This window comes from Shimwellia pseudoproteus (genome assembly GCF_016415625.1).
GTDB classification, from domain to species: Bacteria; Pseudomonadota; Gammaproteobacteria; order Enterobacterales; family Enterobacteriaceae; genus Shimwellia; species Shimwellia pseudoproteus.
This window is the reverse complement of the sequence record NZ_WBXP01000006.1, coordinates 1-57,671: the sequence shown is the minus strand read 5'-3', so window position 1 is coordinate 57,671 and position 57,671 is coordinate 1. Positions and strand designations below refer to the sequence as shown.

The 57,671-nt window shown below is 54.6% G+C and carries 40 protein-coding genes, 6 pseudogenes and 1 riboswitch; of the genes and pseudogenes, 24 read left to right on the top strand and 22 right to left on the bottom strand.

Annotated elements, in window-relative coordinates; translation table 11 throughout:
• Nucleotides 1–308 precede the first annotated feature (308 nt).
• A pseudogene (locus F9C28_RS04415) lies at nt 309–440 on the top strand (SDR family oxidoreductase); the annotation flags it as partial.
• On the opposite strand, the gene endA reads toward F9C28_RS04415, so the two are convergent.
• The 4 genes from endA to metK form a co-directional block, all read right to left on the bottom strand.
• On the bottom strand, nt 437–1,183 hold the full coding sequence (gene endA / locus F9C28_RS04410) for a deoxyribonuclease I (RefSeq protein WP_199014027.1): 747 nt from the start codon (nt 1,181–1,183) through the stop codon (nt 437–439). The pseudogene F9C28_RS04415 and the gene endA overlap by 4 nt on opposite strands.
• A gap of 88 nt (nt 1,184–1,271) precedes the next feature.
• Nucleotides 1,272–1,781 carry a SprT family zinc-dependent metalloprotease gene (locus tag F9C28_RS04405; protein WP_199014026.1) on the bottom strand — a complete coding sequence of 170 codons (510 nt, stop codon included), beginning with the start codon at nt 1,779–1,781 and terminating at the stop codon, nt 1,272–1,274.
• 117 nt (nt 1,782–1,898) lie between these two features.
• Entirely contained in the window at nt 1,899–3,293 is a 1,395-nt protein-coding gene (locus tag F9C28_RS04400; protein ID WP_199014025.1) for a sugar porter family MFS transporter, read from the bottom strand.
• A 366-nt stretch (nt 3,294–3,659) separates the two neighbouring features.
• On the bottom strand, nt 3,660–4,814 hold the full coding sequence (gene metK, locus F9C28_RS04395; RefSeq protein WP_199014024.1) for a methionine adenosyltransferase: 1,155 nt from the start codon (nt 4,812–4,814) through the stop codon (nt 3,660–3,662).
• Between the two features lie 878 nt (nt 4,815–5,692).
• Between metK and speA the strand changes: the two genes are divergently transcribed.
• Together speA and speB are read left to right on the top strand one after the other, a co-directional pair.
• On the top strand, nt 5,693–7,669 hold the full coding sequence (gene speA / locus F9C28_RS04385; protein WP_199014022.1) for a biosynthetic arginine decarboxylase: 1,977 nt from the start codon (nt 5,693–5,695) through the stop codon (nt 7,667–7,669).
• A gap of 262 nt (nt 7,670–7,931) precedes the next feature.
• A complete protein-coding gene (speB, locus tag F9C28_RS04380; protein WP_199014021.1) occupies nt 7,932–8,849 on the top strand; it encodes an agmatinase in 918 nt (305 codons plus the stop codon).
• Nucleotides 8,850–8,852: 3 nt separating this feature from the next.
• On the opposite strand, the pseudogene F9C28_RS04375 reads toward speB, so the two are convergent.
• From F9C28_RS04375 to loiP, 3 genes and pseudogenes are all read right to left on the bottom strand, one after another.
• Nucleotides 8,853–10,071, bottom strand: a pseudogene (locus F9C28_RS04375) (MFS transporter).
• Between the two features lie 359 nt (nt 10,072–10,430).
• Nucleotides 10,431–11,705, bottom strand: coding sequence for an OprD family outer membrane porin (locus F9C28_RS04370; protein WP_199014020.1), 1,275 nt, complete (start codon nt 11,703–11,705; stop codon nt 10,431–10,433).
• Between the two features lie 516 nt (nt 11,706–12,221).
• A complete protein-coding gene (loiP, locus tag F9C28_RS04365; protein WP_199014019.1) occupies nt 12,222–12,980 on the bottom strand; it encodes a metalloprotease LoiP in 759 nt (252 codons plus the stop codon).
• A 343-nt stretch (nt 12,981–13,323) separates the two neighbouring features.
• On the opposite strand from loiP, the gene tkt reads away from it, so the two are divergent.
• The 7 genes and pseudogenes from tkt to F9C28_RS04330 form a co-directional block, all read left to right on the top strand.
• Nucleotides 13,324–15,315, top strand: a complete 1,992-nt coding sequence (gene tkt, locus F9C28_RS04360; protein WP_199014018.1) for a transketolase — start codon at nt 13,324–13,326, stop codon at nt 15,313–15,315.
• A 439-nt stretch (nt 15,316–15,754) separates the two neighbouring features.
• A complete protein-coding gene (gene epd, locus F9C28_RS04355; protein ID WP_199014017.1) occupies nt 15,755–16,774 on the top strand; it encodes an erythrose-4-phosphate dehydrogenase in 1,020 nt (339 codons plus the stop codon).
• Nucleotides 16,775–16,823: 49 nt separating this feature from the next.
• Complete coding sequence (gene pgk, locus F9C28_RS04350) at nt 16,824–17,987, top strand: phosphoglycerate kinase (RefSeq protein WP_199014016.1); 1,164 nt, start codon at nt 16,824–16,826, stop codon at nt 17,985–17,987.
• A gap of 106 nt (nt 17,988–18,093) precedes the next feature.
• A complete protein-coding gene (gene fbaA / locus F9C28_RS04345) occupies nt 18,094–19,173 on the top strand; it encodes a class II fructose-bisphosphate aldolase (RefSeq protein WP_199014015.1) in 1,080 nt (359 codons plus the stop codon).
• Between the two features lie 187 nt (nt 19,174–19,360).
• Nucleotides 19,361–20,224: a small-conductance mechanosensitive channel MscS gene (mscS, locus tag F9C28_RS04340; protein ID WP_199014014.1), complete on the top strand. Its 864-nt coding sequence runs from the start codon at nt 19,361–19,363 to the stop codon at nt 20,222–20,224.
• Nucleotides 20,225–20,389: 165 nt separating this feature from the next.
• Nucleotides 20,390–21,025, top strand: a complete 636-nt coding sequence (gene argO / locus F9C28_RS04335) for an arginine exporter ArgO (RefSeq protein ID WP_199014013.1) — start codon at nt 20,390–20,392, stop codon at nt 21,023–21,025.
• Nucleotides 21,026–21,205: 180 nt separating this feature from the next.
• Nucleotides 21,206–21,976, top strand: a pseudogene (locus F9C28_RS04330) (oxidative stress defense protein); the annotation flags it as partial.
• On the opposite strand, the pseudogene F9C28_RS04325 reads toward F9C28_RS04330, so the two are convergent.
• A pseudogene (locus F9C28_RS04325) lies at nt 21,933–22,817 on the bottom strand (LysR family transcriptional regulator ArgP); the annotation flags it as partial. The pseudogenes F9C28_RS04330 and F9C28_RS04325 sit on opposite strands and share 44 nt — an antisense overlap.
• 237 nt (nt 22,818–23,054) lie before the next feature.
• Between F9C28_RS04325 and rpiA the strand changes: the two are divergent.
• From rpiA to F9C28_RS04310, 3 genes are all read left to right on the top strand, one after another.
• Nucleotides 23,055–23,717 carry a ribose-5-phosphate isomerase RpiA gene (gene rpiA / locus F9C28_RS04320; protein WP_199014012.1) on the top strand — a complete coding sequence of 221 codons (663 nt, stop codon included), beginning with the start codon at nt 23,055–23,057 and terminating at the stop codon, nt 23,715–23,717.
• 288 nt (nt 23,718–24,005) lie between these two features.
• Nucleotides 24,006–25,244 (top strand): phosphoglycerate dehydrogenase, encoded by a 1,239-nt coding sequence (gene serA / locus F9C28_RS04315; RefSeq protein ID WP_199014011.1) that lies wholly within the window; start codon nt 24,006–24,008, stop codon nt 25,242–25,244.
• Nucleotides 25,245–25,443: 199 nt separating this feature from the next.
• Entirely contained in the window at nt 25,444–27,798 is a 2,355-nt protein-coding gene (locus tag F9C28_RS04310) for a YgiQ family radical SAM protein (protein ID WP_408641441.1), read from the top strand.
• A 54-nt stretch (nt 27,799–27,852) separates the two neighbouring features.
• On the opposite strand, the gene dkgA is transcribed toward F9C28_RS04310, so the two are convergent.
• Both dkgA and yqhD read right to left on the bottom strand, forming a co-directional pair.
• Nucleotides 27,853–28,680: a 2,5-didehydrogluconate reductase DkgA gene (gene dkgA / locus F9C28_RS04305; protein WP_199014010.1), complete on the bottom strand. Its 828-nt coding sequence runs from the start codon at nt 28,678–28,680 to the stop codon at nt 27,853–27,855.
• 123 nt (nt 28,681–28,803) lie between these two features.
• Nucleotides 28,804–29,967: an alcohol dehydrogenase gene (gene yqhD, locus F9C28_RS04300; protein ID WP_199014009.1), complete on the bottom strand. Its 1,164-nt coding sequence runs from the start codon at nt 29,965–29,967 to the stop codon at nt 28,804–28,806.
• A gap of 173 nt (nt 29,968–30,140) precedes the next feature.
• On the opposite strand from yqhD, the pseudogene F9C28_RS04295 reads away from it, so the two are divergent.
• Nucleotides 30,141–31,064, top strand: a pseudogene (locus tag F9C28_RS04295) (AraC family transcriptional regulator).
• An 85-nt stretch (nt 31,065–31,149) separates the two neighbouring features.
• Here F9C28_RS04295 and F9C28_RS04290 read toward each other — a convergent pair.
• Together F9C28_RS04290 and metC are read right to left on the bottom strand one after the other, a co-directional pair.
• Entirely contained in the window at nt 31,150–31,806 is a 657-nt protein-coding gene (locus tag F9C28_RS04290; protein WP_199014008.1) for a DedA family protein, read from the bottom strand.
• 146 nt (nt 31,807–31,952) lie between these two features.
• Nucleotides 31,953–33,167, bottom strand: coding sequence for a cystathionine beta-lyase (metC, locus tag F9C28_RS04285; RefSeq protein ID WP_199014007.1), 1,215 nt, complete (start codon nt 33,165–33,167; stop codon nt 31,953–31,955).
• 257 nt (nt 33,168–33,424) lie between these two features.
• On the opposite strand from metC, the gene exbB reads away from it, so the two are divergent.
• Complete coding sequence (gene exbB / locus F9C28_RS04280; RefSeq protein ID WP_199014006.1) at nt 33,425–34,162, top strand: tol-pal system-associated acyl-CoA thioesterase; 738 nt, start codon at nt 33,425–33,427, stop codon at nt 34,160–34,162.
• Between the two features lie 6 nt (nt 34,163–34,168).
• Nucleotides 34,169–34,603 (top strand): TonB system transport protein ExbD, encoded by a 435-nt coding sequence (gene exbD / locus F9C28_RS04275; protein WP_199014005.1) that lies wholly within the window; start codon nt 34,169–34,171, stop codon nt 34,601–34,603.
• A gap of 69 nt (nt 34,604–34,672) precedes the next feature.
• Here exbD and mgrA read toward each other — a convergent pair whose 3' ends face one another.
• On the bottom strand, nt 34,673–35,713 hold the full coding sequence (mgrA, locus tag F9C28_RS04270) for an L-glyceraldehyde 3-phosphate reductase (RefSeq protein WP_199014004.1): 1,041 nt from the start codon (nt 35,711–35,713) through the stop codon (nt 34,673–34,675).
• Between the two features lie 657 nt (nt 35,714–36,370).
• Here mgrA and mqo point away from each other — a divergent pair.
• Nucleotides 36,371–37,962: pseudogene (mqo, locus tag F9C28_RS04265) on the top strand (malate dehydrogenase (quinone)).
• Nucleotides 37,963–38,014: 52 nt separating this feature from the next.
• Here mqo and F9C28_RS04260 read toward each other — a convergent pair.
• Nucleotides 38,015–38,263, bottom strand: a complete 249-nt coding sequence (locus F9C28_RS04260; RefSeq protein ID WP_199014003.1) for a hypothetical protein — start codon at nt 38,261–38,263, stop codon at nt 38,015–38,017.
• A gap of 178 nt (nt 38,264–38,441) precedes the next feature.
• Nucleotides 38,442–39,299: a glutathione-dependent disulfide-bond oxidoreductase gene (gene yghU / locus F9C28_RS04255; protein WP_199014002.1), complete on the bottom strand. Its 858-nt coding sequence runs from the start codon at nt 39,297–39,299 to the stop codon at nt 38,442–38,444.
• 124 nt (nt 39,300–39,423) lie between these two features.
• Here yghU and F9C28_RS04250 point away from each other — a divergent pair, with 124 nt between their 5' ends.
• Nucleotides 39,424–41,112: a LytS/YhcK type 5TM receptor domain-containing protein gene (locus F9C28_RS04250; RefSeq protein WP_199014081.1), complete on the top strand. Its 1,689-nt coding sequence runs from the start codon at nt 39,424–39,426 to the stop codon at nt 41,110–41,112.
• A complete protein-coding gene (gene btsR, locus F9C28_RS04245; protein WP_199014001.1) occupies nt 41,106–41,825 on the top strand; it encodes a two-component system response regulator BtsR in 720 nt (239 codons plus the stop codon). The genes F9C28_RS04250 and btsR overlap by 7 nt, the downstream gene beginning before the upstream one ends.
• Before the next feature lie 3 nt (nt 41,826–41,828).
• Here btsR and yjiA read toward each other — a convergent pair whose 3' ends face one another.
• From yjiA to F9C28_RS04215, 6 genes are all read right to left on the bottom strand, one after another.
• Nucleotides 41,829–42,791 (bottom strand): GTPase, encoded by a 963-nt coding sequence (gene yjiA / locus F9C28_RS04240; protein ID WP_199014000.1) that lies wholly within the window; start codon nt 42,789–42,791, stop codon nt 41,829–41,831.
• Between the two features lie 227 nt (nt 42,792–43,018).
• Nucleotides 43,019–45,169, bottom strand: coding sequence for a carbon starvation CstA family protein (locus tag F9C28_RS04235; RefSeq protein ID WP_199013999.1), 2,151 nt, complete (start codon nt 45,167–45,169; stop codon nt 43,019–43,021).
• 257 nt (nt 45,170–45,426) lie between these two features.
• The gene (locus F9C28_RS04230; protein ID WP_199013998.1) at nt 45,427–46,713 is read right to left on the bottom strand and encodes an HD domain-containing phosphohydrolase; all 1,287 of its coding nucleotides are present in this window, start codon (nt 46,711–46,713) and stop codon (nt 45,427–45,429) included.
• 304 nt (nt 46,714–47,017) lie between these two features.
• Nucleotides 47,018–48,619 carry a bifunctional aspartate transaminase/aspartate 4-decarboxylase gene (locus F9C28_RS04225; RefSeq protein WP_199013997.1) on the bottom strand — a complete coding sequence of 534 codons (1,602 nt, stop codon included), beginning with the start codon at nt 48,617–48,619 and terminating at the stop codon, nt 47,018–47,020.
• 77 nt (nt 48,620–48,696) lie between these two features.
• A complete protein-coding gene (aspT, locus tag F9C28_RS04220) occupies nt 48,697–50,388 on the bottom strand; it encodes an aspartate-alanine antiporter (RefSeq protein WP_199013996.1) in 1,692 nt (563 codons plus the stop codon).
• A gap of 183 nt (nt 50,389–50,571) precedes the next feature.
• Nucleotides 50,572–51,975, bottom strand: coding sequence for a glutamate decarboxylase (locus F9C28_RS04215; RefSeq protein ID WP_199014080.1), 1,404 nt, complete (start codon nt 51,973–51,975; stop codon nt 50,572–50,574).
• Between the two features lie 749 nt (nt 51,976–52,724).
• On the opposite strand from F9C28_RS04215, the gene F9C28_RS04210 reads away from it, so the two are divergent.
• Nucleotides 52,725–53,171 carry a hypothetical protein gene (locus F9C28_RS04210; RefSeq protein WP_199013995.1) on the top strand — a complete coding sequence of 149 codons (447 nt, stop codon included), beginning with the start codon at nt 52,725–52,727 and terminating at the stop codon, nt 53,169–53,171.
• A gap of 299 nt (nt 53,172–53,470) precedes the next feature.
• Here the strand turns inward: F9C28_RS04210 and F9C28_RS20065 are convergent, their stop codons facing one another.
• The gene (locus F9C28_RS20065; protein WP_233148907.1) at nt 53,471–53,644 is read right to left on the bottom strand and encodes a YnfU family zinc-binding protein; all 174 of its coding nucleotides are present in this window, start codon (nt 53,642–53,644) and stop codon (nt 53,471–53,473) included.
• Nucleotides 53,645–53,942: 298 nt separating this feature from the next.
• Between F9C28_RS20065 and tpx the strand changes: the two genes are divergently transcribed.
• The 4 genes from tpx to F9C28_RS04190 all read left to right on the top strand — a co-directional run bounded on the left by tpx (nt 53,943) and on the right by F9C28_RS04190 (nt 57,583).
• Entirely contained in the window at nt 53,943–54,449 is a 507-nt protein-coding gene (gene tpx / locus F9C28_RS04205) for a thiol peroxidase (RefSeq protein ID WP_199013994.1), read from the top strand.
• Between the two features lie 95 nt (nt 54,450–54,544).
• Nucleotides 54,545–54,606, top strand: a riboswitch (Fluoride riboswitch).
• Between the two features lie 137 nt (nt 54,607–54,743).
• Nucleotides 54,744–55,964 carry a cation:proton antiporter gene (locus F9C28_RS04200; protein WP_199013993.1) on the top strand — a complete coding sequence of 407 codons (1,221 nt, stop codon included), beginning with the start codon at nt 54,744–54,746 and terminating at the stop codon, nt 55,962–55,964.
• A 2-nt stretch (nt 55,965–55,966) separates the two neighbouring features.
• Complete coding sequence (locus F9C28_RS04195) at nt 55,967–56,386, top strand: universal stress protein (protein ID WP_199013992.1); 420 nt, start codon at nt 55,967–55,969, stop codon at nt 56,384–56,386.
• Between the two features lie 240 nt (nt 56,387–56,626).
• Nucleotides 56,627–57,583 carry a hypothetical protein gene (locus tag F9C28_RS04190; protein WP_199013991.1) on the top strand — a complete coding sequence of 319 codons (957 nt, stop codon included), beginning with the start codon at nt 56,627–56,629 and terminating at the stop codon, nt 57,581–57,583.
• Nucleotides 57,584–57,671: the final 88 nt, after the last annotated feature.

The window sequence follows — 57,671 nt, the reverse complement described above, 5'->3', positions numbered from 1 at the left end:
CAGCCTGTTAAACATGTGCGCTAGTGTAGGTTAGCTCTTTTGCCAGTGGCAAGCCCACAGCATCAGGTGTTAATGACGCGCTGTGGATTTCACGGCGGGGATACAGATGTGGCGGGGCTTTCTGCCTGTACATCCTCTGCCAGCCAGTCGTGGAGGATTTTTACTTCCGGGCGCAGGGGGGCATTCTGGCGGGTGACGAGGTAATAAGACCAGGTCAGCGGCCAGTGATGTTGTGGATGTCATAACAGCAATTGCCCGGTTGCGTCAGGCTGTTGACCAGGGCATGGCATACAATGGCAACACCGCGCCCGCCTGGCCGGGTTGGTACCCCGGAGGATGTGGCGGAATCAGTGGCATTCCTGCTGTCTGATAAAGCCAGTTGGGTTAGCGGGGCGGTCTGGGACGTTGACGGCGGTGTAATGGCGGGCCGTAACGCTTAATACCGGTAGCGGGCGGTGAGGATCCCGGTGGCGGGCGCGCTGCGGCACGCCTGCTGCACGTAGGGATTATGGTTGCCCTGCACCCGGGCAATGCGGTTGTCGCGCTCGCACTCCCAGGGGGTAACCGGGTACTGATGGTCCCAGGCGGTAAATAACTGGGTCTGCTGGCGGGACAGGTTAATCTGGTACTGGTCACGCATATAGAAATAGGTCCGGGCGATGGCCCCTCTGGCCCGGGCCGGTGGCTCGGCAAGCCGGGCTTTAAAATCGACTTTCATTGCGCACTGGCCGTACTGGCGTTCGCCGCCGTTCCACTGGCTGTACATAAAGTTGCCCCGGTCGCCGTTAACCTCGCCCACAGCGGGTTGCAGGTTGTGCAGATCGCTTTCTATTTTGCGGTATTGCGGGTCCCGGGAGCAGTTTTTACGCCCGCCCTGTTGCCAGCACTGGCGCTGGTGGCCAAACTGCCAGGCCGGGACCACGTGCTCCCATTCCACCCGGCTGGCGCGGTTTTTGTTTTTGCGCACCTGATAACCGCAAGAGCCCAGATCTATAATGCCCTTTTTCCCCTGCCAGGTCATTTTACAGCCGCAGTAAAAATCCCCCGGCGCCCCGTCATTGATTTTGACCCCGGCGGCTTTTGCCTGGGAAAAGGAGTGGATACCGGCACCAAGCGCGTTGCTGAGCGTGGCGGCAGACGCGGCGATGATCAGTCCGGCTGCCAGCAGAATATTGCGAGCCATCTTCCAGTTCCCTGTGATAAGTGAACCGGCAAACTACCGGAGACTCCCGGCGGATGCAATGGCTTATGGCACAAAATAGTGTTCAGGTTCAGTCGGTTGGGTTATCCGGTAACAGGATGTCCCCACAGTGGACGCAGCGATATTGGCTTTCGCCTCGCAGCACCCGGTTATGGCGGCGGATGGTCAGCATGTGCTGCTGGCAGCGGCAGCGATAGGGGACGCTTTTTGGGCGGACCGAGGCGGTTTCAAACTGGTGAGTACGACGGGCGGGGACCCCAAGTACGGTCTCCATCATCCATTTCCACTCTTTGCCGTGGGGCGCTACCCGGCCATATGTTTTCCACACCAGCAGGTGCGCCAGCTCGTGGGGGACCACCTCATCAATGAACGCTTGTTGATTCTCCAGTAGCAGCACTGGGTTGAGGCGGATTTCATTGCGTTCCAGCCAGGCTGTCCCGGCGGCCATACCGCGTTGCTGGTAGATAATGGCCGGTTCAGCAAAATCGTTGCCCAGATGGTCGCGGGCGCGTTGTAAATGGCTGCGCAGGCTGTTCATGACGGCCTGGACCAGGGCGATGGGGATGCGTGGGGTTTTCATGGTCGTTGAGCATAAGAGCTGGCGGCGCGGCTGGCAAGGGGGAGGGCACAGGCCTGCCCGCCATAAAAAAGCCCCACGCGGTAGCGTGGGGCGAAGCACAACACTCAGAAGCGGTAATTATTCGTGGGCGCCAATCTCACGTAACGGACGGCCTTTCATCAGGTTACGTTCGATGTGTTCCAGCGAGACATGTTTGGTTTCCGGCACCAGCCAAATGGTCAGGCCGATGAACAGCAGGTTCAGTGCGGAGTAAACCCAGAAGGTATTCGCGCTACCCAGGTTGTTCAGCATGGTCAGGAAGGTGGCGCCGACAATCATGTTGGCGATCCAGTTGGTGGCGGTAGAGCAGGTTATCCCGAAGTCGCGGCCTTTCAGCGGCTGGATTTCAGAGCACAGTACCCAAATCAGCGGACCGGCACTCATGGCGAAACCGACAATGAACATCAGCAGCATGGCAACCGCAACGTACTGGGCGGTAACGGAGTGGATACCGACGTGCATCATGGTCCCGAGGGTGCCCATACCGACCGCCATCACCATAAAGCCGAGGATCAGGGTCGGTTTACGGCCCCAGCGATCGACCAGGCCGATGGCAATAAAGGTCGCCAGGACGTTGATCAGGCCAACGATAACGGTGCCCCACATCTGTTCAGTGGTATTGGCAAAGCCCGCCAGCTGAAAAATTTTCGGCGCGTAGTACATGATAACGTTCATGCCGGTGAACTGCTGCATCACCTGTAACAGTACGCCCAGGAATACCGCGCGGCGGAAGTTGCTGTTCTCTTTAAACAGTGACCAGCCACTCTGTTTTACTTTCAGGCTTTCACGGATTTCGTCCAGTTCACGGCGGGCTTCTTCACTGCTGTCACGCAGGCCCAGCAGCACACGCTCGGCATCGTGGAAGCGGCGTTTGGCGGCAAACCAGCGCGGGCTGTCCGGCAGGAAGAATACCCCGATCAGCAGCAGTACCGCAGGGATAATGATCACCCCGAGCATCCAGCGCCATGCACCGGAATAGCTGAAGGCGGTATCTGACAGATAGGCTCCGAGGATCCCGATAGTTATCATCAACTGGTACATTGAGATCATGCTACCGCGGATTTTTTCTGGCGCGATTTCAGACAAGTACAGTGGCGCGGTGTAAGAGGCAACCCCCACCGCAAGGCCCAGCAGCACACGGGAGATAATCAGGATCTCGACGTTAGGCGCACAGGCAGAAAACAGCGAACCGGCCACAAACAGGATGGCACCGATCATCAGGCTGTATTTGCGGCCCAGTTTGAAGGACAACCAGCCGCTGACCACGGCACCCACGGCGGCACCGAACATCATCGAGCTGACCACCCATTCCTGCTGGTGGGCCGTGATGTGGAATTCGTCGGCGATAAAAGGCAGCGCACCGGCAATGACACCGATATCCAGACCAAACAGTAATCCGGCCAATGCGGCCAGGAAGCAGACAAAAAATGTCATGGTTTTATTGGAGTACTTTGCGTGTTTATTGTCAGGCATAACGCCCTCCGAATGTTCAGAGCACAAGGGTTAAGTTAGCGAAAGCATAGGGGAGTACATCGTAAAAAGATGTGATAGTAATCACGCAAGTGTAATCGCTTACACTGTATATGGTATAGGATTAGTAGTAGTTGTCTAATAAATCAAAGGGTTAATTTGCTTTTTTATTGCGCTGTTTTGCGTGTGGTCACACTTAATGCGTTGTCTTGTAACAGGAGATTGTTTTTCGGAATTTGGTCATTGTTCTGGCCTGCACGCTGTGAAAATGTGATGTGTAACCGCTTTCATAGGCCTGTAATAGTGTGGGAAACCGCCATAAAAAAAAGCCCGGCAGGTGCCGGGCTTATTGGATTGTCGCGGGTTGGCTTATTTCAGGCCGGCCGCGTCGCGCAGCTGAGCCGCTTTGTCGGTTTTTTCCCACGGGAAATGTTCGCGACCAAAGTGGCCATAGGCCGCCGTCTGCTGGTAGATCGGGTGCAGCAGATCCAGCATCTGGATCAGGCCATACGGACGCAGATCGAAGAATTCACGTACCAGCAGGGTCAGCTGTTCGGTGGAGACTTTTTCCGTGCCGAAGGTTTCCACCATGATAGAGGTCGGCTCTGCTACGCCGATAGCGTAGGACACCTGGATTTCACAGCGGTCAGCCAGGCCTGCGGCAACGATGTTTTTCGCAACATAACGGGCAGCGTAAGCGGCAGAACGGTCAACTTTTGACGGATCCTTACCGGAGAACGCGCCGCCACCGTGGCGAGCCATACCGCCGTAGGTATCAACGATGATTTTACGGCCAGTCAGACCACAGTCACCCATCGGGCCACCGATAACAAAACGGCCCGTCGGGTTGATAAAGAATTTGGTGGTCGGGTTCAGCCATTCTGCGGGCAGCACCGGCTTGATGATTTCGTCCATCACGGCGTCGTGCAGATCTTTCTGGGAGATATCTTCAGCGTGCTGGGTGGACAGAACAACGGCATCAATACCGACAACTTTGCCGTCATCGTACTGGAAGGTTACCTGGCTTTTGGCATCCGGGCGCAGCCACGGCAGGGTGCCGTTTTTACGCACTTCGGCCTGGCGCTGTACCAGACGGTGAGCGAAGGTGATCGGGGCTGGCATCAGCACGTCGGTTTCGTTGGTGGCGTAGCCAAACATCAGGCCCTGGTCACCGGCACCCTGTTCCAGCGGGTCAGTACGGTCAACACCCTGGTTGATATCCGGAGACTGTTTACCAATGGCGCTCAGGACGGCGCAGGAGTTGGCATCAAAACCCATGTCGGAGTTGACATAGCCAATCTCACGAACAGTTTTGCGGGTAATTTCTTCGATATCTACCCATGCGCTGGTGGTGATTTCGCCGCCAACCAGCACCATGCCGGTCTTCACATAGGTTTCACAGGCTACGCGCGCTTTAGGATCCTGCTCCAGGATAGCGTCGAGAACCGCATCGGAGATTTGGTCCGCAATTTTATCAGGATGTCCTTCGGACACTGACTCGGACGTAAAAAGGTGTTTCGCCATATTAATTTCACCCTGAGAGAAAACGGTTTGGAACAGGCTGCTGGGTAGTTCGTCATTAACAGTGGCATCAACTGAAAAAAGCCGTGGCTTCCATCATTCCCACTGCGGGCAGTCTGCATGTTAATCAGTATAGATGGATTAACTTCTGGATGGCTATTCTAGGTTAAGCCTTAAACGAATTTCCAGTTTTTTTTGATCTGTGCCGCATTCTTTCCGGTAACAGATGTCAATTTTCCCTGACACACCGGCAGAAAATCATTGCTCACGGTGATTTTTTATTTTGCCTTTTAGCCCGGTTGACTGTATAAAACGCCGCGCGGCTTAAGACCCTGCGCCCCAGGCATGACGCCTGGCCGGGAGCGATTGTCTCCCAGGTTATCCGGGGCCAGAAAACAACAGCGCACGAAAGGTTCGTGTCGCCACTTCCAGCCGTTCGGAACAGTGTTATTGTTGGGCGTGGTAGAACAGCCCTGGCATATCGCATGTTGTTGTGCGTGGAGGTGATACGATTAATGAACCAGCACTATAGTGACACTTCGGCTTGCCGTTCTGGCGGGCATTCTACTTACTTATCCTGCAACACTTTTCCAGGAACCCGCCGACGTTATTCCCAGCTCGGCATATCTCAGGACGCCAGGGCCAGTCTGGCCTGTAGCGAGCACTGAACAAGGGGGGCTTGGGTCATTGACCGGGCTATTCTCAGGGTGTTTCCGTCACCGTTTCCAGGGGCGGATTTTTCTATCTTAATGCTATGAAACAGAAACCGTTCGTACAGCGCGAAATGCTGAAAATTTGCGCTGTTCATGGGTTGTTGTCGCAGGGAACCCCTGCGATAGTAGTTTACTGTTCTACACTTTTGACCAGGAAGGAGGTTCGCAATGTCTGACGATATTTCTATGATTCCGGGGTCGTCAGCGAGCGAGCCGGGTGTACTACGTTCCATGCAGGAGGTAGCCATGAGCTCCCAGGAAGCCAGTAAGATGCTGCGTACTTACAATATTGCCTGGTGGGGCAATAACTACTACGACGTTAACGAGCTGGGGCATATTAGCGTGTGCCCAGACCCGGACGTACCGGACGCAAAAGTAGACCTTGCGATGCTGGTCAAAGCCCGTGAAGCTCAGGGACAACGCCTGCCTGCGCTGTTCTGTTTCCCGCAAATTTTGCAGCACCGGCTGCGTTCGATAAACGCCGCCTTTAAACGCGCGCGCGAATCCTATGGTTACCACGGCGATTACTTCCTGGTGTACCCCATCAAGGTCAACCAGCACAAACGGGTGATTGAATCACTGATCCACTCCGGTGAACCGCTGGGGCTGGAAGCTGGCTCTAAAGCGGAGCTGATGGCGGTGCTGGCCCATGCCGGGATGACCCGCAGCGTGATTGTCTGCAATGGTTATAAAGACCGGGAGTATATTAGGCTGGCGTTAATCGGTGAAAAGATGGGCCACAAGGTGTATCTGGTTATCGAGAAGATGTCAGAGATTGCCGTGGTACTGGAAGAGGCCGAACGGCTGAATGTGGTGCCGCGTCTTGGGGTGCGTGCCCGTCTGGCGTCTCAGGGCTCCGGCAAGTGGCAATCCTCCGGCGGTGAGAAATCCAAATTCGGCCTGGCCGCCACCCAGGTGCTGCAACTGGTTGAGATGCTGCGCGAGGCGAACCGCCTCGATAGCCTGCAACTGCTGCACTTCCACCTTGGCTCCCAGATGGCGCAGATCCGCGATATTGCCACCGGGGTACGTGAGTCCGCCCGTTTCTATGTCGAGCTGCATAAACTGGGCGTCAATATTCAGTGCTTCGATGTGGGCGGCGGCCTTGGGGTGGATTACGAAGGGACGCGCTCCCAGTCGGACTGCTCGGTAAACTACGGCCTGAATGAGTACGCCAACAATATCATCTGGGCCATTGGTGACGCCTGTGAAGAGAACGGCCTGCCGCACCCAACGGTTATCACGGAATCTGGCCGGGCGGTCACTGCCCATCATACGGTGCTGGTGTCGAATATTATCGGCGTTGAACGCAACGAATATACCGACGCGACCCCGCCAGCGGTGGACGCGCCCCGCGCGTTGCTGAACCTGTGGGATACCTGGCAGGAGATGCACGATCCCAGCTCCCGGCGTTCGCTGCGCGAGTGGCTGCATGACAGCCAGATGGATCTGCACGATATCCATACCGGGTATTCTGCCGGGACCTTTAACTTGCAGCAGCGCGCCTGGGCAGAGCAGTTGTACCTCAACATGTGCCATGAGGTACAAAAACAGCTCGATCCCCAGAACCGCGCCCACCGGCCGATTATCGACGAGCTCCAGGAGCGGATGGCGGACAAGATTTACGTTAACTTCTCACTGTTCCAGTCGATGCCGGATGCCTGGGGGATTGACCAGTTGTTCCCGGTATTGCCGCTCGAAGGGCTGGATCGCGCCCCGGAACGCCGGGCGGTACTGCTGGATATCACCTGTGATTCCGATGGCGCTATCGATCACTACATCGACGGTGACGGCATCGCCACTACCATGCCGATGCCGGAGTACGATCCTGAGAACCCGCCGCTGGTCGGCTTCTTTATGGTGGGGGCGTACCAGGAGATCCTCGGCAATATGCATAACCTGTTCGGGGATACTGAAGCTGTGGACGTGTTTGTCTTCCCGGACGGCAGTGTGGAAGTGGAGCTGTCCGATGAAGGGGATACCGTGGCGGATATGTTGCAGTACGTGCAGCTTGACCCCAACACCCTGCTGACCCATTTCCGCGATCAGGTGAAACACACCGATCTGGATGCCGGGTTGCAGCAGCAGTTCCTTGAGGAGTTCGAGGCTGGCCTCTACGGCTATACCTATCTGGAAGACGAGTAACGTTTCTGCTGGCTAAAAACCGCCTGCGGGCGGTTTTTTTATACCGTGATTCATGGCGCTGACTTGCCGCCATGTTGTGCCTGGTTGTGCGCCATGCCGGAAAAAAGCCGCCGGGTATTTTATGCACTATTGAACATGTCATAAATTACGGTAATAATCACTGAACAAACAGATGCAAAATAGTCCCTTCCTCGTCGGGTTTAACGACGCGGAGGGGCTTTTTTTTTGATAGCGATATAACCCTTTTCGGGAGGTTAGATACATGAATACCTTAGGCCATCAGTATGACAATTCCCTGGTATCCAACGCCTTTGGTTTTTTACGTCTTCCGCTGAGTTTCATGCCTTATGACAGCGATGCAGACTGGGTGATCACCGGTGTGCCTTTTGATATGGCTACCTCTGGTCGTGCCGGTGGTCGTCACGGCCCGGCGGCTATCCGCCAGGTTTCTACCAATTTGGCATGGGAAGGGAATCGCTTCCCGTGGGACTTTGACATGCGCCAGCGCCTGAACGTGGTGGACTGCGGCGATCTGGTGTATGCCTTTGGCGATGCCCGGGACATGAGTGAAAAATTACAGGCCCACGCAGAGCGTCTGCTGGCTGCCGGTAAACGTATGCTCTCTTTCGGTGGTGACCATTTCGTGACGCTGCCGCTGCTGCGCGCCCACGCGAAACATTTTGGCAAAATGGCACTGGTGCATTTTGATGCCCACACCGATACCTATGCCAATGGCGCTGAGTTTGATCACGGTACCATGTTCTATACCGCGCCGAACGAAGGCCTGATCGATCCGCACCACTCAGTACAGATTGGTATTCGTACCGAGTTTGATAAAGACAACGGTTTTACCGTGCTGGATGCCCCGCAGGTCAACGACCGCAGCGTGGATGATATCCTCGCCCAGGTAAAACAGATCGTTGGCGATATGCCGGTCTATCTGACCTTTGATATTGATTGCCTCGATCCGGCGCACGCCCCGGGGACCGGGACACCGGTGATTGGCGGCCTGAGTTCTGACCGGGCAATCAAACTGGTACGCGGCCTGAAGGATCTGAACATCGTGGGGATGGATGTAGTGGAAGTGGCCCCGGCTTACGACCAGTCTGAAATCACCGCCCTGGCCGCCGCAACCCTGGCGCTGGAAATGCTCTATATCCAGGCCGATAAAAAAGCCTGAGTGTCACGCCTGTAACGTTAACACTGCTGCGCGTTTTAAGCGCAGCAGCATCATTCCCCCGCCCAACAGCGTAATCAACTGTGTGGCCACCAGTACCGGAAACCCGGCGCTAATCGAGCCCTGCAGGTGCATCACCGACCCCATCATTAACGGCACGAAGGCCGCCGCCAGATGCCCGACACCATTGATCGCGCTATATGCGCTGCCCACCACTTCGTGGCGCGCCTGGTGCTGGACCATGGCCGGAATCGCCGCTCCCTGTAATCCCCAGCAGGTATTGGCCGTTAACAGCCAGAATAACAGCCAGAATGGCTGGCTACTGAACATCAGCCCGACAACCCCCAAAGTGGTTGCCAGCCCACCGGCAATAAAGATCAGCGGTGCCTGAGCCGGGTGCAGTTTATCCAGCAAGACGCCGCCAGCGTATTTGGCCACCAGGCAGAGTACAAAAGGGATGGCCGCCAGCCAGCCGGTGGCCTGGAGGCTGAGCTGATGTTCATCATGCAGCCAGAGTGGGAGCCATGAGGTGCTGCCCCAGAAATAGCTCAGACTGGCTATTTCGACCAGCATCAGCCAGCCCAGTAAAGGGGTGCGCCAGGCGAGGCGGAGAACGTTGCAAACGCGCAGCCGGGTGCCCAGCTGCCGCCCGTCCTGCAGGGGAATAAACGCCCATACCAGGCCGATGCCCAGCACGGTGTTCAGCACCGCCAGCAGATACCAGGTGCCGGACCAGCCCAGTTGATTAATCGCCGGCCCCGAGGAGCGGCACCCCCAGCGCCAGGCCAACGGTGGCCCCCATGGCGGCCACCGCATTTGGCTTGCCCACTTCACGGGGGCCAAAATGGTCATTGATATAGCGGGTTTTCAGGGCCAGTAATGGCCCCTGGGCGGCCCCCGCCAGGCTGCGTGTTAGCATCAGGCCCGTTACCGAGCCCGCCAGCGGCGAGGCGGCACAAATCAGCGCCCAGCACAGCACACAAAAGAACAGCGCCCGGCGGTGGTGCAGGCGGCTTTCCAGCAGGGGGGTTAGCAGCAGGGCGGAAAGCCCATAACCGGCGAGGAATACCGTCATCAGCGCCCCCTGGAGCAGCCGATCGCCGCCGAGGTGAAAGTGAGCGCTGAATGCCGGATTCAGAAGCATCAGGGGCAGGGATACCCTGTCGAGCCACGACATCATAATTAACAGCAGTAACGCGATAATACCTTGCCAGCGTGGGGATATCATCTGATTGCTCTCCTGGTTTACAGGTAAACCGTTTTGCGTCGTTAATGTGTTGGATATCAGTGAGATATACGCATTATATTTACAAGGTTATAGGGGTAATTTTCTGTTTTATAATGTTTTTATAGGGTTTCTTATTGGGATGAACACTGCGCGTGAATGTCAGTGGGCTATTAATTTCAATAGCAAAGATATGCCGCTAGCGAATAAAAAAGATCGTAAAGTGATATCTGCATCGGATTTTGGCAGTCAGTTTTTATCGGTTTAGTGGGGCTGATCGGTAAATGCAGCGGCGGGTGACGGGCAGAAAAAGGCATAAAAAAACCAGGCCGCAGCCTGGTTTTTAGACGTAACGCGGATCAGAAAATATTGAACGGATAATCCACGAATACGCGGATTTCGTTACCGCTCTTGTTGTAATCGCTGGCATCAGAAGATACCCGCAGTACAGAGTAGCGGACTTTCAGTTTCAGATCCTTGGCGAAACCATCCTGCACTTTATATTGCAGCTGGTTAAAGAGTTCGTGCTCTTTGCCGTTGCTGGTGGCGGAGGTTTTGATGTTGTCGCCGTTTACGTAGGCAACATCATAGCTCAGGCCAGGAACGCCCAGGCCACCGAGGTCAACGGAGTAGGCGACCTGCCAGGAGCGTTCGTCTTCGCCGTTGAAGTCAGACCAGTAGGAGTTGCTCAGCCAGATGGTGTTACCGCCATCGCCTACGCCGCCCTGGTTACGGTAACCACCATAGTTATAACCGGCGGTGCCACTGTTCTGCTGGTAAGCCACTTTAAAGGTATGGATATCCCATAATACGTAGCTGGCTGCCAGGCTCCAGATGGTGTTCTTACGACCGGTGTCCATGCTCTCGGCAAATTGCTTATCCAGATGAGAATGGTAGCCGTTGAAGTCGAGGATAAACGTCTGGTCATTGGCGAACGGCTGGGTATAGGTCATCCCCAGGTACTGCTTGTTCAGCGTGTCTTCTACGTTGGAGGCATACAGCGCCCCGGAGAAGTAATCGTTAAATTTGTAGCTGGCGCCGCCGAAGGTCAGGCTTTTCAGCCCGGTGTTGTGGCTGTCGTCACTTTTCTGCTGCTCGTCGGTAAAGTAACCGGCGTTAACATCCAGACCGTCCAGCTCTTGCGAGTTGAGCATAAAGCCGGTGTAGGTTTCATACAGCAGACGGGAGTCATCGGCGTTGAGGATAGGCAGTACCGGGCGCTGGGTACCCCAGCTCAGCACGGTGTTGGACACGCGCATTTTCACCCGACCGCCCGCTTTGAACAGGTCAGATTTTGCTTTGCCGTCGTTATCCTGATGGAAGAAGTCGATACCGCCAGCACCGCTGCGGCCACGGCCACCGTCAAGGCGTACCGCGTACTGTAACAGACCATCAACACCAAAACCGACTGGGCCTTCGGTATAACCGGACTGGAAGTCGAGCATGATGCCCTGGCCCCATTCGGCTTTGGTTTCGGTGTCTTTATATTTGTAATCGCGGTTGATAAAGGCATTACGGAACAGAACGTCCATATGACTATCGTCAACTAAGCCTTTACTGTCTGCCTGGCCCGCGGCGAACACGGAGCCTGAGCTTAACAGCCCAAGCATAATAAGGGAGAGTTTTGTTTTCACTGTTGATAGATCTCTGCTTGCTTTTCTTAATAGAGTGGATGCATTTTTCCTGGCAAATCCCCTGTGAAAGAGACTGAAATACCCCCGCAATAACGGGAAAACAGGCCATTACACAGCGGTTCGCAAGGCTTGCATCACGAATAGTTTTACAGGTAAATAATTATTCTTACTTCCTGATTCACGCGATAGTTACCCGAAATGGCGCTATAAGCAATAAGATTTATGGTGTTTGCACACGAATTGTTACTTTTTATCACCGGTGGTTATATCTATATATTCGCGAGTAAATATCAGGAAAGCCCTGCCTGGTGGCGATTAGTTAAGCAGGAAATTTGTTTAATTACATTTATTTGAAAATATATATCGGATTTGGTGTGCGGATATTCATCAGTAAATAGTCTGGTTATTAGAATTATATTTTGCCAGGAAACGGAATTATTAAATATGATATCCCGCCGGTAGGTTAACCTGCGGGATAATAATCTGTAAGCCCGGTACGGCCCGGGCTGGGGAGAATTACTGAATACCGTCGGCGGCCATGCGATCGCGAATATGCTGGGCCCGGGCCTCTGACGCCGGATGATCATCCAGAATACTGCTCTGGCGATCCTGTTCAAGTTTGGCCAGTTTTTCGAAGCTGGTGGCCAGCCCCGCCGGGCTGATACCGCGCTTACGTAACAGATCGTAGGAGTAGTCGTCCGCTTCGGACTCCTGGCGCTGGGAGAACTGGGCATTGACGACCTGCTCGCCGAGGGCGCCAATCTGGGATTGCGACAGGTTGCCTATCACGCCACCCATTGATGCTGCCGCGGCGCGTAATGCATTGGTGCCCATCGCCACCTGCATGCCTTTCTTCACGTGACCGAGCGCCACGTGGCCCATTTCATGGCCCACCACGGCTTCGACTTCGTTATCGTTCATGATGTCCATCAGCCCGCTGTAGACGCGAATACAGCCGTTGGCCATCGCGAAGGCGTTAACATCCTTGGTGACGTACACCTTATAGTTGGCCGGTACGCCGTTGATATTGTCCCCGAGGGCGGCAGCGATTTTAGTGAGGCGGGCGGTGTACGGGCTGCCTGCCGGGGCGAGGGTCGATTTGCTGTCCATTTCCTGACAGGCTTTGTCGCTCAGTGCGATAACCTGGGCATCTGACAGGGTGTAAGCCTGCATCGCACCGGCACCGGACGTTAATAGCCCGTTAGAATCCATCGTCTCACATCCAGTCAGCAGCGCCGCCATGCTCAGGCCCAACAGCAACATCCGTTTTTTCATTTTATGCATCCGGAATCAATGAATAAGAAAATAAGTTCTGGCCACGGCAGCAGGTTACACCATGGTGACGGCCAGTATAAAAAGAATCCAGACCAACAGGCGAGTAAGTTGTATATGTTGCGAGCTGGATCCAGAGATTTCTGAAGTGATAAAAGGATGTTCCATGTACATGACCAGCGACCTGGGTTACATTGTTGGCACTTTTTCCGGGCCTCGCCCATGACGCATTTATCCGCCGCTTCCCGGCTGGTCTGGCGTTGCTATGCGCCAATCCGGGATTCAAGGATGTGGTAATCGAGTCGTAAACAAGGCATGACCTTCAACTAGCCGATCTGGAGTTAAAATGTCCTCTCGTAAAGAGCTTGCCAATGCTATTCGTGCGCTCAGCATGGACGCAGTACAAAAAGCCAAGTCCGGTCACCCGGGCGCCCCGATGGGGATGGCTGACATTGCCGAAGTCCTGTGGCGTGATTATATGAACCATAACCCGCAGAACCCGCATTGGGCAGATCGCGACCGTTTCGTGCTGTCTAATGGCCATGGTTCAATGTTGATCTACAGCCTGCTGCACCTCACCGGTTATGACCTGCCGATGGAAGAGCTGAAAAACTTCCGCCAGCTGCATTCCCGTACGCCAGGCCACCCGGAAGTGGGCTACACCGCCGGTGTAGAAACCACCACCGGCCCGCTGGGCCAGGGGATTGCCAACGCCGTCGGTATGGCCATTGCCGAGAAGACCCTCGCGGCACAGTTTAACCGCCCGGGCCACGACATTGTTGACCACCACACCTATGCCTTTATGGGCGATGGCTGCATGATGGAAGGCATTTCTCACGAAGTGTGCTCCCTGGCCGGTACCCTGAAACTGGGCAAACTGACGGCATTTTACGACGACAACGGCATCTCCATTGATGGTGAAGTTGAAGGCTGGTTTACCGACGATACCGCCAAACGTTTTGAAGCCTATGGCTGGCACGTAGTACGCGGTATTGATGGCCACAATGCGGACGCCATCAAAGCGGCTATTGAAGAAGCCCGCCGCGTTACCGATAAACCGTCCCTGCTGATGTGCAAAACCATCATCGGTTTCGGCTCGCCAAATAAAGCCGGTACCCATGACTCTCACGGTGCGCCGCTGGGCGATGCAGAGATCGCACTGACCCGTGAAAAACTGGGCTGGCACTATGCGCCGTTCGAAATCCCGCAGGAGATTTATGCCCAGTGGGATGCCAAAGAAGCAGGCCAGGCTAAAGAAAAAGCCTGGAATGAGAAATTTGCTGCCTATGCTAAAGCCTTCCCGCAGGAAGCGGCTGAGTTTACCCGCCGTATGAGCGGCGACATGCCGGCTGACTTTGACGCACAGGCCCAGGCAATTATCGAGAAGTTGCAGGCTAACCCGGCGAAAATCGCCAGCCGTAAAGCGTCCCAGAATGCGATTGAAGCGTTTGGCCCGCTGCTGCCGGAATTCCTCGGCGGTTCTGCTGACCTGGCGCCGTCTAACCTGACCATCTGGTCCGGTTCTAAAGCGATTAACGAAGACGCCGCAGGTAACTATATCCATTACGGTGTCCGTGAATTCGGGATGACCGCCATTGCCAATGGTATTTCCCTGCACGGCGGTTTCCTGCCGTACACCTCGACCTTCCTGATGTTTGTGGAATACGCCCGTAACGCGGTGCGTATGGCTGCCCTGATGAAACAGCGCCAGGTGATGGTCTATACCCATGACTCCATCGGTCTGGGTGAAGATGGCCCGACTCACCAGCCGGTAGAGCAGGTTGCTTCCCTGCGCGTGACCCCGAACATGAGCACATGGCGTCCGTGTGATCAGGTGGAAACCGCAGTGGCGTGGAAATATGGCGTTGAGCGCCATGATGGCCCGACTGCCCTGATCCTCTCCCGTCAGAATCTGGCCCAGCAGGAACGTACTGCACAGCAGCTGGCGGATATTGCCCGCGGTGCTTACATCCTGAAAGATTGCGCTGGCCAGCCGCAGCTGATCTTCATCGCGACCGGTTCTGAAGTAGAACTGGCGGTGGCTGCATGGGAAAAAGTGACCGCCGATGGGGTGAAAGCCCGCGTGGTCTCCATGCCGTCAACGGACGTGTTTGACAAGCAGGATGCGGCTTACCGTGAAGCCGTGCTGCCAAAAGCCGTGACTGCCCGCGTGGCTATCGAAGCTGGTATTGCGGACTACTGGTTCAAATATACCGGCCTGAACGGCGCTATCGTCGGCATGACCACCTTCGGTGAGTCTGCCCCGGCAGAGCAGCTGTTTGAAGAGTTCGGCTTTACCGTTGATAACGTGGTGAGCAAAGCGAAAGCGCTGCTGTAATCACCGGCTGTCGCCGCGCACGGGGTTGATCACTGGCTAACGGTCGGTTGATCCCGTCGGTTGCGTAGTAACAAGGGGCTCATGGATACCATGGGCCCTTTTTATTTATTCGCCAGCACGCCGTGTTAAGCGTTTTGTGCCCGGCACTGGGGGAGGGGATTATTCCCGCTGCCCGGTGGATTTACGGGCAGAAGAACAGGCTTATAGTGCGGCCATCGCGTTGATAAATGTGACCTGGATCAGATTCCAGGGTTTCCTGGCGGGCAGGCCGATTCCTTTTATTCCGGCTTTCGCTTATCCTAGCTGAAGCGTTTCAGTTGGCTAAATGTTCGATTCTTAGCCAGTCAGTCACCCTGTTTTGACCGCTAAGGTTCCACTACGAATGCTGCTGGATTACTCTGTCAGTCATTCTTTTTCAGGAAAGCCTTGCAGGAGACCTATGACGGTACGCATAGCAATTAACGGCTTTGGTCGCATCGGGCGTAATGTGGTTCGTGCTTTGTACGAATCAGGACGCCGTGCGGAAATCGCAGTCGTTGCCATCAATGAGCTGGCAGAAGCGGAAGGAATGGCCCACTTACTGAAATACGACACCAGTCATGGGCGTTTTTCATGGGATGTTCGTCAGCAAAATGACCAGTTATGGGTTGGCGATGATGTGATTCGCATCCTGCATGAGCGTAACCCTGAAGTCTTACCCTGGCGGGAATTAGGCGTCGATGTGGTACTGGACTGTACCGGGGTTTACGGTAGCCGGGCAGATGGTGAGATGCACCTTGCTGCCGGGGCGAAAAAAGTCCTGTTTTCTCATCCTGGCGCTGCCGATCTGGATGCCACCGTGGTCTACGGTGTGAACCACCGTCAGGTCGAGGCAGAGCACCGTATTGTCTCTAACGCCTCCTGTACCACTAACTGCATTATTCCGGTGATTAAATTGCTGGATGACGCGTTTGGGATTGAATCCGGCACGGTGACGACAATCCACTCGGCGATGCACGATCAACAAGTGATCGATGCTTATCATCCTGACCTGCGCCGCACCCGCGCGGCCAGCCAGTCGATTATTCCGGTGGATACGCGCCTTGCGGCGGGTATTACGCGTATTCTCCCTAAATTTTGTGACCGCTTTGAAGCGATCGCCGTCCGGGTGCCGACCATTAATGTAACGGCCATTGACCTGAGTGTTACGGTGACGCAAAAAGTAAACCCACGGGATATTAACCAGTTGTTCCAAAAAGCAGCGAGTGGGGTATTTCGTGGTATAGTTGACTATACGGAATTGCCGTTGGTCTCGATAGATTTTAACCATGATCCGCACAGTGCCATTATTGACGGCACCCAGACGCGGGTCAGCGGTGAGCACCTGATTAAGACCTTAGTCTGGTGTGATAATGAATGGGGCTTTGCTAACCGGATGCTAGACACCACGTTAGTGATGGCCGCTGCAGGTTTCAGGTAAGGCGCGGATTGCGCCTGCAAAACTTTTAGAATCAACGAGAGGATTCACCATGTCTGTAATTAAGATGACCGATCTGGATCTGGCGGGTAAACGCGTACTGATCCGTTCTGATCTGAACGTGCCGGTAAAAGACGGTAAAGTTACCTCCGATGCACGTATCCGCGCATCTCTGCCGACTATCGAGCTGGCCCTGAAACAGGGTGCTAAAGTGATGGTAACTTCTCACCTCGGTCGCCCGACTGAAGGTGAATACAATGAAGAATTCTCTCTGCTGCCGGTTGTTAACTATCTGAAAGACAAACTGTCTGCCCCGGTACGTCTGGCAAAAGACTACCTGGACGGCGTTGACGTGGCTGCCGGTGAACTGGTTGTGCTGGAAAACGTTCGCTTTAACAAAGGCGAAAAGAAAGACGACGAAGCGCTGTCTAAAAAATACGCTGCACTGTGCGACGTCTATGTTATGGATGCGTTCGGTACTGCGCACCGCGCTCAGGCGTCCACCCACGGTGTTGGCCGTTTTGCTGATGTAGCGTGCGCAGGCCCGCTGCTGGCTGCTGAGCTGGACGCACTGGGTAAAGCACTGAAAGAACCGGCCCGCCCGATGGTTGCCATCGTTGGTGGTTCTAAAGTGTCTACCAAACTGACCGTGCTGGATTCACTGTCCAAAATCGCTGACCAGCTGATCGTGGGTGGCGGTATCGCGAACACCTTTATTGCTGCTCAGGGCCACAACGTGGGTAAATCCCTGTACGAAGCGGACCTGGTTGACGAAGCGAAACGCCTGCTGACCACTTGCGATATTCCGGTACCGACAGATGTTCGCGTGGCGACTGAGTTCTCTGAAACTGCCCCGGCTACCCTGAAGTCTGTGACTGAAGTAAACGCCGGCGAGCAGATCCTGGATATCGGTGATGTGTCTGCTGAGAAACTGGCTGACATCCTGAAAAACGCCAAAACCATTCTGTGGAACGGTCCGGTAGGGGTGTTCGAATTCCCGAACTTCCGTAAAGGGACTGAAATCGTGGCTAATGCGATTGCAGACAGCGAAGGCTTCTCCATCGCGGGCGGTGGCGACACCCTGGCCGCTATTGACCTGTTCGGCATTGCCGACAAAATCTCCTACATCTCCACTGGCGGTGGCGCATTCCTCGAATTCGTCGAAGGTAAAGTGCTGCCAGCTGTAGCGATGCTCGAAGAGCGCGCGAAAAAATAATCTTTACGGGCAGGGAAACCTGCCCGTTGTTTTATGCGGCCGTAGTTGCTGCGGCTATTAAATTAAATCCGATTTATACAACGCCGAAGATACAGGACACCGTAACATGTCTAAAATTTTTGATTTCGTAAAACCTGGGGTTATCACTGGTGATGACGTTCAGAAAGTTTTCCAGGTAGCAAAAGAAAATAACTTTGCTCTGCCGGCTGTTAACTGCGTAGGTACTGATTCTATCAATGCCGTGCTGGAAACTGCTGCCAAAGTGCGTGCACCGGTTATCGTACAGTTCTCTAACGGTGGTGCTGCGTTTATCGCAGGTAAAGGTCTGAAAGCAGAAGGTGCGCAGAAGTCTGCCATCCTGGGCGCTATCTCTGGCGCGCATCATGTTCATCAGATGGCTGAATACTACGGTGTGCCGGTTATCCTGCATACTGACCACTGTGCTAAAAAACTGCTGCCGTGGCTGGACGGGCTGCTGGACGCGGGTGAAAAACACTTCGCTGCTACCGGCAAGCCGCTGTTCTCTTCTCACATGATTGACCTGTCTGAAGAATCTCTGGAAGAGAACATCGAAATCTGCTCTCAGTATCTGACCCGCATGTCCAAACTGGGCATGACGCTGGAAATCGAACTGGGCTGCACCGGTGGTGAAGAAGACGGTGTGGACAACAGCCACATGGACGCTTCTGCGCTGTACACTCAGCCGCAGGACGTTGACTACGCTTACACCAAACTGAACGCTATCAGCCCGCGTTTCACCATCGCGGCCTCTTTCGGTAACGTTCACGGTGTTTACAAACCGGGTAACGTAAAACTGACCCCGACCATTCTGCGTGATTCTCAGGACTATGTGTCTAAGAAACATAACCTGCCGCACAACAGCCTGAACTTCGTCTTCCACGGCGGTTCCGGTTCTACTGCGGAAGAAATCAAAGAATCCGTTGGTTACGGTGTTATCAAAATGAACATCGATACCGACACCCAGTGGGCTACCTGGGAAGGCATTCTGAACTACTACAAAGAAAACGAAGCGTACCTGCAGGGCCAGCTGGGCAACCCGAAAGGCGCCGATCAGCCGAACAAAAAATACTACGATCCGCGTGTTTGGCTGCGTGCCGGCCAGACCAGCATGATCGCGCGTCTGGAAAAAGCATTCCACGAACTGAATGCGGTAGACGTACTGTAATCCCGGTACCGATTCCGGTTGCAAAAACCCGCCTGATGGCGGGTTTTTTTATGGGTAAAATTTCTGAAAATGCGGAGCAGCTTGTGTGGTATAGATCACGGTTTGGCATGTTCTGCTATTTTTGATTACCCTTTAAGGGATTATGTATCCCGGTGGGGTTTGATTCTTTTTATATAAGGATTTTAGGATGGAAGACATTAACGTAGCGGACAGCATTCACCAGGCAGGGGGATGGCTGGTTCGTAATCAGGAGCTGTTGCTGAGCTACGCGGTAAACATTGTCGCGGCAATCGCTATCCTGATTATCGGTATGATCGTGGCGCGGCTGATTTCTAAAACCATTAACCGCCTGATGTTGGCCCGTAAAATTGACAGTACGGTGGCTGATTTTCTTTCTGCGCTGGTGCGCTATGCCATTATCGCTTTTACCCTGATAGCGGCTCTGGGCCGGGTAGGGGTTCAGACCGCCTCTGTTATCGCGGTACTGGGTGCCGCCGGTTTAGCCGTTGGTCTGGCATTACAGGGCTCGCTGGCCAACCTGGCGGCCGGGGTTCTGCTGGTTACCTTCCGTCCGTTCCGCACCGGTGAGTACGTGGATCTGGGCGGCATTGCCGGGACCGTGCTGAATGTGCATATCTTCTCCAGCACGCTGCGTACCGCAGACGGCAAAATTGTTGTGGTGCCGAATGGCAAAGTGATTGCCGGTAACATCATTAACTTCTCCCGGGAGCCAGCGCGCCGCAATGAGTGGATCATCGGCGTGGGTTATGATGCCGATATCGATCAGGTAAAACAGCTGATTACCGACATTCTGATGGCCGATACGCGGGTACTGAAAGATCGCGAACTGGTGGTGCGGATGAATGAACTGGGCGCTTCGTCGATCAATTTTGTCGCCCGCGCCTGGAGCAACAGCGCCGATCTGATGCCGGTTTACTGGGATACTCTGGAGGCGGTGAAGAAGACCCTCGACAGCCACCATATCAGCTTCCCGTACCCGCAAATGGATGTGCATTTGCACCGCAGCCACGGGGCGCCAGCCCAGCAATAATGCTAATAAACAGGCCAGTATAAACTGGCCTTTTTTATTGGCTTCTTTGGTGAGTCATTGGCCATCATAAGTTGTACTAATACACGATTAAAATTATCCATTTCCTCTTATATAAACAGCGGATTACACTCCTGCCATTGGTTACGCAATACAAGGACTATTCCGGTGTTATCTTATTATTTTCAGGGGCTTGCATTAGGCTCCGCCATGATCCTCCCCCTGGGCCCGCAAAATGCGTTTGTGATGAATCAGGGGATCCGCCGCCAGTACCATATTATGATCGCCGCCCTGTGCTCAGTGAGTGACCTGCTGCTGATTTGCGCCGGGATCTTTGGCGGCAGCGCGATTCTGATGCAGTCCCCGCTGCTGCTGGCGCTGGTGACCTGGGGGGGCGTCCTGTTCCTGCTGTGGTATGGCTGGGGAGCGCTGCGTACTGCCGCCAGCCCGGACCCGGAGCTGGCCAGTGCCGAGGTCATGCGCCAGGGGCGCTGGCGCATTATCGCCACCATGCTGGCGGTGACCTGGCTTAATCCCCATGTCTATCTGGATACCTTTGTGGTGCTCGGGAGTCTGGGTGGCCAACTGGCGGAGGAGCCCAGGCGCTGGTTTGCTCTGGGGACGGTGAGTGCGTCGTTTATCTGGTTCTTCGGCCTGGCCCTGCTGGCTGCGTGGCTGGCGCCGCGCCTGCGTACTGCCCGGGCGCAGCGTATTATTAACGGCCTGGTCGGGGTGGTGATGTGGGTGATTGCGCTGGGGCTGGCCCGGGAGGGCATCAACCACTTACAGGCGTTGTTTGCCTGACCACCGCTGTGAGGCTTGCCGCACTGTATCTTGCCCGGATCCGCTATGCTTAGCCGATAGGTAAGATCTCTGGTGAAATTGCCCGCCAGGGCTCTGTTTCGGAAACATCTGCTCTTCAGTGAGTGTTTTATGCTAAATACTCGCCAGGTTATCCGTTGAATAGTACATGGAGGAGTTACAGTGAAGTTTAAAATTCTGGTTCTGGCAGCAATGGTGGGCCTGGGGTCTGGTGCGGCAGCGATGGCGGCAGATCTGCCCAACAGCCCGCATATTGTGACTACCGGTACGGCAACGGTTGACGCGGTCCCTGATATTGCCCGGCTGAACATTGAAGTTAATGTCTCCGCGAAGGACGCGGGAACCGCCAAGAAACAAGCGGATCAGCGGGTGGCGCAGTATATGACCTTCCTGCAAAACAACGGGGTCGAGAAAAAAGACATCAGCGCGGCAAACCTGCGTACTCAGCCGATGTATGAGTACACCAAAGAGGGTAAAGCGGTGCTGAAAGGTTACCAGGCGATCCGCAATGTGACCGTGACAGTGCGGGATCTGAACCGGCTGAACGATATGCTGGACGGCGCGTTAAAAGCGGGCCTTAATGAGATTCGCTCCGTGTCGTTTGAAGTGGCTCAGCCTCAGGCTTATCAGGATAAAGCCCGCCAGGCCGCCATTGAAGACGCCATCCGCCAGGCGAATAAGCTGGCCGAAGGCTTCCACACCAAACTGGGGCAAGTCTGGAGCGTGCGCTACCATGTGGCCGATGTACAGCCGGTACCGGTGATGCGCATGATGAAAGCGGCGGCGGCGCCTGATGTGTCCGCCAGCGATACGTATGAACAGCAGAAAATACAGTTCGACGATCGTGTTGATGTGGTATTCGAGCTGGATAACGGCCGGGCAAATACCCCCGCAGCGCACGATGGCCATAATCCAGCAGCGCATCGGTCACCTGGCGCATCATGCGGCTTTCCGGCGCAAAACGGTGCCAGTACAGCATCCGGCGCTGAAACAGCCCGGGGGTCAAATCAATCAGCTCACCGGAGCGCAGCTCTTTCTCAATTTGCAGGTGCGGGATCATGCAGCAGGTGGTTCCCTGGCGCGCCAGCTGCACAAAGGCTTCTGACGAATTCACAATATGGCAGGGGACGCTGCCCGGGGGCAGGTCAAAATGCTGCTGCACAAACGCCTGGTGCATATCGTCGAGGTGGTCAAACGCCACCGCCGGCGCCTTCAGCAAGGCAGCGCGCGTCACGCCGTTGGGGAAATAGCGCTCGGCGAACGGACGGGAGGAGACAAACAGATAATCCAGCGCCCCGAGTTTATCAACCAGGCAACTGGGGAGCGCCTGGGGCTGGATACTGACCGCCCCCACCACTTCACCCCGGCGCAGCCGTTCCTTGGTACGGGTTTCGTCTTCCACCTGCAGATTGAGGCGGATTGGCGAGTCTACTAAAACCGGCGCCAGGGCGGGTAACAGCCAGGTTGCCAGGCTACCGGCGTTCACGGCGATGGACAGCAACAGCGGAGTAGCGCCGCCTTGTTCATCCCCCAGCCATTCATCTTCCAGCAGTTCCACCTGGCGCAGCAGTGCCAGTAATTTTTGCCCTTGTTCTGTCGGACGAGGCGGGACTGTTCTCACCAGCAGTGGCTGGCCGAACATATTTTCCAGTTGTTTAATACGCTGCGATACAGCGGACTGGGTTATACAGAGCTTTTGCGCTGCCCGCTCAAATCCCCGCTCTCTGATAACGGCATCAAGCGCCTGTAGTGTCCTGTAGTCCGGGCGTTTCATGGTGATGTGTTTGCTCCTGTCTTCATTATTTCTGCACTATGACATAAAAATGGCCATCAACCAGGTTAAATCCTTATCCCGGCAAGAAAAAAGCGTCGAACTGCACACACTACCACGGATTACCAGTAAAAATGTCTCGATCCAGCAACGATGGCTGTGGATCAGCCCTGCCACTTACTTCCCGGCGGGTATATAATGCCGCCCCGGACTCCCCCATTGATGACACAGGCGAAAATCATGACGCAGGATGAACTGAAAAAGGCCGTTGGCTGGGCCGCGCTGCAATACGTACAACCGGGTACCATTGTTGGTGTGGGTACTGGCTCCACCGCCGCCCATTTTATTGACGCACTGGGCACCATGAAACACCAGATTGAAGGGGCGGTATCCAGCTCCGATGCCTCCACCGAAAAACTGAAAAGCCTGGGGATTCCGGTATTTGATCTCAACCAGGTAGATTCCCTGGGGGTCTATGTGGATGGCGCTGACGAAATCAACGGCCATATGCAGATGATCAAAGGCGGCGGCGCCGCGCTGACCCGGGAAAAAATCATCGCCTCGGTGGCGGAGAAATTTATCTGTATCGCCGACAGCTCTAAGCAGGTTGATATTCTGGGCCAGTTCCCGCTGCCGGTGGAAGTGATCCCGATGGCGCGCAGTTGTGTGGCGCGTACTCTGGTGAAATTAGGCGGTCGCCCGGAATACCGTCAGGGTGTCGTCACAGATAACGGCAACGTTATCCTCGATGTGCACGGGCTGGAGATCCTCGACCCGGTTGCTCTGGAAGACGCTATCAATGCGATCCCGGGCGTGGTGACCGTGGGGCTGTTTGCCCGCCGCGGTGCGGATGTTGCCCTGATCGGCACCCCCGAGGGTGTAAAAACTATCATTACCAAATAATCTGACCGGGGGCTTACCGGCCCCCATCCCGCCAAAGAAATATCACAAAAAATGTCACCCGGTGTTTTGGTGACATATGTCACAAATTATTATCTGTAATTTAATAAACGCCGATATTTCCTCCAACTGTAACATTTTATTCTGTTTTCTAACCCTGTGTGATATTTGCACATGTTGGCGACGCAAACGTTCATATTGCCGCTGGCGTATTTTTTGATATGTTGACAGAAGGCGAGCTTATTACTAGCGCCCAGACACAACACAGTTCAGATAAGACAGGGTCGGGAAATGGCAAAAGTATCACTGGAGAAAGACAAGATTAAGTTTCTGCTGGTCGAAGGTGTTCACCAGAAGGCGATTGATAGCCTTCGCGCAGCGGGTTATACCAACATCGAGTACCACAAAGGTGCACTGGACACCGAGTCGTTAAAAGAATCCATCCGTGACGCGCATTTCATTGGCTTACGATCCCGTACTCATCTGACTGAAGACGTTATTGCGGCTGCTGAGAAGCTGGTCGCCGTCGGCTGTTTCTGTATTGGTACCAATCAGGTGGATCTGGACGCCGCGGCGAAGCGCGGTATCCCGGTATTTAATGCCCCGTTCTCGAACACCCGTTCCGTGGCCGAGTTAGTGATTGGCGAGCTGTTACTGCTGCTGCGCGGTGTGCCGGAGGCGAACGCCAAAGCCCACCGTGGGGTATGGAACAAACAGGCCGCGGGCTGCTTTGAGGCGCGGGGCAAAAAACTGGGGATCATTGGCTACGGCCATATAGGTACCCAACTGGGGATCCTGGCGGAATCTCTGGGCATGAACGTGTTCTTCTACGATATTGAAAGCAAGCTGCCGCTGGGTAATGCCACCCAGGTGCAGCATTTGTCCGATCTGCTCAATATGAGTGACGTAGTGAGCCTGCACGTACCGGAAAATGCGTCCACCAAAAATATGATTGCCGCAGAACAGCTGGCGCTGATGAAGCCGGGTGCGCTGCTGATTAACGCCTCCCGGGGGACGGTGGTTGATATCCCGGCCCTGTGCGATGTGCTGGCCAGTAAACATCTGGCCGGGGCCGCCATTGATGTGTATCCCACTGAACCGGCCACTAACAGCGATCCGTTCAGCTCACCGCTGATTGAGTTTGATAACGTGCTGCTGACGCCGCACATTGGCGGTTCCACCATGGAAGCCCAGGAAAATATCGGCCTCGAAGTGGCGGGTAAACTGGCCAAATACTCTGATAACGGCTCAACGCTCTCGGCGGTCAACTTCCCGGAAGTATCCCTGCCGCAGCATCCAGGCAGCGCCCGCCGTCTGTTGCATATCCACGAAAATCGCCCCGGGGTACTAACGGCGATCAACCATATTTTTGCCGATCAGGGCATCAATATTGCCGCCCAGTATCTGCAAACTTCGGCACATCTGGGTTACGTGGTTATCGACATTAATGCGGACGAAGACGTGGCCCGTAACGCCCTGCAACAAATGAAGGCTATTCCGGGGACCATGCGCGCCCGTTTGCTGTACTGATCGGCGGCTATGGTACTGAAGCCCACTGCGGTGGGCTTTTCTTTATTGATTCCCCCCATTGATTAACCCAATCCCCCCAAAAGACCGCCGCCCCGGGCTGACGGGTGGCTATTTTCTCCTCAAGGCCCTTCTTTTTATGTTGTCATCAGGCGTATAATCCTGCCCCTTTGATGGTTTTTGTATCACTTCCGGAAACGTTATGAGCAGCATCTCCCTGATTCAGCCCGATCGCGATCTCTTTTCGTGGCCCCAGTATTGGGCCGCCTGTTTTGGCCCTGCGCCTTTTTTACCCATGTCACGTGAAGAAATGGATCAACTGGGCTGGGACAGCTGCGATGTGATTATTGTTACCGGGGATGCGTATGTGGATCACCCGAGCTTCGGTATGGCGATTGTGGGCCGAATGCTGGAGGCCCAGGGCTTCCGGGTGGGGATCATTTCCCAGCCGGACTGGACCAGCAAAGCGGACTTTATGCGCCTCGGTAAGCCTAACCTCTATTTTGGGGTGACTGCCGGGAATATGGACTCGATGATCAACCGCTATACCGCGGATCGCCGGCTGCGCAGTGATGATGCCTACACCCCGGACAACGTCGCCGGTAAACGCCCGGACCGGGCGACTCTGGTGTACACCCAGCGCTGTAAAGAAGCCTGGAGCGATGTGCCGGTGGTGCTGGGGGGCATTGAGGCCAGCCTGCGGCGTATTGCCCATTACGATTACTGGTCTGACACTGTGCGCCGTTCGGTGCTGGTGGATTCCAAAGCGGACATGCTGGTGTACGGTAACGGCGAGCGGCCAATGGTCGAGCTGACCCACCGCCTGGCGGCCGGGGAAAAGATCGGCGATATTCTCGATATCCGCAATACCGCGATGCTGCGTAAAGAGGCCTTACCGGGCTGGTCCGGGGTGGACTCCACCCGTCTGGATACCCCGGGGCGAATCGATCCTATCCCGCATCCTTACGGGGAAGATCTGCCCTGTGCGGAAAACGGCAAGCCGGAAAAAGCCGTGGCCAGCGAGGCGAAACCCGTCACTGTTCAGGCCCCGCGGCCTAAGCCCTGGGAGAAGACCTACGTGCTGCTGCCTTCTTACGAGAAGGTGAAGGGCGATAAAGTGCTGTACGCCCACGCGTCGCGCATTCTGCACCATGAAACCAACCCCGGCTGTGCCAGGGCGCTAATGCAGAAGCATGGCGATCGCTACCTGTGGGTTAACCCACCGGCTATCCCGTTATCCACGGAAGAAATGGACAGCGTATTTGCGCTGCCGTATCAGCGTATTCCGCATCCGTCCTATGGTCAGGCGAAGATCCCGGCCTATGACATGATCCGTTTCTCCATCAATATTATGCGCGGTTGCTTTGGGGGCTGCTCATTCTGCTCGATTACCGAGCACGAAGGGCGCATTATCCAGAGCCGCTCTGAAGATTCGATCATTAACGAGATAGAAGCGATTCGCGACACGGTACCGGGTTTTACCGGTATTGTGTCCGATCTCGGTGGCCCGACCGCCAACATGTATATGCTGCGCTGTAAATCCCCCCGGGCGGAGCAGACCTGCCGCCGCTCCTCCTGTGTCTACCCGGATATCTGCCAGCATATGGACACCAACCACCAGCCGACGATTGATCTCTACCGGCGCGCCAGGGGGCTGGATGGGATCAAGAAAATCCTGATAGCCTCCGGGGTGCGTTACGATCTGGCGGTGGAAGATCCGCGTTATATCAAAGAGCTGGCCTCCCACCATGTGGGGGGCTACCTGAAAATTGCCCCTGAGCACACCGAGCAGGGCCCGCTGTCCAAAATGCAAAAACCGGGCATGGGCAGCTACGATCGCTTTAAAGAGCTGTTTGATCTCTACTCGAAGCAGGCCGGGAAAGAGCAATATCTGATCCCGTATTTTATTTCTGCGCACCCGGGTACCAAAGATGAAGACATGGTGAACCTGGCCCTGTGGCTGAAACGCCACCGCTTCCGGCTCGACCAGGTGCAGAACTTCTACCCGTCGCCGCTGGCTAACTCGACCACCATGTATTACACCGGTAAGAACCCGTTGAGTAAGGTGGGGTATAAGAGTGAAGACGTCTACATTCCCCGCGGCGATCGCCAGCGCCGCCTGCATAAGGCGCTGTTGCGCTACCATGATCCGGCTAACTGGCCGCTGATTCGCCAGGCCCTGGAAAGTATGGGGATGAAGCACCTGATTGGCGGACGGCGTGACTGCCTGGTACCGGCACCGACCATTGACGAGATGCGTGAAGCCCGCCGCCAGAACCGCGGCAGTAAAGTTGCGTTGACCCGCCACACGGATATTGTCCATCAGCGTGGTGCCGGGCAGGGGGCAAAAGCGGCATCCGGGAAAGCAGGCCCGGGGAAAAGCGGCGCCGGGAAAGCGCAGGCCAAACCGGCCGGGGCAAGAAGCGCGGACAGCAAACCCGGGGCCGGCAATAAACCCCAGACTGGCCGTTCCGGGCGGCCGAACGCTGCCGCTACCGCAGGCCGCCGCAGTGGCCCACAGGGGAAGAAAGGCACCCGCAGTGGGGCAGGGAAGTAACGCAAGGTGTTAATGACGGCGCCCGGAGCATCGGGCGCCCGTTGTCAGGCAGTATTACCCGCCGAAGGTGTCCGGGTCCGGGCCTAACCGTTTACCGACATCCATTTTGGCTATCTCGCCCAGTTCGTCTTTTTCCAGCCGGAAGTCCCAGACGTCAAAGTTTTCCGCAATACGCGACGGGGTGACGGATTTCGGAATCACCACCAGGCCGCTGTCCAGGTGCCAGCGGATCACGATTTGTGCCGGGGTTTTGGCGTATTTTTCTGCCAGCCGGCGGATGATGAGATTATCGAATACCCCTTCACCCCCCTGGGCCAGCGGGCTCCAGGATTCAGTCTGGATTTTATGGGTAGCGTTCCAGGCGTGGAGCTGGCGCTGCTGCATCAGTGGATGGAGTTCTATCTGGTTAATCACCGGCGTGACGCCGGTTTCGTCGATCAATTTTTTCAGGTGCTCAATCTGGAAGTTACATACCCCGATGCTTTTCACCAGGCCCTGTTGTTGCAGGTCGATCATGCCCTGCCAGGCTTCCAGATAGTGGCCTTTACCCGGCACCGGCCAGTGCATTAGCCACAGATCCACATAATCGAGCTGGAGTTTCTCAAGGCTGGCCTCCAGCGCCTGGCGCGGGCGCTGCTGATCGTCATTCCACAATTTGGTGGTGATAAACAGATCGCTGCGCGGCAGGGCGGACTGGCGAATGGCGGTGCCGACACCTTCTTCGTTCTTGTAGGCGGCGGCGGTATCAATTGAACGATACCCCACTTCCAGCGCCTTATTGATCGCGTTAACCACGTCCTCGTTACTGGCTTTCCAGACGCCAAGGCCGAGTTGCGGCAGGATATTGCCGTCCTGGAGCTTGATGATAGTCGGATGTGTCATCGGTTCCTCCTTCTGTACATGGAACCGGGCCTGCTCGCCTGATAACGCGATAAGGGCCCGGTTAAACTCTTGCACTAAGTCTGGACTATCTGCCGGAAAACGAAAGTTTCCCGGGTAAATCCCTTAGCGCGCCGCGTCGTAAATCCGGCGGCTGACGTCAAGCGTAATATCGTTATGCTCGCCCAGTTGGGTCATACCGTGCTCTTCCAGTTTCTTCAGCAGTGCCGGGATGGTGCTGCCGTCCAGCTGGTAATCGCGCAGGTGGGTGGCAACCCCCATGGTTTCGAAGAACTGGCGGGTGGCGGCAATGGCCGCATCAATACGCTGATCATCGCTACCGCTGGTGATATTCCAGACCCGCGCCGCGTATTGCAGCAGTTTGTCGTGTTTCTGGGCCCGTTTTTCGTTCATCAGCGCCGGCAGGACGATGGCCAGGGTCTGCGCGTGGTCCAGACCATGCATGGCGGTCAACTCGTGGCCCAGCATATGGGTAGCCCAGTCCTGAGGTACACCGGCGCCGATCAGGCCATTCAGGGCCATGGTGGCGGCCCACATGATATTGGCACGCACGTCGTAGTTTTGCGGATCTTTCAGGGCCTTCGGGCCTTCTTCAATCAGGGTCAGCAGAATGCCTTCGGCAAAACGGTCCTGCACCATGGCGTTAACCGGGTAGGTCAGATACTGTTCGATGGTGTGCACAAACGCATCCACCACACCGTTAGCCACCTGGCGGGTCGGCAGGGTGTAGGTATACACCGGATCAAGTACCGCAAATACCGGCTGAACAAACGGTGACTGGAAGGCGCGTTTGTCACCGGTGGTGCGGCGGGAAACCACCGCGCCTTTGTTAGATTCGGAGCCGGTAGCCGGTAAGGTCAGTACTGAGCCCATCGGGATGGCGCTGGTGATGAACTCTCCGTAGGTTTCCAGGATGTCCCAGGGATCGTTATTGTGGGTGTAATGGGCCGCGGCGGCGATAAATTTGGTGCCGTCCAGTACCGAACCACCACCGACAGCCAGCAGGAAGGTGATTTTTTGCTCACGCACCAGTTCAACGGCTTTCATCAGGGTTTCATAGGCCGGATTAGGCTCGATACCGCCAAATTCGACGATATCCATTCCCTGCAATGCCTGGTAAACCTGATCCAGCACGCCGGTTTTTTTCACGCTGCCGCCACCGTAAGTAATCAGGATCCGGGCATCGGCCGGGATCTGGGCACGCAACTGGTCAATGGCGCCTTTACCAAACAAAATACGGGTCGGCGTATACAGGTCAAAATTATTCATTATTCGGTTCCCCTACTTCAGGTGAATACTTCAGGTGAATGTGTTGCTCAATGTGGTGTTATTGTCCGCGCTGGCGGCCTTCAGGCCAATGCATATTTCTGCCTGTCTCTTGCCTGATCCTCCAGAGTGCTGGAGAATTTTGGTAAATATTTGCAATATACTGAGCATGAATTATGGCAAATGAGTGTAATGCTGTGGCAACCGGAACGATTTATCATCAGCTGACGAAACGAATTAAGTACCTGAATAACGGCGATTTTAATAATGCCGGACAGATGCCGGACATCCGCTTGCTCTACGGGTAACAGCCTTGCCCGCGGATACCGGTGATGTACCAGCCCGGGGTGATTTTTCTCTTCTCCGGGCATAAAACAGGCTATGTCAATGAGCGGATATTCCGCTATGACGCCAATGATTATCTGCTGCTGACGGTACCGCTCCCCTTTGAGTGTGAAACCGAGGCGACACCAGACGCCCCGCTGGCGGGGATACGGATCAATATTGATTTACTGCAACTGCAGGAGCTGGTGATGGAGATTGGCGAAGACGATGCCTTCCACCCGGCCCCCAGCGCCAGCGGGATCAATTCAGCCCAGCTCACCGGTGAGCTGTTATGTAGCCTCGAGCGGCTGCTGGATGTGCTGGACCGCCCATTGGACGCGCGGATCCTCGGCCCGCATATTATTCGGGAAATTCTCTACCACGTATTAACCGGCCCCTGTGGCGGTGCGCTGATGGCGCTGATTAACCGCCAGAGCCATTTCAGCCTGATCAGCCGGGTATTACGGCGCATTGAAGCCCAGTACACCGAAAGCCTCAGTGTCGATCAGCTGGCCGCCGAGGCCAATATGAGCGTCTCGGCGTTTCACCATAACTTTAAAGCGGTGACCAGCACCTCGCCGCTGCAATATCTGAAAAACTACCGTCTGCATAAGGCGCGGATGTTTATGCTGCATGACGGCATGAAAGCCAGCGCCGCGGCGATGCGGGTGGGCTATGAGAGTGCGTCGCAATTTAGCCGGGAGTTTAAGCGCTACTTTGGGTTAACCCCGGGGGAAGACGCGGCGCGGCTGCGGGCGGTGCAGGGCGGTATCTAGTTTCTCAGGGAGGTTGCACCGGGCGCGCGGGCAAAAAAATACCGCCCTGGTGGGCGGTATCGGTAAATTGCGGTATTGCGCTTACTCAGGCGCTGATTTTTTTGCGGATCACCACCAGAACGGTACCCATCAGCCCACCGACCAGCAATAACATCGGCAGCACCATCAGGCAGGTCATCACCTGATCTTCGTGATGTTTGACAAACGGGATCATGCTGATGGCATAACCAAAGCCGGTGATAACGCTGACCCACAGGAAGCCACTCAGCCAGTTAAACAGCTGGAACTTACGGTTCGGCAGCCCCGAGATCCCCGCCATGGTCGGCAGCAGGGTACGAATAAATGCCAGAAAACGCCCCACCAGCAGCGCCAGCAGGCCGTGGCGATCAAACATATAGGTGGCGCGATGATGGTACTGGTCAGGAAGATGTGACAACCAGCCTTTCACGATACGGGTGTTACCCAGCCAGCGCCCTTGCAGATAGCTCAGCCAGCAGCCGAGGCTGGCAGCGGCGGTCAAAATCAGGATCGTGGGCACCAGGTCCATTACCCCCCGGCCTATCATGGCACCCGCCAGTAACAGCAGGCTATCACCCGGCAGGAAAGAGGCCGGCAGCAGGCCGTTTTCCAGGAATAGGGTAGCGAACATTACGCAATAGACAATGCCGACAATATGCGGGTCAGCAAGTGCAGCAAAATCGTGTTGCCACAGCGCAGTGGCAATATGTTGAATGACAACCATGGAGGATCCTGTGGTACCGCTTTTCTTGTACGTCTAACGTGAAGGGCTATTGTAACCTGATTTATTATCGGACACCTTGATCAGACACGAACCTTTACGTTTCCTTTAGTGTCCGTTGTCTGTCCAGGTGTCCGGCGCCGGCCACTTTACGCTATTCTGGCCAGTCCTGCTGCTAAATCTGCGATCAGATCGTCGGTATTTTCGAGGCCAATATGGAGCCGCACCAGGGTGCCCTCCAGCGGTGTCTGGCAGCCCGGACGAATCGCGGCAATCTCCTCCGGCTGGTTGGCCAGGATCAGGGACTCAAACCCCCCCCAGGAATAGGCCATGCTAAACAGGGTAAAATTATCCAGGAAGTGGGCCAGTTGCCGATCTGTCAAACGTTGCTTAAGAATAAAAGAGAACAACCCGCTACTGCCGGTAAAGTCCCGTTTCCAGAATTCATGGCCTGGGCAACCGGGTAATGCCGGGTGGTTAACCCGTGCTACCTGGGGTTGCGCCGCCAGCCACTGGGCAACGGCAATACTGCTTTGCTGATGCTGGCGCAGGCGTACCCCCAGGGTACGTAGCCCCCGGCTGGTGACATAAGCAGTATCGGCATCAACCATCTGGCCCATCAGATAGGCATTTTCCCGCAGTTGATCCCAGCAGCGGGCATTAGACACCGCGGTGCCTATCATCGCGTCGGAATGGCCGACCAGGTACTTGGTTCCGGCCTGAATCGAGATATCTACCCCGAAGTCCAGCGCCCGGAACAGCACCCCGGCGGCCCAGGTATTGTCCATCATAATGATGGCCTCAGGCGCTTTGGCGCGGATTGCCGCCACCAGGGCCGGGATATCGTGTACTTCCATGGTGATGGAGCCCGGGGACTCAAGAAACACCACCCGGGTGTTGGGCTGGATCTTATCGGCAATATCGCTGCCGATGAGTGGATCAAACCAGCTGGTGGTGACCCCCAGTTTGGCGAGAATTTTGCTGCAAAAATCCTGGCTGGGTTCATAAGCGGTATTGGTCATCAGCACGTTGTCGCCCTGTTCAACAAAGGCGAGGATGCTGTTGGCCACGGCGGCGGCCCCACAGGGGAACAGCGCACATCCCGCACCGCCTTCCAGTTCACACATCGCTTCCTGAAGTGAGAAATGGGTGAGGGTGCCGCGGCGGCCATAAAACAGTTCGCCGCTGGCCCGGCCCGCGGTGGCGTTGCGTTTATCGGCCACGCTGTCGAAGACCAGCGAAGAGGCCCGCTGAATAACACTGTTTACGGCGCCATGGGTGAAGTGTTTACGGCGCCCGGCGTTGACCAGGGCGGTGTCGAGATGGGGCGCGCGATCGCGCGCATTATTGTCGTGTGACGCCATGTTTACAGCTCCGTTTATCCGTCTGGATGTCTAAATATCGATATACGTTATCACTTCCTGGTGCTATTGTGCAGGCGCTTTTTTATTGCCGATCAAAAGCTGAAAAACCAGCAATAGCGCTTTTTTAGTGCGTAAGCGCAAGGAAATTCGGCAGAAAAAATTGCACTCTGTAAATACTAATGAGAACGACTATCAATTCGGTGCGTTTTTGTTATCATTAGCGGCAGTTTTCCTTATGTTCGTCCTGGAGCGTTAGCGTGGAAGAAAATTTGATGCAGGCGGATCTCTCCGTCCTGGGTATGTATCACCATGCCGATTTAGTGGTAAAAGCGGTGATGATTGGCTTAATACTGGCGTCGGTGATTACCTGGGCGATCTTCTTTAGTAAGGGGGCCGAGTTCATTAAACAGAAACGGCGCCTAAAGCAGGAACAGCAGCAACTGTCTGAAGCCCGATCGTTTGATCAGGCGCGGGAAATGGCCCAGCAGTTTGATGCACATAGTTTTAGCCGTCAGCTGGTTGAAGAAGTACACAACGAGCTAGAACTCTCTTCCGGCAGTGAAGATAACGAAGGCATTAAAGATCGCTCCTCGTTCCGCCTGGAGCGTAAAGTTGCCGGTGTTGCCCGTTATTTAGGCCGCAGCAACGGGTATCTGGCCACTATCGGGGCGATTTCGCCGTTTGTGGGGTTGTTCGGTACCGTCTGGGGGATCATGAACAGCTTTATCAGCATCGCCCATAGCCAAACCACTAACTTGTCCGTTGTTGCCCCGGGGATCGCGGAAGCGCTGCTGGCAACGGCTATCGGCCTGGTTGCCGCTATCCCGGCGGTTATCATCTATAACATCTTCTCTCGTACTATTAACGGCTATAAAGCTGACCTCGGTGACGTGGCCGCGCAAATCCTGCTGCTCCAGAGCCGTGACCTGGATTTAAGCGCCAGTTCCGTGCCGTCTGTGGCGGCACATAACGCCCAGAAATTACGGATAGGATAATTCACCGTGGCCATGCATCTTAACGAGAATGCCGGTGAAGATAATGAAATGCACGACATCAACGTCACGCCGTTTATCGACGTGATCCTGGTGCTGCTGATTATCTTTATGGTCGCGGCACCGCTGGCGACGGTTGATGTCAAGGTGAACTTACCTGCCTCTTCCAGTGAGCCACAGCCGCGCCCGGAAAAACCGGTTTATCTGTCCGTGAAGGCAGACAAGGCGATGTTTATCGGTAATGAGCCGGTAACCGATGCCACCATGATAGAGAAACTCAACGGTATTACCGCTGGTAAGAAGGACACCACGGTCTTCTTCCGGGCCGATAAAACCGTGGACTACGAAACCCTGATGAAGGTGATGGATACGCTGCGTCAGGCCGGTTACCTGAAAATCGGTCTGGTGGGTGAAGAGGCGGTTAAACCGTCCTCGTCCCGGTAACGTCCACCCCAGCATAAAAAACCCCGCGATTGCGGGGTTTTTTGTGTCACAAGTGTTCTTTCGCAGGGGCTATTTATCGGAAGAGGCCTGCCACAGGTTGAGTTCGCCGTCGGCAACATACTGGTCAATGGCGTCCAGTTCCTGCTGGCTAAAGTGCAGGTTATCCAGTGCCTTCACGTTCTCTTCCAGCTGCTCAGGACGGCTGGCGCCAATCAGTACCGAGGTCACCCGGTCGTCCTTCAGCAGCCAGCTCAGGGCCATTTGTGCCATGGTCTGGCCGCGTTTTATGGCCATATCGTTAAGCAGGCGCAGGCTGTTGAGGTTACTTTCACTGAGCATGTTTTCTGTCAGGCCGCGTTCCCGTTTGCCCTCATAGAACATCCGTGAGCCTTGCGGAATGCCGTTAAGGTATTTACCAGTCAGCAACCCCTGGGCCAGCGGCGTGAAGGCGATACAGCCGGTGCCGTTGTCCTTCAGGGTATCCAGCAGGCCACTTTTGTCCACCCAACGATTCAGCAGGTTATAAGAGGGCTGGTGGATAAGCAGCGGAATTTTCCATTCCGCCAGCAGGGCGGCCATTTCCCGGGTGCGCTCTGTGGAGTAGGACGAGATCCCCACATACAGTGCTTTGCCGCTTTGTACTGCGTGGGCCAGGGCGCCGGCGGTCTCCTCCATCGGAGTGGTCTCGTCTACCCGGTGGGAGTAGAAAATATCCACATAGTCCAGCCCCATGCGCTGGAGGCTCTGGTCCAGGCTGGCCAGTAAATATTTACGTGAGCTGCCGTTACCGTAAGGGCCTGGCCACATGTCGTAACCGGCTTTGGTGGAGATAATCAGCTCATCACGCCAGGGGCGGAAGTCTTCGCGCAGCAGTTTACCGAAGTTGCTTTCGGCACTGCCAGCGGGCGGCCCGTAGTTGTTGGCCAAATCAAAATGGGTGATCCCTAAATCGAACGCTTTGCGTAACAGTGCCCGCTGAGTGTCCAGGGGACTGTTGTCGCCGAAGGTATGCCACAGGCCGAGGGAAAGGGCAGGCAGACGTAAACCGCTGCGCCCGCAGGGTCGGTACGTCATGTGTTGATAACGTTCCGGGCTGGCCAGGTAAGTCATAATCTCTCCTCAGTTTATAGGGTTTTTTGAAACCTTGTTTTGATTTTGTCCTCACTCCACAGTACAACAAAACACCAGATAACAAAATATCGCCTCCCCGGTGGCGGGGATAAATTGTGCATCTGCCAGATATCACCGGGCCATTTTCCGGCGCTTGCCCAGGCTAAAATGGCGGCCACTAAAAAGAGAGCCCGGATATATGACGATTAATAACCTGAAGTTATGATTATTTTTTAATAATTATCTGTCTTTATTTTTGTTGTTTCGTTTTTTCATAGACCTGCCTCGATTCAGTCGCTTATTTTCTCGATACCACTTTTTGTAAAATAAAATTAACATCACGGTGTTATTTTTTAATTTTTAATAAAACCCTTTAACAAAATACAGAAAGTGCTAAGGTAATCACGCTTCGCGGGTTAACGATTTTCTGTTCAGCCGGAGCATTGCCTGGTACCCGTGGTCGTTATGACTTTATATCCGGGATTCATCGCGTTCTCAGCCTGGTTCTCCGCCGCTCTCCCTCTCTCCGGGAGGCGCCCGAACGGCTTGAGTTAGCGTGCTGAGGTGGGTATCCGGTTAGATAAACAATGATGAGATTGAGGCAGAGTACAGATGAGTAAGGACTTTCTTGCGACATCCACGACCAGCCCACAGGGCATGGCGCGTAGGGCAAACGCCGCGACAGACCCCGTTGATGTGTTACTGATTGGTGGCGGCGTAATGAGCGCCACCCTGGCGGCGTATATCCAGGATCTGGAGCCTGACTGGTCAATGACCATGATTGAGCGTCTGGATGGGATCGCGAAAGAAAGTTCCAACGGCTGGAACAATGCCGGTACCGGCCACTCTGCGCTGGCAGAGCTCAATTACACCCCGGAAACTGCCGACGGTGACATTGACATTACCAAAGCGGTGAGTATCAACGAATCATTCCAGATCTCGCGCCAGTTTTGGTCCTGGCAGGTGCGCAATAACATGCTGCACAACCCGCCATCGTTTATTAACAGCGTGCCGCACATGAGCTTCGTGTGGGGCGAGCAAAACGTTAACTTCCTGCGCAAGCGTTATCACGCCCTGCAAAACAGCACCCTGTTCCGCGGCATGGAGTATTCCGAAGATCCGCAGCAAATCGCCCAGTGGGTACCGCTGGTGATGGAAGGGCGCAAACCCGGCGATAAAATTGCCGCAACCCGTATTCTCGGGGGCACTGACGTTAACTTTGGCGAGATCACCCGCCAGTTGGTGGGCTCCCTGCAAAAGAAAAATAACTTCACTCTTAACCTGTCCACCGCGGTGCGTGACATTACCCGCAATAGCGATAAAAGCTGGCGGGTGACGGTACAGGATCTGAAAACTAACCATAAGCGCACCATTAATGCCCGGTTTGTGTTTATCGGCGCTGGCGGTGCCTCCCTGACCCTGCTGCAGAAGTCCGGTATCCCGGAAGCGGCAGAATACGCCGGTTTCCCGGTGGGCGGTGAGTTTCTGGTTACCGAAAACCCGGACGTGGTCAACCGCCATCTGGCCAAAATGTACGGTATGGCCCCGGTGGGTGCACCGCCGATGTCAGTACCCCATCTGGATACCCGGATGCTGGACGGTAAACGCGTTCTGCTGTTTGGGCCGTTTGCGACCTTCTCCACTAAGTTCCTGAAAGAAGGCTCGCTGCTGGATCTGTTTGCCACCATTACCCCGTCAAACATTAAGCCGATGCTGCACGTCGGCTTCGATAACCTTGATCTGGTTAAATACCTGGTGAGCCAGGTGATGCAGAGTGATGAAGATCGCTATGAAGCCCTGAGCCGCTACTACCCGGATGCCAATCCAACGGACTGGCGGCTGTGGAAAGCGGGCCAGCGGGTACAGATAATCAAACGTGACCCGGTAAAAGGCGGCGTACTGCGCCCGGGAACGGAAGTGGTCAGCGACCAGGATGGCACCATTGCGGCACTGCTGGGGCATCCCCGGGGGCGTCTACTGCGGCACCGATTATGCTGCGCCTGCTGGAGCGGGTTTTTAAAGAGAAAGTGGCGACGGCGGCCTGGCAGGAAAAACTGCGCCAGATTATTCCGTCCTGGGGCCAGGCGCTGAATGGTGATCTGGACGCGACGGAGCGCGAGCTGCAATACACCAGTGAGGTTTTACAGCTTGATCGCCCACTGAAAGACTCTCCGGTTACCCAGGCACCGCGCCCGGATCCGGGGGTTATGGTGCCACAGCACAAGCCTGTGGCCGATATCGCCCTGTAATCGCCGGACAATACGATATTCACTATTTGCGCCCCGGAAACGGGGCGCTTTTTTATATTTTACTCAACCGCTTATAAAGATATTCTTCGGTCTGGCTGTCGCTCAGTGTGCTGAGGATATTTTGATGCGCCAGGGTGATGAGATGGTTGAGCATTTGGCTATTGGTCAGATTGTAGTAACTGGCCAGGCGCTCCAGACGAAATTGTGCTGACCATGAAATGGTAATATTAACCGGTGCCGGCACGGGTCCATTGGCCGGGTAACTGCTGCTATCACCTTCTGACATGCTGTCCTGTGGCATGACTTATCCCTGTAATGACTCTGATGTATGCTTCGATGGTTCAGTGACGAGCTTCTTCTCTGAAAGGGGGGCTACTATAGCGATAAACCATGGAAAAATTAGCTGAATTATATTTACCAATTGCGCTGGATAATGCCGGAGCGTGATAAACACGCCCGGCAAAATAAACCGGTGGGGATCAGTCGTTCAGTTGCTCAAAATCACGGCTGTCGTGGCGTTCGGCGAGGAACTCCCCGGCGGTGTCTGATGTCCGGTTTACCCGGCGGCCGCGCTGTACGGCGGGGCGTCTGGCCACCTCTCTGGCCCAGCGTAATACATGGGGATAGTCCTGCACGACATTGAGGAACGTGGCGCTGTCGCCATACTGCTGGCCGAGCACCAGGTTACCGTACCAGGGCCAGACCGCCATATCCGCAATGCTGTATTCAGGCCCGGCAATAAACGTATGTTCTGCCAGCTGGCGGTTCAGCACATCCAGCTGGCGCTTGGCCTCCATGGCAAAACGGTCGATGGCGTATTCTATTTTCAGCGGGGCGTAGTGGTAGAAGTGGCCAAAACCGCCGCCGAGATAGGGCGCCGAGCCCTGAAGCCAGAACAGCCAGTTTAGCGTTTCGGTGCGCTGGCCCCACTCACGGGAGAGGAAGTGGCCGAATTTATCCGCCAGGTACAGCAATATTGCCCCTGATTCAAACACCCGCACAGCGGGAGATTCGCCAACATCCAGCAGGGCGGGTATTTTTGAGTTAGGGTTAACCCCCACAAACCCGCTGGAGAACTGATCCCCGTTGCCGATGTGGATAAGCCAGGCATCATATTCTGCCTCGCTCACGCCCAATGCCAGCAACTCCTCCAGCATAATGGTCACTTTCTGGCCATTGGGGGTGCCCATTGAGTAAAGCTGTAACGGGTGTTTGCCGACAGGCAAAGTGGCGTCGTGGGTTGGGCCCGCGATTGGCCGGTTCGTTTTGGACCATACACCGGCGTTTTGCTGGTCCCAGGTCCAGACTTTAGGGGGCTGATAACGCTGTTCTGACATCGTGTTTCCTGCCTTTGCGAAAGTGAAAAAACATTGCCGATCAACAAGTGTAGCAGCCGGCATCACAGAAAGTTAATCGCTAATGGCGTATGTTTCGGTGGATTATAAAATGTGGTTCTCCGGTATGTATGAAATTAACCTCGTGTTACTGCTGCTACAGCGGATGTGCGTCTTCCTGGTTATTGCCTGGCTGATGAGCAAGACCCGCCTGTTCATTCCGCTGATGCAGGTCACGGTACGTTTACCCCATAAATTATTGTGTTATGTCACTTTTTCCATTTTCTGCATTATGGGGACCTATTTCGGCCTGCATATCGAAGACTCAATAGCCAACACCCGGGCCATCGGGGCGGTGATGGGGGGCTTGCTGGGCGGGCCGCTGGTCGGTGGCCTGGTGGGGCTAACCGGCGGTTTGCATCGCTACTCGCTGGGGGGGATGACCGCCCTGAGCTGTATGATCTCGACCATTCTTGAGGGCTTGCTCGGCGGGCTGCTACACAGCCTGCTTATCCGCCACGGGCGCACCGATAAAATATTCCGCCCGCTGACCGCCGGGGCGATCACCTTCGTGGCGGAGCTGGTACAAATGCTGGTTATTCTGCTGCTCGCGCGGCCCTTTCAGGATGCCTGGCACCTGGTGCAGAGCATCGCCGCGCCGATGATGGTCACCAATACCGTCGGGGCGGCGCTGTTTATGCGCATCCTGCTGGATAAACGGGCGATGTTTGAAAAGTACACCTCGGCGTTTTCAGCAACGGCCCTTAAGGTGGCCGCCTCAACGGAGGGGATCCTGCGCCAGGGGTTCAATGAAGAGAACAGCATGAAGGTGGCCCAGGTGCTGTATCACGAGCTGGATATCGGCGCCGTGGCGATTACCGATCGGGAGCGGCTGCTGGCGTTTACCGGTATCGGAGACGATCATCATTTGCCGGGCAGGCCCATCTCGTCACCTTATACGCTGCGGGCGATTGAGAGTGGTGAAGTGGTCTACGCTGACGGTAACGAAGTGCCATACCGCTGTTCGCTGCACCCCCAGTGTAAGCTGGGATCGACACTGGTTATCCCGCTGCGCGGCGAGAACCAGAAAGTGATCGGCACCATTAAACTGTATGAGGCCAAAAACCGCCTGTTCAGTTCGATTAACCGCACCCTCGGGGAGGGGATCGCCAGCCTGCTGTCGGCGCAGATCCTCGCCGGGCAGTATGAGCGCCAGAAGGCGCTACTGGCCCAGTCGGAAATCAAACTGCTCCATGCACAGGTCAATCCCCATTTCCTGTTTAACGCCCTGAATACCTTGCTGGCGGTGATCCGCCACGATAGCCAGCAGGCCGGCCAACTGGTGCAGTACCTGTCGACCTTTTTCCGTAAGAACCTGAAACGCCCCACGGAGATGGTCAGCCTGGCCGATGAAGTGGAACATGTGAACGCCTATCTGCAAATTGAAAAAGCGCGTTTTCAGTCCCGTTTACAGGTGACCTTACAGGTGCCAGAGGCCATCGCCCAGAGCAAGTTACCGGCATTTACTCTGCAGCCGCTGGTTGAAAATGCCATAAAGCACGGCACCTCTCAGTTGCTGGAAACCGGCGAGATCCATATCTCCGCCACCCGGGAAGGACAGCAACTGGTACTGGTTGTCGAGGATAACGCCGGGCTGTACCAGCCCGGAAGCGGGGGCCAGGGGCTGGGGATGAACCTGGTGGATAAACGGCTCAAAGCCTGGTTTGGTGAGTCCGCCGGGATGTCGGTTAGCTGTGATCCTGAGTGCTACACCCGCGTTACGTTGCATTTCCCGCTGGAGGAGAACCGTTGTTAAGTGTGCTGATTGTTGATGATGAACCCCTGGCGCGGGAAAACCTGCGCATTATGCTGGCCGGAAAAGCGGATATTGAGATTATTGGTGAGTGCGCCAACGCCATTGAGGCCATTGGGGCTATCAATAAATTACACCCGGATGTGGTGTTTCTGGATATCCAGATGCCGAGGATCAGCGGCCTGGAAATGGTCAGCATGCTGGACGATGCCCACCGGCCCTGGATTGTGTTTCTCACCGCGTTTGACAGCTTTGCCATTGCCGCGTTTGAAGAGCATGCCTTTGACTACCTGCTTAAGCCGATTGAGGCCAGCCGGCTGGAGAAAACCCTCAGCCGTCTGCACCAGGAGCGGCGCAGCCAGCATATGGATCTGCTGCTGGCGGACAGCCCGCCGCTGAAATTTATCCCCTGTACCGGGCACAGCCGGATTTACCTGCTGCCCCTGGAGGACGTGGCGTTTGTCAGCAGCCGCATGAGCGGGGTGTGTGTCACCGGGTGTGATGGTAAAGAAGGGGTTACCGGGCTGACCTTACGCACGCTGGAGCATCGCACACCGCTGTTGCGCTGCCACCGGCAGTATCTGGTGAACATGAGCCATTTGCAGGAAATCCGCCTGGAGGATAATGGCCAGGCGGAGCTCTTACTGCGCGACGGTCTGACGGTGCCGGTGAGCCGGCGCTATCTCAAAAGCCTGAAAGAGGCCATTGGTCTGTAGTATTTAGTTTTTCAGGCTGGCAAAGGCGTCGCGGATTTGCTGTTCCGGCAGCCGGGCGCCAATAAAGACCAGAGTACTGCGGCGGGTTTCCTGGTCTTGCCACTCGCGATCCCAGTCGGCACTGTACAGGCGCTGGACCCCCTGGAACAGCAGGCGGCGCGGCTGATCCGTAATCCACAGCATGCCTTTGTAGCGCAGCAGGCTATCGGAGAAATCCAGCAGCAACTGCTCCATGACCCGGGAAACACCGCTCAGATCAACCGGGTAATCCAGTTCGACCACAATTGAGGAGATATCCGTGGGCTGGCTGGCAACAAAATGAAAGCGCGGTTTGCTGGTGGGCAGAATGCGCTCTTCCAGCATAAAGCCATTGGTATCGAACAGCAGCGCCAGATCTATCTCGCCGTGGACCACCGGATAAAGCGGGGCCCGGGCATTAATGCGCTGTAACCGGGCGATAAGCGGCTGGCTGTCGCCGGCCACGTCGGTCTTGGTCAGCAGCAGGCGATCGGCATAGCCTACCTGGGACTGGGCCAGAGCGTAGTTATCCATTTGTTGCCCCGCGTGTACCGCATCCACCAGGGTAATCACCCCATCCAGCAGGTAGCGTTCACAAAGCACGTCATGGGAGAAAAAGGTCTGAATAATCGGCCCCGGGTCAGCCATGCCGGTGCACTCGATAACCAGCCGATCAAAGGCTATCTCCCCCTTATCCTGGCTGTCGAGCAGATCGAGCAGGGCATCTTCCAGTTCGTTAGAGCGGGTACAGCAGATACAGCCGTTTGTCAGGGTGCGGATCTGGGTTGATCGATCGCCAATTAGCTGATCATCCACCGCCACTTCACCGAACTCGTTTTCAATGACGGCAATTTTATACTGGTGTTGCTCATTAAGAATGTGGCGCAACAGCGTTGTTTTCCCGGCACCTAAAAAGCCGGTGAGTACCGTTACTGCAATAGGTTTCATTGCTCGGGGGATCTCCTTGTTGCTCAACAGCAGCCCGTGCTGTTTCCGCTGTTATGGTTAGCATTACCGTTACCGCAATCACGGGCCGGGAGGCACCTGCGGGGAACGCTCACTATACGTCATCACGGTGTTATCCGCGGGATTTAACTTCATATGTTCGACACAGATAGCATAATCGGAACATGTCATCAGGCCCCGCGCTGGCGGGGCCTGTATCACGCTAAGGCTTAGTGACCGGAGACGGTTTTAACACCCTCTTTAGGCACCGGAACATACGGGGTTTCGGTATCGGTACGTACCCGGGATTTACGGGCCTTAATGCCGGTACGGATACCGTAGAAAATGATGCTGTATACCACCACCAGGAACAGAATACTCAGCCCGGCATTGGTGTAGTTGTTGATGACGATGTGGTTCATATTGGCAATTTGCTGGGCAGTGAGTTCATGGCCCGCCTGGATCTGGGCTTTGTATTCACGGGCCATATAGAAGAAGCCTTCCATTTGTGGATTGGTGCTGAACAGCTTCATCCCCAGCGCCCAGGTGGTGCAAATCAGTAACCACACCGCCGGGATCACCGTAACCCAGATATATTTCGTGCGCTGCATTTTCACCAGGATAACCGTAGTCAGCACCAGGGCAGCGGCCGCCAGCATCTGGTTTGATATACCGAACAGCGGCCACAGGCTTTTCACCCCGCCCAGCGGATCGACCACCCCCTGGTAGAGCAAATAGCCCCACAGCCCCACGCAGCCCGCGGTACCAACAACCCCGGCGACCAGTGAATCGGTCTTTTTCAGGAACGGCACAAAGTTGCCCAGCAGATCCTGGAGCATAAAGCGCCCGGAACGGGTGCCCGCATCCAGTGCGGTGAGGATAAACAGCGCTTCAAACAGGATCCCAAAGTGGTACCAGAACCCCATATCGGCGGCGGGAATAATTTTATGAAACACATGGGCAATACCCACCGCCAGCGTAGGGGCACCGCCGGCCCGGTTTAGCACGGAAGGCTCGCCGATATCTTTCGCGGTTTGCAGGATCTGATCCGGGGTGATAACAAAGCCCCAGCTACTGACCGTGGCGGCCGCCTGGGCGGTAACGTCATGGAGCTGCGCCATGATAAGCGGCGCATTGCCGGTGCCCAGCTCGTGCAGGTTTGGCATGGTGATACCGAGGCCCGCAGGCGGGGTGTTCATGGCAAAGTAGAGCCCTGGTTCGATAATCGAGGCCGCCACCAGCGCCATAATCGCCACGAAGGACTCCATCAGCATGGCGCCGTAACCGATAAACCGGGCGTCGGTCTCACAGGCCAGCAGTTTTGGCGTGGTACCGGAGGCTATCAGTGCATGGAAGCCCGACACCGCCCCGCAGGCAATGGTGATAAACAGGAACGGGAACAGCGCCCCTTTCCACAGCGGGCCGGTACCGTCGATGTACTGGGTCACTGCCGGCATTTTCAGGTCCGGGTTGAGGATAACAATCCCCACCGCCAGGCCGACGATAACGCCGATTTTCAGGAAGGTAGCCAGATAGTCACGGGGGGCAAGGATCAGCCACACCGGCAGCAGTGCGGAGATAAACGCATAACCTATCAGGGTATAGGTGATGGTAGTGTCTTTAAAGGTCAGCGCCGGGCCCCAGTACGGGTCATGGGCAATCACCCCACCAAACCAGATAGAGGCCACTAACAGGACAATCCCGATGACCGAGACTTCGCCCACCCTACCTGGGCGCAGGAAGCGCATATAGATCCCCATCAGCAGGGCGATTGGCACCGTGGAGCACACGGTGAATACCCCCCAGGGGCTTTCGGCGAGGGCTTTCACCACAATCAGCGCCAGTACCGCCAGGATGATAATCATTATCAGGAAGCAGCCGAATAGCGCAATAGTACCGGGAACCGGCCCCATCTCTTCTTTGATCATTTCACCCAGCGATGCGCCGTTACGGCGGCTGGAGATAAACAGCACCATAAAGTCCTGTACCGCCCCGGCCAGGACCACACCGGCCAGCAGCCACAGGGTGCCCGGCAGGTAACCCATCTGGGCGGCCAGCACCGGCCCCACCAGCGGCCCGGCGCCGGCAATAGCGGCAAAGTGGTGGCCAAACAGGACGTAACGGTTAGTTGGGACGTAATTTAGCCCGTCGTTATTGATAACGGCGGGGGTTGCCCGGGTGGCGTCCAGCTTCATCACGCGCTGGGCAATGTACAAGCTGTAGTAGCGGTAGGCCACCAGATACACCGAAACGGAAGCGACCACGATCCACAGGGCGCTTACGTGTTCACCGCGGCGCAGGGCCACCACCGCCAGACAGAAGGCGCCAATGATTCCGAGTATTACCCAGGGGACATGCCTGATGAGTTTTTTATTATCCATAGTGAACCTGATTTTATTGTCAGACACCCGGTAAATGGGGTGTATTTACTGCCAGTTAGGGAAGAGGAAAGGTTGGTATTACCGCTCTATAATGGCGTTTTTTTGGCCGTTTTCGGCAACAAAATCCGTTAGCGGTCAGATGGCAGACTAAGCGGTTATCGGGGGGCGTGAGTGGTTATGGCTGCGGCCGGACCGGGGAATATATGTGATAAAGATCTCATAAATAGCCCGGGATTATCAGTGCGTTAGCGAGAGCGTTATTTTGTTGGCAGTGGGATCGGCACAAACATGCTGGTACTGAACTGTATCCCCCCGGCAGGCCTGGGGAGTGATTTTTTCAGATAGTTTTTTCTCACGGTTTCCATACCGCAGTCAATCAGCGCCACATTGCCAGCCAGACACTGATAGATATCGGCGTCCAGCTTACCCTCATCCACCTCCTGGCGGATAATGGCCAGGGCCTGCTCATTACTCATGCCTTTACGGTAGGGGCGGTCTTCCGTCAGGGCAGTAAAAATATCGGCGATGGCTAAAATACGGCTGGGAATATCGAGATAGGCTTTGGTCAGATGGTAAGGATACCCGGAGCCATCCAGCCGTTCGTGGTGGTGTTCTGCCCACTGGGCTACGGTGCTGAGTGCCGGGTATTCACTTAAGATTTCGCCGGTCTTATAGCTGTGGCCCTTCATGCGCGAGAACTCTTTTTCATTCAACTGCGCGGCTTTTTCAATAATGGTCACCGGCACATAGATTTTGCCCAGGTCATGCAAGTAGCCGGCGATCTCAATCAGTTTTTGTTCACGCAGCCCCATACCATATTGCTTTGCCAGCCGCCGGGCCACGGCCCCGACAATGATGCTGTGGGTCACGGTAAAGCTACTGTATTTATCGACAATACGCGCGATAAGCAGGCAAATTTCCCGAAACTGATCGATATCCAGATGGGTGACTTTCACCGGGCTGATAATATCGGTTACCCGGCGCAGCCCGCTGAGTTCGAGGCGAAACCAGAAGTAGTCCTGATTTTCCAGTTGGCGAAATGCGGTGAGGATCTGGTCAGGGAAATGGCCGCGGTATTTTTCGGTGGCCTGGCGAATGATATCGCTGGCGCAGGCGAACAGTTGCTTGTCATCGGTGGGCAACATCCGCTCCACACAGTCAGCAAAAGCGACAATGTATTGTTCGAGGCTGGCCTTCCCCTCAGGATCATTATCCATATGCTGGTGATGATGCAGAATAATGTCTCTGATGGGCTTGAAGACCTTAAACCCATACAGCATCTGGTACCCGGTCTGCTGGTGGGGATCGTCGTAATAATCAATATCATTGAGGGTATCAAGCTGGCGGGCATCGCCAATCATACCGATGTCGTGCAACAGGGCGGCGACAAAGACGGTACTCTGGGACTTAGTGGACAGATTCAGCCGTAACGCCAGCTCCTGGGCGATGCAAGCGGTGCGCTGCATATGGTTACTGACGGTTGGATTAACGGCGGAGATAACGTCGATAACCAGTTTAAGGGCCGAATGAAATGAAATGTCCAATGATGCTGTCCGGGTGAGCCTGAAAATCGGTAACGTGCGGCATATTACTACCATTAAGCACTATTACGTCTGAAACTAGCGGTCATATGATAGCAAAGGATACCCGGGTAAGCATGAGAGCGGGGCGTTTTTGAGGTTAATCTGGATCTGGCAGCAATAATAGATAAAAACAGTGCCGGGGGCCCCTGGCGATGCAGCCGCCGAACCAAAAAAACGGCCTGCCGTAGCAGACCGTTTCGGGTTATCGCCAATCGCCCACCATCAGTGATTTACGGTGGGGGGAGGGCGACTGGCGGGAACAGCCTTATTTCTTGCCTTTTTTGCTGTATTCAGCGAAGCGGGCTTCTGCCAGCTGGCGCAGCGTACGACCGATGCAGGCATAATCGTATTCGTTGAGGTTAGCCAGGGAAACACGGCCACCAGGACGCGGCGCGCCAAAACCAGACACCGGCAGCATGACGATACCGGTACCGTCTGCAATGCGGTACAGCAGTTCGTTGGGTTCGGTATTTTCATGAACCCATTTGCCGAAGGCTTCACCGTGCAGCGCAGTGGCGATTTCCTGGAAGTCCAGCATGGTGTAGTAGCTTACGCTGGTTTCGTCTTCCGGCGCCTGCAGGCCCAGTTCACGATACAGCGCGGTATAGCGGCGGCGGATAATGCGTTTCAGCACCTGTTTGTAGTCGTCGTTAATGTCGATCAGCGCGAACAGGGAGAACAGCACCATTTGTACCTGCTGCGGTGTAGACAGCCCCGCAGTGTGGTTCAGCGCAACGGCACGGCTATCGGCCACCAGGCGATCAATAAAGGACAGGCCGGCAGTGTCAGTCGTCAGTGATGAATAACGTTCATTCATCAGTGCTTTCTGTTCTTTGGTATAGGCCGCCATTTTTTCGTCCAGCACATTGTTTTTGTGCATGGCGATAGTACCCAGACGCCAGCCGGTAGAGCCGAAGTATTTGGAGTAAGAATAAACCAGCGCGGTGTTGTGCGGGCACACGGAGAACAGTGACGTAAAGTTGTCAGCAAAGGTGCCGTAAACATCGTCGGTCAGGATGAACAGATCCGGGCGTTTTGTGCGTACCAGGTTGGCAATGTATTCCAGGGATTCATTGTTCATGCGAACGGAATCCGGGTTACCCGGGTTAACAATGAAGAAGATTTTGATGGCGGGATCCGCCAGTTTATCCAGTTCACTGGTCGGGTACTGCCAGTTCAGGTCAGGATCGGCATTCACATTAACGATTTCCAGGTCGTAATCTTTCAGTACCGGGATTTCGAAATACGGCGTGAATGTCGGCATACCAATGGCCACTTTGTCGCCCGGGGCAATCAGCAGGTTTTCTTTAAGTGAGTTGAACACATAGGTCATTGCCGCAGTACCACCTTCCACCGGGAAGATGTCGAAGTCATTTTCACAGGCGCGGCCCCCGAGCATTTCACGGGTCAGGTAAGCGCGCAGTACGTGTTCAGTCACCCGCAGGCAGCGATCCGGTTCCGGGTAGTTGCAACCCAGGATACCTTCCACCATTTCCTGCAGGAAATCGCTGGCATTCAGGCCCATTTGATCGCGAACGTAGCTGATGATTTTGCGCAGCAGGTCGATACCGGCTTCACCGGCATGTTTGTCGAGGAAGTTCAGGTAGCGCTGTTCAATCCCTTTGACATTCGGCAGTCCGCCCACATGTTTCTCCAGATAAGAGAGATGCAGTTCAGACTCCTGAGTGGCAAACAGACCCAACTGGAAGAAGGCCTGGCGTGGTGTGGTGGCCAGGAAGTTAGGGTTACCGCGGCCGGCATTCAGCATCAGACGATTTTCACGGCTGCTGGCCGCTTTAATCAGGATGTCTTTCAGTTCAAATGGGCTCAGTGATTTGTATTGGCTTAAATCGATATCTTTTGACATTTTGACTATTCCAGTTATTTTCAGCGCGATCTTTTGATCGTTTGCAGGTTAATTTTGTATTGGTCGTATTCGTTGTATTAGTGAGCCAGTAGCATGATGACCACCATGCTCCAGATAGTGAGTAAGGTATTGCCGACGGCATAGGTCACGGTGTAACCCAGGGCCGGGATATTACTTTTGGCGGATTCGCAAATCATACCCAGCGCGGCAGTGGTGGTGCGGGCACCCGCAACACAACCGAACAGCAGAGCCGGATGGAAATGGAACAGGTAGCGGCCAATGTACAGGCTGATAATCAGCGGGACTGCGGTGGCGAAAATCCCCCACAGGAACAGGCTTGCCCCCAGCGTTCTCAACCCTTCGATAAAGCCCGGCGCGGCATTGATACCGACCACGGCGATAAACACATTCAGGCCCACGGAGTTCATAAACCACAGGGTTGGCTGAGGAATACGGCCCGCTGTCGGGTGAACGGAGCGCAACCAGCCGAATACCAGGCCCGCAATCAGTGAACCGCCTGCGGTAGACAGGGTGATGGGGATACCATCAATGTTCAGCACTGCCGCCCCGATGATGGTACCGATGAAGATAGCCACACCAATAAAGGAGACGTCTGCGGCGTTAGTCGGGCGATCTGCTTTACCCATGGCTTTCGCGAAGCGGGTGGTATCTTTGGTCATCCCGGAGAGGGTCAGCACGTCACCGCGGTTAAGGGTGGTACCCGGCAACACCGGAATATCGTTACCCAGAGCACCGCGTTTGATGCCGCGCAGATACACCCCGTGGGTAAACGGCTGGCTTGCCAGTTCCTGAAGGGTTTTACCGGCCCAGGTTTTGCTGCTGACGAACACGTCGACCCCTTCAACCGGCACGGCCAGTAATTCAGGATCGTCTATTTCACGGTGAGACTGACCAAGCAGGTCCAGAATATCGTTACTGCGGCCTTCAATGGCGAGCACGTCACCGGCGGCAACAGTCAGTGTTGGCTGGCCTTCCAGGATGTCGTTACCGCGGCGCAGGCGCTGAATAAAGATACGTTTGCTCTGCTGGCGCTGCTCCAGTTCAGCCAGAGTTTTACCGACAATTTCGCTGTCCGGCGCGACGTCGTAAGCGCGCAGGATATAGCGGTGCCATGCGGTCCCTTCATCGGAGATACCGCCCTGTTTACCCATTTTGGCTTCGTAATCTTTACAAGCTTCTTCGAGGTTGATGCGCATCAGGCGTGGGCCAAACTGCGCCAGCAGCACGGCGGAGCCAACGGTACCGAAGATATACGTCACCGCGTAGGCCACGGGCATGGCATCTTCCAGTGCTTTGGTCTTGTCCGGGGTGAGATTCAGCCGGCCGATGGCGTCAGTGGCCAGCCCCATCGAAGCGGAAATCGTTTGTGAACCGGCAAATAAGCCAACGGCAGAGCCCAGATCATAGCCAGCCAGTTTGGCGGCCAGTACCGGGAAACCAAGACATAATAAACAGACCACCACCGCAAATAATGCCTGTGGTAAACCATCTTTTGCTATCCCCTGCACGAATTGCGGGCCAACCCCGTAACCGACAGCGAATAAGAACATCAAAAAGAATGTGCTTTTTACGGTACCGGATATTTGAATACCCACCATACCGATAATTAATGCAGCAATCAGCGTCGCTGTTACTGCCCCAAGGCTGAGGCCATGATAGCTTTTACCGCCAACCCAATACCCGATACCAATTGATAAAAATATGGCAATTTCGGGGTATGTGCGCAATGTATGGACAAACCACTCCATATATCCACCTGTGTTTAATATAAACTAAGGTAAAGTGCCGCACGTATTTTGGTGTACGGCACGTCTTAATTAAATGTTTCTGTCATTACATTAGAATAGAGCAACTCTCTGCTGTATTTATTGCAGAACACTGTTATATGCCAAAATAATGGCGAAGCATTTTATTGTTAGTGAAATCTTTAATTATCTACCGCTATGGTCGAAAACATTCACGGCGTCTGATGTCTGGATAACAGCAACCGGGTGTTCTTTAAAATAATCCAGTGCGCGTTTCACATCTTCCAGGAATAGATCGGCGGTATTAATGCTGAAGCCGTGGCGTAATACCAGGCGCATAATAACCACGTTTTCCATGTTCGGCAGCATTGAATAAGCCGCAACCTGCCAGCCACGCATTCTCAGTCGATCAGACAGGTCATACAGGCTATAACCTTTCACCGATGATTTTAATTTCCAGGAAACTGCCGGCAGGCCTTTTTCTGGATCAGCGGTAAAGAATGGTTCGAAATCACCCATCGCGGTAATTGCTTTACTAATATGCTGCGCGGCATCATACAAGTTCAGCATGATATTCCGGTAACCTTCACGGCCCAGGCGGTTAAACAGATAGTATTGTGCAATAATCTGTCCACCAGGACGGGAGAAGTTTAGCGCGAAGGTTGGCATATTACCGCCCAGGTAGTTCACCCAGAAGATCAAGTCTTCAGGTAAAGATTCCCAGTCGCGCCATACAATCCAGCCCACCCCGAGAGGGGCTAAGCCGTATTTATGGCCGGAGGCGTTAATGGACATCACGCGTTTCAACCGGAAATCCCATTCGATGTCAGGCTGGACAAACGGGGCCACAAAGCCACCGGATGCCGCATCCACATGGACCGGGATATCAATACCGGTTTTTGCCTGGTAGGCATCAAGCGCGGCACAGATTTCGGCAACGGGTTCGTAATGGCAAGTAAAGGTCACCCCAAATGTCGGCACCACACCGATGGTGTTTTCATCAATATATTGAGTAACAACCTCGCCATTCAGACCAAGGCGGTCTTCACTAATCGGCACTTCACGCAATTCGACGTCAAAGTAGCGGGCAAATTTATGCCAGCACACCTGAACCGGGCCGGTAACGATATTTGGCCGATCGTAAGGTTTCCCTTCGGCTTTGCGTTTATTACGCCAGCGGAATTTCATCGCCAGGGCGCCAAGCATTGCGGCTTCACTGGAGCCAGTCGTAGAGCAACCGGCGGCATTATTTCCCTGAGGCGAGTTCCATAGATCTGACAGAATATTTACGCAGCGTTTTTCAAATTCAGCTGTTTCAGGATATTCATCCTTGTCAATCATGTTCTTATCGAGGTTATCGTCCATTATTTTATGAACGTTATCCTCCATCCATGTCTGACAAAATGTTGCCAGGTTCTGTCTGGCATTACCATCAAGAAACATGCTTTCTTTAATTAAATTATAGGCCACATCGGGCTCACAGCCGGTTTGTGGGAAAAATTTATCAGGAAGATTTTTTTTGACGGTCTCATTATTTCCATACACGTCGGTATGTTTAGCTTGAATAGCTATACTAACCTCACTGTGAATTATTTTCTGTTCAAATTAACAACCCGTTTCTATCATCTTAATTTTTGACATATCTGCCCGTCTGAATATCTCAGCTGGTCGAAGTATATGATGGATTAATTTTTTAAATCATCATGATTAATCCGGTGGCTGTAAGCTACTCCTCTCGAATAATGGTGATTATGCAAAAGATGCGGCTGGCTATTAATTATAAATAGTGAAGGTTTCCTTCCGGACAGATTTACTTGTAGGCCACAATGGCCGCTTTTTATATACAGGATATCAACACCTGGTAATGGAATATTTCAATGTATTGCGTAAGCCATATATTATTTTCATTTTGCATTAGCTATCGCCTGAATTATGCGCGATAAGATTATTCCCGGTTATCTTTGCTGATATATATATTACCTATTAGTGATTGTTCATGCTGGTAACTGCGATACCTGAGATATGAATATTTAGCACTTTTTATCCTGCATTTCCTGTATATCACCATTATCAATAAGGTTAATTACCGGCGCGGGGGACAGAGGCCGGGTGTGGATGCCGGTACCGACGAATATTTCTAATCCCAATATTGTTATGGTATAACATAACTTAAACGAGCATGTCATTATCAGGGGTTTTGAAAAATAAATATAATTCATGGTGTTATTTTATTTATCGCCATCGGCCTGTGTGCTGTGTTTGCCATACCCCTCCAGGATGATAAAAGTTTACTGACTGGCGAGACGGGGGATATGAGGCGGAGCGCGGAGGTATTGGCCATGATCCGGGGAACAGATAGCCGGGCACCGCCCGATACCGCCAGTCATTGTCCGGACTATATGGCGATTAGCCTTACGGCACAGCCCTGGCTGGTTTTTTATGGTGCGCTGCCGTCCAGCATCCGTATCCCGTCAGCAATACCCGCCTATCAGGATTACATCTCTTTCTGGGGCTACGGCCAGGTGAGTAACGGGAAGGAGAACCTTAATATTGTGCCTGGTAGCGCACCGGGGGCAGACCGGCGCGCGGCGGGAACACGTCACGATAATGATGACATGTGGCCGGCTAAGAGGCGTTATGTGGAACGGCTGCACAGTAATAACCACGCCCGGGGAAGGCAGGGGCGGCGAAGCAGTGCTTGTCCCGACATTATGATTGACGATCTGGCGCAATCTTTGCGGGTTGTTGTCCGGGATCTGCGCGCCCTGATACATCGCTTAAACTAAACGCAGCGCATTACTATATAGAGAGATAGTCAGGTTTTATCACCGGGTGATATATAGCCGGGTAATCGCCGCGGGTAATACAGCCCGGGTTGGGGAAGGCTGACCTATATACTGCCGGGGTGGTGGCGTGCATGCCATCCACCCGCACATTTACCCACATATTCACCTGAATGACGAGCGACGCTCGGCCCAGGAGGCAGGCAAGACAATTGCCGTGTTATCACGGTGTGCGGGGGGAATCTCTCCCGGTATGACATAGTATGCGTCAGGCTCTGGAGCCTGGAGAGGTGGTGTTCAGATTATTGGGCGTGGCTATGGTCGGACGGGAGAAACAGGGTGCTGCAAAACGGACAGATAAGATTCTTGCGTTTATTCACCCGGGCAGCGCTGTGTTCCGCTGTTTTGCTGCACTTAGGGCAGGGGAGTGAGATGAGATAACCGCCTGTTTTAGTACGTTTAGGTTGATGAGCCATAGGTCTTTCCTGTGTAATTTAGAGCACATACCATACACCTATCCTGGCATAGGGTGGTGGTTTATTTATTAATTCACTGATTTTAAATTTATTTCCATCAGGACATCATCGCGACAGGCCCTGCGGGACGGGGCTGTCGCGTCATCCCCCGCCCGGGCGGCGCCAGCCGTGACAACCTGTTCATTAACCTTTCCGGATAGCGATAAATATTGTCACCAGACGGGCTTGCACTTGCCCGGCGGCGCGTTATGCTGGCGACCGGATATACTGTTGTTAATTATTTTTTATGGAGGTGGTCATGTCTGCAACAATTACTGACGAAGGTAAAACCATTACTGTGGGCGGCGCATTGCCAACGGTCGGCCAGCCTGCACCGGCATTTACCCTGGTGGACAGCGACCTGAAAAACCGCAGTCTGGCAGAGTTTGCCGGCAAACGCGTGGTGCTGAATATTTTCCCGAGCGTCGATACGCCAACCTGCGCCATGTCGGTACGCCACTTTAATGCCCTCGCATCCGGCCTGGATAACACCGTGGTGCTGTGTATTTCTGCGGATCTGCCGTTTGCGCAGCAGCGCTTTTGTGGGGCCGAAGGGCTGAACAATGTCATCACGCTGTCCACCATGCGCGGCCGCGAATTTCTTGCCAATTACGGTGTTGAAATCACCAGTGGCGAATGTGAAGGGCTGGCAGCGCGTGCGGTGATCATCGTCGATCAAAACGGCCGCGTGATTTACACCCAACTGGTGGCTGAGCTGGCTGATGAGCCGGATTATGATGCGGCCATCAATGCACTGAAAGGCTGATTGATACCCGCCAGCGCAATAGCATTAATGCCGGGCGCCTGAAGCCCGGCAAATCATCAGCGGATGGCTGGATCATTCCCCCATTCGCTGCTACGTTTTGTACAGGAGATGGCATTCCTCCTTTAACCGCCTACCGGCTGATGATGCCTACACGTTCCTGATTTTGCTCTGCAAAGGGCAGGTCATAGCATTGTGTAGGGGTCAATATGCGCTACCTTTCCCGTTCAATTATCCTGCCATTATCGCTCCCCTCCGGGCGCGTGACGGCTTACCGCTGGTTATCGGGGAGGCCCCGTGGCTGATATCTGGTTCCAGGCCGCATTGTGGCTGGGGCTGGCCCTGGTAGCCACTCTGCTCTCGGCCTATTTACATATTGCTACGGCGCTGTCGGAAATCGTGGTCGGCACCATTGCCCAGCTGTTTATTGGCGCCCTGGTCGGGGCCGGGGTACTGGCGGGGGACGCCAGCTGGGTGCAGTTCCTGGCCGGGGCAGGGGCGATATTATTAACGTTTCTCGCCGGGGCCGAGCTGGACCCGGCGGTATTTCGCAAGCAGTGGAAGCAGGCAGTGCTTATTGGCCTGATCAGCTTTTTCCTGCCGTTCTTTTTGTGTACCGCGCTGGCCTTGTGGGGGCTGTCATGGAGCCTCCAGGCCAGCTGGCTGGCGGGCATTGCCATGTCTACAACCTCGGTGGCGGTAGTGTATGCCGTAATGCTGGAGCTGGGGATCAACGCCTCTGGCTATGGCAAAACAGTGCTTGCGGCCTGCTTTGTGACTGATCTGGCCACGGTTATTGCCCTCGGGGTGATCTTTGCCCCCTTTACCCTGAAGACGCTAGCCTTTACCGGGGCAATGGTGGCGGCGGCATTTTTACTGCCCTGGCTCACGCCGCGCTTTTTTAAACGGTTCGGGGATCGCCCTTCAGAGCTGGAAGCGAAATTTTTAATGCTGAGCCTTTTTGCCCTCGGCGGGCTGGCGACCTGGGCCGACAGCGAAGCTGTACTCCCGGCGTATCTGATTGGGATGGTGCTGGCCGGGACGGTAGGCAAAGACCATGCCCTTATTCGCCGCCTGAGGACCATGACCTTCGGGCTGTTGACGCCCTTCTATTTTATTCGCGCCGGGTCCCTGGTATCCCTGCCGGCCCTGGCGTCGGCACCGGCTGCCTTTTTACTGTTGCTGACTGTCAAAATGGTAGCGAAGCTGGCGGGGGTATACCCGGTGAGCCGTTTTTACGGTGCCTCTGCCCGGGAGGGGATGTATACCACATTGCTGATGTCTACCGGGCTGACCTTTGGCACCATTTCTGCCTTGTTCGGCCTGTCACACCTGCTGATCAGCCCCGCGCAGTATTCATCGCTGGTGGCGGCGGTTATTGGCAGTGCGGTTATTCCGACCCTGATCGCGAACGCTTTTTTCCTGCCGCGACATTTACTGCCCGCCAGTGCGGCCGCTACGCCGGAGGCCGGCAAACCCGTTCAGCCCCGACAGCAAGATGCTGATAAAAGGAGATGATGATGATGAATAATATTCTGGTTGCCTATGACGGCTCAGAACCGGCAAAGCAGGCGATGGTATTTGCGTTTGAGATGGCCAAACATTTTGACAGCGAATTACATGTTGTTGCGGTGTGCCAGTTACCTGAATTTGGCGGTGAAGTAGAGATGCAGGACTTTGTTAGCCGGACACAATCTTATTATCACCAGATGATTAAGGGGCTGAAAAAACCCTATCCGACCCTGAAGAAAGAGACCAAATTTCACATTGCGATGGGGCACCCGGCAGAGCAAATTCTGCGTTATGCCGATAGCCATGCCATTGATCATATTGTGGTCGGCCACCGGGGTAATACCCAATTTTCCCGCTGGCTATTAGGATCGGTTGCCCGGCAGGTGGTTGATCATGCCCGTTGCCCGGTTACGGTTATCCGCAAATGAAAATTAGCCGGGTATATTTGCCATCAGGGCTATTTCTGATGTGGTTTTTTGTGGGCCGTACGGTGCTGTAACCAGAGCGAAAAACCAAAAACACAAATAAGCGTCAGCATCATCATGATAAATGCCACAATTAAATAATCCATGATGACCTCCGCAGTCAGTAACCTATATAGCACTGAAACTAATTATTGCATTAAGTATAGCATCTTCGGGTATGAAACCCGTTAATCAGGAGGGGTTATGGTATTTTATAGTATATTGTCAAGCGAGGCCGATGGGCATCTTAACCGTGAGTTTGCTCAGCGGCCGCCAGCGTATTTTATTGATCTTAACCTTGATAAAATTATTGATGCGATAACCGCGGGGCATGAACCAGACGATATAAAACCCTTTTTCTATACCCCACTGAAATATCTGGAAGATATCTATTATCGCCAGGATATTATGCAGGATGTGGCGAAAAGCGATTTGTATCAGGCGCTGGTGGAATACACGGCGGGGATCAAAAGAAGTGTACAGCTGGTGGCGAAGCCGGAAAACCGTTACTACCACTTTCAGCAGCAACGCTGGGCGCTGGAGGGCATGTTGCTCTACTGCCAGCAGGTCACGACGCTGAGTGACACCCTGGAGAAGGCCGCGCTGTCGTCCTGCGGCATGATGAATTTTAAGCACTACCTGGCGCAGTATACCGCCGGGGCGGCATTTACTGATTTATATGCTGCGGCGAAGACCATAAAAAATAAACTTGATCATATTCAATACAGCCTGAATATTAACGGCGATACCATCGTGGTAGCCCATTATGAGCAGCAACCGAACTACAGTGATGAAATTATCAATGTGTTTGAGAAATTTAAACAGCGCGATGTCACCACTGACCTGGCGTTCCGGCGCCGGGACGGCATGATGAATCATATTGAGGCACAGATTCTGGATTGCGTGGCCAGGCTGTTCCCCGCTGAGTTTACCGAGCTTGATTCTTTTATCGAAAATAATCGCGGCTATCATGATCCTGCGCTGGATAAATTTGCCCATGAAATTCAATTTTATCTGGCGGTAGTAGAATATATTAAAAAATTTCAGCAGTCCGGTTTACCGTTTTGTATCCCGGAGATATTAACGCATAACAAAGATATTTCGGCCGGTGGTGCATTTGATTTGGCCCTTGCCGCCACGGTATTACAGAGGCTTTGTTGAATAAATCAGATTTCGGGTAAGTCTCCCCCGTAGCGGGTTGTGTTTTCAGGCAATACGCACACTTTCAGGCATACCTGCTTTCGTCATT

Coding starts and splice junctions, on each gene's coding strand:
- F9C28_RS04190 (WP_199013991.1), top strand. CDS start 56,627: ATGGTATTTTATAGTATATTGTCAAGCGAGGCCGATGGGCATCTTAAC.
- tpx (WP_199013994.1), top strand. CDS start 53,943: ATGTCTGCAACAATTACTGACGAAGGTAAAACCATTACTGTGGGCGGC.
- F9C28_RS04310 (WP_408641441.1), top strand. CDS start 25,444: ATGAGCAGCATCTCCCTGATTCAGCCCGATCGCGATCTCTTTTCGTGG.
- epd (WP_199014017.1), top strand. CDS start 15,755: ATGACGGTACGCATAGCAATTAACGGCTTTGGTCGCATCGGGCGTAAT.
- F9C28_RS04405 (WP_199014026.1), bottom strand. CDS start 1,781: ATGAAAACCCCACGCATCCCCATCGCCCTGGTCCAGGCCGTCATGAAC.
- F9C28_RS20065 (WP_233148907.1), bottom strand. CDS start 53,644: ATGGCTCATCAACCTAAACGTACTAAAACAGGCGGTTATCTCATCTCA.
- mgrA (WP_199014004.1), bottom strand. CDS start 35,713: ATGACTTACCTGGCCAGCCCGGAACGTTATCAACACATGACGTACCGA.
- metK (WP_199014024.1), bottom strand. CDS start 4,814: ATGGCGAAACACCTTTTTACGTCCGAGTCAGTGTCCGAAGGACATCCT.
- F9C28_RS04250 (WP_199014081.1), top strand. CDS start 39,424: ATGTATGAAATTAACCTCGTGTTACTGCTGCTACAGCGGATGTGCGTC.
- loiP (WP_199014019.1), bottom strand. CDS start 12,980: ATGAAAAAACGGATGTTGCTGTTGGGCCTGAGCATGGCGGCGCTGCTG.
- speB (WP_199014021.1), top strand. CDS start 7,932: ATGAATACCTTAGGCCATCAGTATGACAATTCCCTGGTATCCAACGCC.
- F9C28_RS04290 (WP_199014008.1), bottom strand. CDS start 31,806: ATGGTTGTCATTCAACATATTGCCACTGCGCTGTGGCAACACGATTTT.
- yjiA (WP_199014000.1), bottom strand. CDS start 42,791: ATGAAACCTATTGCAGTAACGGTACTCACCGGCTTTTTAGGTGCCGGG.
- rpiA (WP_199014012.1), top strand. CDS start 23,055: ATGACGCAGGATGAACTGAAAAAGGCCGTTGGCTGGGCCGCGCTGCAA.
- F9C28_RS04400 (WP_199014025.1), bottom strand. CDS start 3,293: ATGCCTGACAATAAACACGCAAAGTACTCCAATAAAACCATGACATTT.
- yghU (WP_199014002.1), bottom strand. CDS start 39,299: ATGTCAGAACAGCGTTATCAGCCCCCTAAAGTCTGGACCTGGGACCAG.
- F9C28_RS04235 (WP_199013999.1), bottom strand. CDS start 45,169: ATGGATAATAAAAAACTCATCAGGCATGTCCCCTGGGTAATACTCGGA.
- F9C28_RS04195 (WP_199013992.1), top strand. CDS start 55,967: ATGATGAATAATATTCTGGTTGCCTATGACGGCTCAGAACCGGCAAAG.
- pgk (WP_199014016.1), top strand. CDS start 16,824: ATGTCTGTAATTAAGATGACCGATCTGGATCTGGCGGGTAAACGCGTA.
- F9C28_RS04210 (WP_199013995.1), top strand. CDS start 52,725: ATGATCCGGGGAACAGATAGCCGGGCACCGCCCGATACCGCCAGTCAT.
- serA (WP_199014011.1), top strand. CDS start 24,006: ATGGCAAAAGTATCACTGGAGAAAGACAAGATTAAGTTTCTGCTGGTC.
- tkt (WP_199014018.1), top strand. CDS start 13,324: ATGTCCTCTCGTAAAGAGCTTGCCAATGCTATTCGTGCGCTCAGCATG.
- fbaA (WP_199014015.1), top strand. CDS start 18,094: ATGTCTAAAATTTTTGATTTCGTAAAACCTGGGGTTATCACTGGTGAT.
- endA (WP_199014027.1), bottom strand. CDS start 1,183: ATGGCTCGCAATATTCTGCTGGCAGCCGGACTGATCATCGCCGCGTCT.
- yqhD (WP_199014009.1), bottom strand. CDS start 29,967: ATGAATAATTTTGACCTGTATACGCCGACCCGTATTTTGTTTGGTAAA.
- dkgA (WP_199014010.1), bottom strand. CDS start 28,680: ATGACACATCCGACTATCATCAAGCTCCAGGACGGCAATATCCTGCCG.
- F9C28_RS04225 (WP_199013997.1), bottom strand. CDS start 48,619: ATGTCAAAAGATATCGATTTAAGCCAATACAAATCACTGAGCCCATTT.
- speA (WP_199014022.1), top strand. CDS start 5,693: ATGTCTGACGATATTTCTATGATTCCGGGGTCGTCAGCGAGCGAGCCG.
- mscS (WP_199014014.1), top strand. CDS start 19,361: ATGGAAGACATTAACGTAGCGGACAGCATTCACCAGGCAGGGGGATGG.
- F9C28_RS04260 (WP_199014003.1), bottom strand. CDS start 38,263: ATGCCACAGGACAGCATGTCAGAAGGTGATAGCAGCAGTTACCCGGCC.
- metC (WP_199014007.1), bottom strand. CDS start 33,167: ATGGCGTCACACGACAATAATGCGCGCGATCGCGCGCCCCATCTCGAC.
- aspT (WP_199013996.1), bottom strand. CDS start 50,388: ATGGAGTGGTTTGTCCATACATTGCGCACATACCCCGAAATTGCCATA.